Annotated in this window: 58 protein-coding genes, 1 pseudogene and 1 riboswitch (1 of these 60 cut by a window edge); of the genes and pseudogenes, 34 read left to right on the top strand and 25 right to left on the bottom strand. The window is 38.2% G+C overall.

The features are described from left to right. The 7 genes from M5A78_RS03605 to M5A78_RS03575 form a co-directional block, all read right to left on the bottom strand. A protein-coding gene (locus tag M5A78_RS03605; RefSeq protein WP_248733920.1) for a PucR family transcriptional regulator crosses the window boundary here: on the bottom strand, positions 1–4 show its start. Its footprint begins 905 nt before the window's first position; 4 of the gene's 909 nt are visible here — the first part of the coding sequence; its start codon is at positions 2–4; its stop codon lies off the left edge, out of view. Between the two features lie 152 nt (positions 5–156). Further along, entirely contained in the window at positions 157–348 is a 192-nt protein-coding gene (locus tag M5A78_RS03600) for a hypothetical protein (RefSeq protein WP_248733919.1), read from the bottom strand. Positions 349–425: 77 nt separating this feature from the next. Further along, positions 426–635 (bottom strand): YheE family protein, encoded by a 210-nt coding sequence (locus M5A78_RS03595; protein ID WP_248733918.1) that lies wholly within the window; start codon positions 633–635, stop codon positions 426–428. Positions 636–706: 71 nt separating this feature from the next. After that, entirely contained in the window at positions 707–1,747 is a 1,041-nt protein-coding gene (locus tag M5A78_RS03590) for a YheC/YheD family endospore coat-associated protein (RefSeq protein ID WP_248733917.1), read from the bottom strand. After that, on the bottom strand, positions 1,744–3,108 hold the full coding sequence (locus tag M5A78_RS03585; protein WP_248733916.1) for a YheC/YheD family endospore coat-associated protein: 1,365 nt from the start codon (positions 3,106–3,108) through the stop codon (positions 1,744–1,746). The genes M5A78_RS03590 and M5A78_RS03585 overlap by 4 nt, the downstream gene beginning before the upstream one ends. Beyond that, entirely contained in the window at positions 3,086–4,189 is a 1,104-nt protein-coding gene (locus M5A78_RS03580) for a YheC/YheD family endospore coat-associated protein (RefSeq protein ID WP_248733915.1), read from the bottom strand. Before M5A78_RS03580 ends, M5A78_RS03585 begins: the two co-directional genes overlap by 23 nt. A gap of 7 nt (positions 4,190–4,196) precedes the next feature. Next, positions 4,197–5,570, bottom strand: coding sequence for a YheC/YheD family endospore coat-associated protein (locus tag M5A78_RS03575; RefSeq protein ID WP_248733914.1), 1,374 nt, complete (start codon positions 5,568–5,570; stop codon positions 4,197–4,199). A 306-nt stretch (positions 5,571–5,876) separates the two neighbouring features. On the opposite strand from M5A78_RS03575, the gene M5A78_RS03570 reads away from it, so the two are divergent. The 5 genes from M5A78_RS03570 to M5A78_RS03550 all read left to right on the top strand — a co-directional run bounded on the left by M5A78_RS03570 (position 5,877) and on the right by M5A78_RS03550 (position 11,763). After that, positions 5,877–6,224, top strand: a complete 348-nt coding sequence (locus M5A78_RS03570) for a YlbF family regulator (protein ID WP_248733913.1) — start codon at positions 5,877–5,879, stop codon at positions 6,222–6,224. A 137-nt stretch (positions 6,225–6,361) separates the two neighbouring features. After that, positions 6,362–7,231 carry a Cof-type HAD-IIB family hydrolase gene (locus M5A78_RS03565; RefSeq protein ID WP_248733912.1) on the top strand — a complete coding sequence of 290 codons (870 nt, stop codon included), beginning with the start codon at positions 6,362–6,364 and terminating at the stop codon, positions 7,229–7,231. Between the two features lie 321 nt (positions 7,232–7,552). After that, positions 7,553–9,064: a coproporphyrinogen III oxidase gene (locus tag M5A78_RS03560; protein WP_248733911.1), complete on the top strand. Its 1,512-nt coding sequence runs from the start codon at positions 7,553–7,555 to the stop codon at positions 9,062–9,064. 135 nt (positions 9,065–9,199) lie between these two features. Beyond that, a complete protein-coding gene (locus M5A78_RS03555; protein ID WP_248733910.1) occupies positions 9,200–10,819 on the top strand; it encodes a long-chain fatty acid--CoA ligase in 1,620 nt (539 codons plus the stop codon). A 152-nt stretch (positions 10,820–10,971) separates the two neighbouring features. After that, positions 10,972–11,763: an enoyl-CoA hydratase gene (locus M5A78_RS03550; RefSeq protein ID WP_248733909.1), complete on the top strand. Its 792-nt coding sequence runs from the start codon at positions 10,972–10,974 to the stop codon at positions 11,761–11,763. Positions 11,764–11,800: 37 nt separating this feature from the next. Here the strand turns inward: M5A78_RS03550 and M5A78_RS03545 are convergent, their stop codons facing one another. Beyond that, positions 11,801–11,986 carry a YhzD family protein gene (locus tag M5A78_RS03545; protein WP_248733908.1) on the bottom strand — a complete coding sequence of 62 codons (186 nt, stop codon included), beginning with the start codon at positions 11,984–11,986 and terminating at the stop codon, positions 11,801–11,803. Positions 11,987–12,109: 123 nt separating this feature from the next. Between M5A78_RS03545 and M5A78_RS03540 the strand changes: the two genes are divergently transcribed. The 6 genes from M5A78_RS03540 (at position 12,110) to M5A78_RS03515 (ending at position 19,956) form a co-directional block, all read left to right on the top strand. After that, a complete protein-coding gene (locus M5A78_RS03540) occupies positions 12,110–13,009 on the top strand; it encodes an ABC transporter ATP-binding protein (protein ID WP_248733907.1) in 900 nt (299 codons plus the stop codon). After that, positions 13,002–14,255 (top strand): ABC transporter permease, encoded by a 1,254-nt coding sequence (locus tag M5A78_RS03535; protein ID WP_248733906.1) that lies wholly within the window; start codon positions 13,002–13,004, stop codon positions 14,253–14,255. Before M5A78_RS03540 ends, M5A78_RS03535 begins: the two co-directional genes overlap by 8 nt. Positions 14,256–14,366: 111 nt before the next feature. Then, positions 14,367–15,587: a metallophosphoesterase family protein gene (locus tag M5A78_RS03530; protein ID WP_248733905.1), complete on the top strand. Its 1,221-nt coding sequence runs from the start codon at positions 14,367–14,369 to the stop codon at positions 15,585–15,587. Between the two features lie 20 nt (positions 15,588–15,607). Next, positions 15,608–18,610: an ATP-binding protein gene (locus M5A78_RS03525; RefSeq protein ID WP_248733904.1), complete on the top strand. Its 3,003-nt coding sequence runs from the start codon at positions 15,608–15,610 to the stop codon at positions 18,608–18,610. Positions 18,611–18,730: 120 nt separating this feature from the next. Next, positions 18,731–19,675: a 3'-5' exoribonuclease YhaM gene (gene yhaM, locus M5A78_RS03520; protein WP_248733903.1), complete on the top strand. Its 945-nt coding sequence runs from the start codon at positions 18,731–18,733 to the stop codon at positions 19,673–19,675. A gap of 101 nt (positions 19,676–19,776) precedes the next feature. Then, positions 19,777–19,956, top strand: a complete 180-nt coding sequence (locus M5A78_RS03515) for a sporulation YhaL family protein (RefSeq protein WP_248733902.1) — start codon at positions 19,777–19,779, stop codon at positions 19,954–19,956. A 128-nt stretch (positions 19,957–20,084) separates the two neighbouring features. Here the strand turns inward: M5A78_RS03515 and M5A78_RS03510 are convergent, their stop codons facing one another. Continuing rightward, positions 20,085–20,960: a peptidylprolyl isomerase gene (locus M5A78_RS03510; protein ID WP_248733901.1), complete on the bottom strand. Its 876-nt coding sequence runs from the start codon at positions 20,958–20,960 to the stop codon at positions 20,085–20,087. 302 nt (positions 20,961–21,262) lie between these two features. Between M5A78_RS03510 and M5A78_RS03505 the strand changes: the two genes are divergently transcribed. Next, on the top strand, positions 21,263–21,352 hold the full coding sequence (locus M5A78_RS03505) for a YjcZ family sporulation protein (RefSeq protein WP_248733900.1): 90 nt from the start codon (positions 21,263–21,265) through the stop codon (positions 21,350–21,352). Between the two features lie 36 nt (positions 21,353–21,388). After that, positions 21,389–21,481, top strand: coding sequence for a YjcZ family sporulation protein (locus M5A78_RS03500; protein ID WP_248733899.1), 93 nt, complete (start codon positions 21,389–21,391; stop codon positions 21,479–21,481). A gap of 108 nt (positions 21,482–21,589) precedes the next feature. Here M5A78_RS03500 and M5A78_RS03495 read toward each other — a convergent pair whose 3' ends face one another. Continuing rightward, entirely contained in the window at positions 21,590–21,769 is a 180-nt protein-coding gene (locus tag M5A78_RS03495; protein WP_007084261.1) for a hypothetical protein, read from the bottom strand. A 225-nt stretch (positions 21,770–21,994) separates the two neighbouring features. On the opposite strand from M5A78_RS03495, the gene M5A78_RS03490 reads away from it, so the two are divergent. Then, a complete protein-coding gene (locus M5A78_RS03490) occupies positions 21,995–22,342 on the top strand; it encodes a DUF1878 family protein (protein ID WP_248733898.1) in 348 nt (115 codons plus the stop codon). On the opposite strand, the gene M5A78_RS03485 is transcribed toward M5A78_RS03490, so the two are convergent. Then, on the bottom strand, positions 22,339–22,914 hold the full coding sequence (locus M5A78_RS03485; RefSeq protein ID WP_248733897.1) for an HTH-type transcriptional regulator Hpr: 576 nt from the start codon (positions 22,912–22,914) through the stop codon (positions 22,339–22,341). The genes M5A78_RS03490 and M5A78_RS03485 overlap by 4 nt on opposite strands. 349 nt (positions 22,915–23,263) lie before the next feature. Between M5A78_RS03485 and M5A78_RS03480 the strand changes: the two genes are divergently transcribed. Beyond that, the gene (locus M5A78_RS03480) at positions 23,264–23,452 is read left to right on the top strand and encodes a hypothetical protein (RefSeq protein ID WP_248733896.1); all 189 of its coding nucleotides are present in this window, start codon (positions 23,264–23,266) and stop codon (positions 23,450–23,452) included. A 68-nt stretch (positions 23,453–23,520) separates the two neighbouring features. On the opposite strand, the gene M5A78_RS03475 is transcribed toward M5A78_RS03480, so the two are convergent. Both M5A78_RS03475 and M5A78_RS03470 read right to left on the bottom strand, forming a co-directional pair. Then, positions 23,521–24,048, bottom strand: coding sequence for a tryptophan transporter (locus tag M5A78_RS03475; protein WP_248733895.1), 528 nt, complete (start codon positions 24,046–24,048; stop codon positions 23,521–23,523). A gap of 146 nt (positions 24,049–24,194) precedes the next feature. Further along, a complete protein-coding gene (locus M5A78_RS03470; RefSeq protein ID WP_248733894.1) occupies positions 24,195–24,614 on the bottom strand; it encodes an HIT family protein in 420 nt (139 codons plus the stop codon). 601 nt (positions 24,615–25,215) lie between these two features. Here M5A78_RS03470 and M5A78_RS03465 point away from each other — a divergent pair. From M5A78_RS03465 to M5A78_RS03455, 3 genes are all read left to right on the top strand, one after another. Then, positions 25,216–25,956, top strand: a complete 741-nt coding sequence (locus M5A78_RS03465; protein WP_248733893.1) for an ABC transporter ATP-binding protein — start codon at positions 25,216–25,218, stop codon at positions 25,954–25,956. Further along, positions 25,949–27,160 carry an ABC transporter permease gene (locus M5A78_RS03460; RefSeq protein ID WP_248733892.1) on the top strand — a complete coding sequence of 404 codons (1,212 nt, stop codon included), beginning with the start codon at positions 25,949–25,951 and terminating at the stop codon, positions 27,158–27,160. Before M5A78_RS03465 ends, M5A78_RS03460 begins: the two co-directional genes overlap by 8 nt. Before the next feature lie 98 nt (positions 27,161–27,258). Further along, complete coding sequence (locus M5A78_RS03455) at positions 27,259–27,984, top strand: EcsC family protein (protein ID WP_248733891.1); 726 nt, start codon at positions 27,259–27,261, stop codon at positions 27,982–27,984. A 21-nt stretch (positions 27,985–28,005) separates the two neighbouring features. Here the strand turns inward: M5A78_RS03455 and M5A78_RS03450 are convergent, their stop codons facing one another. Beyond that, positions 28,006–29,178 (bottom strand): amidohydrolase, encoded by a 1,173-nt coding sequence (locus tag M5A78_RS03450; RefSeq protein ID WP_248733890.1) that lies wholly within the window; start codon positions 29,176–29,178, stop codon positions 28,006–28,008. Between the two features lie 238 nt (positions 29,179–29,416). Next, a complete protein-coding gene (locus tag M5A78_RS03445; RefSeq protein WP_248733889.1) occupies positions 29,417–29,914 on the bottom strand; it encodes an antibiotic biosynthesis monooxygenase family protein in 498 nt (165 codons plus the stop codon). Between the two features lie 250 nt (positions 29,915–30,164). Between M5A78_RS03445 and hemE the strand changes: the two genes are divergently transcribed. The 9 genes from hemE (at position 30,165) to M5A78_RS03400 (ending at position 42,216) form a co-directional block, all read left to right on the top strand. Then, complete coding sequence (hemE, locus tag M5A78_RS03440) at positions 30,165–31,211, top strand: uroporphyrinogen decarboxylase (protein WP_248733888.1); 1,047 nt, start codon at positions 30,165–30,167, stop codon at positions 31,209–31,211. A 178-nt stretch (positions 31,212–31,389) separates the two neighbouring features. Next, positions 31,390–32,325, top strand: coding sequence for a ferrochelatase (hemH, locus tag M5A78_RS03435; RefSeq protein ID WP_248733887.1), 936 nt, complete (start codon positions 31,390–31,392; stop codon positions 32,323–32,325). A 37-nt stretch (positions 32,326–32,362) separates the two neighbouring features. Then, positions 32,363–33,805 carry a protoporphyrinogen oxidase gene (gene hemY / locus M5A78_RS03430; RefSeq protein ID WP_248733886.1) on the top strand — a complete coding sequence of 481 codons (1,443 nt, stop codon included), beginning with the start codon at positions 32,363–32,365 and terminating at the stop codon, positions 33,803–33,805. A 280-nt stretch (positions 33,806–34,085) separates the two neighbouring features. Then, entirely contained in the window at positions 34,086–36,329 is a 2,244-nt protein-coding gene (locus M5A78_RS03425; RefSeq protein WP_248733885.1) for a YhgE/Pip domain-containing protein, read from the top strand. Between the two features lie 120 nt (positions 36,330–36,449). Next, complete coding sequence (locus M5A78_RS03420) at positions 36,450–37,184, top strand: MBL fold metallo-hydrolase (RefSeq protein ID WP_248733884.1); 735 nt, start codon at positions 36,450–36,452, stop codon at positions 37,182–37,184. Positions 37,185–37,200: 16 nt separating this feature from the next. Beyond that, positions 37,201–38,190: a lipoate--protein ligase gene (locus tag M5A78_RS03415; RefSeq protein WP_248733883.1), complete on the top strand. Its 990-nt coding sequence runs from the start codon at positions 37,201–37,203 to the stop codon at positions 38,188–38,190. Between the two features lie 140 nt (positions 38,191–38,330). Beyond that, positions 38,331–39,893, top strand: coding sequence for a fatty acid--CoA ligase family protein (locus M5A78_RS03410; RefSeq protein WP_248733882.1), 1,563 nt, complete (start codon positions 38,331–38,333; stop codon positions 39,891–39,893). Between the two features lie 144 nt (positions 39,894–40,037). After that, positions 40,038–40,814 carry an enoyl-CoA hydratase-related protein gene (locus tag M5A78_RS03405; protein WP_248733881.1) on the top strand — a complete coding sequence of 259 codons (777 nt, stop codon included), beginning with the start codon at positions 40,038–40,040 and terminating at the stop codon, positions 40,812–40,814. A 127-nt stretch (positions 40,815–40,941) separates the two neighbouring features. Next, positions 40,942–42,216 carry a M48 family metallopeptidase gene (locus M5A78_RS03400; protein ID WP_248733880.1) on the top strand — a complete coding sequence of 425 codons (1,275 nt, stop codon included), beginning with the start codon at positions 40,942–40,944 and terminating at the stop codon, positions 42,214–42,216. A 265-nt stretch (positions 42,217–42,481) separates the two neighbouring features. Here M5A78_RS03400 and M5A78_RS03395 read toward each other — a convergent pair. From M5A78_RS03395 to M5A78_RS03385, 3 genes and pseudogenes are all read right to left on the bottom strand, one after another. Further along, positions 42,482–42,772 (bottom strand): annotated as a pseudogene (locus tag M5A78_RS03395) (transposase); the annotation flags it as partial. Beyond that, the gene (locus tag M5A78_RS03390) at positions 42,675–42,905 is read right to left on the bottom strand and encodes a hypothetical protein (RefSeq protein WP_248734022.1); all 231 of its coding nucleotides are present in this window, start codon (positions 42,903–42,905) and stop codon (positions 42,675–42,677) included. The gene M5A78_RS03390 and the pseudogene M5A78_RS03395, both read right to left, overlap by 98 nt. A gap of 371 nt (positions 42,906–43,276) precedes the next feature. Continuing rightward, positions 43,277–43,513 carry an IDEAL domain-containing protein gene (locus M5A78_RS03385; protein WP_248733879.1) on the bottom strand — a complete coding sequence of 79 codons (237 nt, stop codon included), beginning with the start codon at positions 43,511–43,513 and terminating at the stop codon, positions 43,277–43,279. A gap of 193 nt (positions 43,514–43,706) precedes the next feature. On the opposite strand from M5A78_RS03385, the gene M5A78_RS03380 reads away from it, so the two are divergent. Then, positions 43,707–44,279, top strand: coding sequence for a competence protein ComK (locus M5A78_RS03380; RefSeq protein ID WP_248733878.1), 573 nt, complete (start codon positions 43,707–43,709; stop codon positions 44,277–44,279). A 19-nt stretch (positions 44,280–44,298) separates the two neighbouring features. On the opposite strand, the gene M5A78_RS03375 is transcribed toward M5A78_RS03380, so the two are convergent. Beyond that, the gene (locus tag M5A78_RS03375) at positions 44,299–44,664 is read right to left on the bottom strand and encodes a hypothetical protein (protein WP_248733877.1); all 366 of its coding nucleotides are present in this window, start codon (positions 44,662–44,664) and stop codon (positions 44,299–44,301) included. Between the two features lie 368 nt (positions 44,665–45,032). On the opposite strand from M5A78_RS03375, the gene M5A78_RS03370 reads away from it, so the two are divergent. The 5 genes from M5A78_RS03370 (at position 45,033) to addA (ending at position 54,853) form a co-directional block, all read left to right on the top strand. Further along, the gene (locus M5A78_RS03370) at positions 45,033–45,974 is read left to right on the top strand and encodes an LCP family protein (protein WP_248733876.1); all 942 of its coding nucleotides are present in this window, start codon (positions 45,033–45,035) and stop codon (positions 45,972–45,974) included. Positions 45,975–46,011: 37 nt separating this feature from the next. Further along, complete coding sequence (locus M5A78_RS03365) at positions 46,012–46,677, top strand: TVP38/TMEM64 family protein (RefSeq protein ID WP_248733875.1); 666 nt, start codon at positions 46,012–46,014, stop codon at positions 46,675–46,677. After that, positions 46,667–47,221: a signal peptidase I gene (lepB, locus tag M5A78_RS03360; protein ID WP_248733874.1), complete on the top strand. Its 555-nt coding sequence runs from the start codon at positions 46,667–46,669 to the stop codon at positions 47,219–47,221. The genes M5A78_RS03365 and lepB overlap by 11 nt, the downstream gene beginning before the upstream one ends. 356 nt (positions 47,222–47,577) lie before the next feature. Beyond that, positions 47,578–51,075: a helicase-exonuclease AddAB subunit AddB gene (addB, locus tag M5A78_RS03355; protein ID WP_248733873.1), complete on the top strand. Its 3,498-nt coding sequence runs from the start codon at positions 47,578–47,580 to the stop codon at positions 51,073–51,075. Continuing rightward, positions 51,068–54,853: a helicase-exonuclease AddAB subunit AddA gene (addA, locus tag M5A78_RS03350; protein WP_248733872.1), complete on the top strand. Its 3,786-nt coding sequence runs from the start codon at positions 51,068–51,070 to the stop codon at positions 54,851–54,853. Before addB ends, addA begins: the two co-directional genes overlap by 8 nt. A 178-nt stretch (positions 54,854–55,031) precedes the next feature. On the opposite strand, the gene M5A78_RS03345 is transcribed toward addA, so the two are convergent. From M5A78_RS03345 to M5A78_RS03320, 6 genes are all read right to left on the bottom strand, one after another. Continuing rightward, positions 55,032–55,250, bottom strand: coding sequence for a spore germination protein (locus tag M5A78_RS03345; RefSeq protein ID WP_248734017.1), 219 nt, complete (start codon positions 55,248–55,250; stop codon positions 55,032–55,034). 46 nt (positions 55,251–55,296) lie between these two features. Beyond that, entirely contained in the window at positions 55,297–55,683 is a 387-nt protein-coding gene (locus M5A78_RS03340) for a spore germination protein GerPE (RefSeq protein WP_248733871.1), read from the bottom strand. 2 nt (positions 55,684–55,685) lie between these two features. Beyond that, positions 55,686–55,868 carry a spore gernimation protein GerPD gene (locus M5A78_RS03335; protein WP_248733870.1) on the bottom strand — a complete coding sequence of 61 codons (183 nt, stop codon included), beginning with the start codon at positions 55,866–55,868 and terminating at the stop codon, positions 55,686–55,688. After that, positions 55,865–56,482 (bottom strand): spore germination protein GerPC, encoded by a 618-nt coding sequence (gerPC, locus tag M5A78_RS03330; RefSeq protein ID WP_248733869.1) that lies wholly within the window; start codon positions 56,480–56,482, stop codon positions 55,865–55,867. Before gerPC ends, M5A78_RS03335 begins: the two co-directional genes overlap by 4 nt. A gap of 70 nt (positions 56,483–56,552) precedes the next feature. Then, a complete protein-coding gene (locus M5A78_RS03325) occupies positions 56,553–56,807 on the bottom strand; it encodes a spore germination protein GerPB (protein ID WP_248733868.1) in 255 nt (84 codons plus the stop codon). A 17-nt stretch (positions 56,808–56,824) separates the two neighbouring features. Then, complete coding sequence (locus tag M5A78_RS03320) at positions 56,825–57,046, bottom strand: spore germination protein (protein ID WP_248733867.1); 222 nt, start codon at positions 57,044–57,046, stop codon at positions 56,825–56,827. Positions 57,047–57,305: 259 nt separating this feature from the next. Next, a riboswitch (cyclic di-GMP riboswitch) is annotated at positions 57,306–57,392 on the top strand. A gap of 131 nt (positions 57,393–57,523) precedes the next feature. On the opposite strand from M5A78_RS03320, the gene M5A78_RS03315 reads away from it, so the two are divergent. Beyond that, a complete protein-coding gene (locus M5A78_RS03315; RefSeq protein ID WP_248733866.1) occupies positions 57,524–57,664 on the top strand; it encodes a hypothetical protein in 141 nt (46 codons plus the stop codon). The last annotated feature ends 7 nt before the right edge of the window (positions 57,665–57,671 follow it).

The following is a 57,671-nucleotide window of genomic DNA, read 5'->3' as shown; positions in this document are numbered from 1 at the left end:
GCATCGATCATTTTCCCCATTATCAAAATATTTTAAGAAAAGCGCAAGGCGCCCGTCTACCTAGAAATTCTACTACATTATACCAGTAATCGAGTGACAATTAAAAAGGCTGAGCCTATAGAATGTTGGCTAGCCTAGTTGTTTCTCTGAATTGAATTAGTCACATTCATAGGGTGGTAGTTCCTCGGTAAGGTCATGTGCTTCTTCAATATTTGTTGAATTATGCCGAGCATGGACTGTACCACCGGACATTCCTTCATTAATCATTCGGTCAATATCCATATAGGCTTTATCTCTTCCTTCATGAACTGAGCCTTGATTCGATCCCTTTTCTTTATCCTTTTCCATGACAATCAATCCTTTCCCATTTCTATGTTTAGTTTGTGGAAAGGATAAATTTTCATGCATAGGGAGTTTAGGCAGAATTATTCATAGACGTGATAAAGCATTAATTCATGGATTTGGCTTGTTAATTTGTCAATTTCTTCTTGTTCAGGAGTACTTGTTGTGAATTCAATTTTTCCCGTTTGGTGGTAGATACCTGTAAACCTTTGCTTTTTATAGTAAAAGGAAAAGTTCCAGCCAGGAATATTTTTATTTTCAAATAATGGTTTGAACTGAAAATGCATCAACATAGTAAACATCCCCTTTTACATGCTATCTCTAGATTACCTTGTTTAGGGAATTATTTAAACACATATTAGTTTTAATTATCTGCTAATTGAAGGAATAAGCGGCAAAGCTGTTCTATTTTCCTTTCTTCAATCTCTGTCTCATCAAAACTCATCGGCTTTGAATTTACTTCATAAATGGAATACCGACCAGTTTTACTTATACCTGCATCAATAGAAAACTCGCCAAAAAAACCAAATTGTTTCGATAATGCTTCTCCGATATGTGGGACAACCGTTTGAATGAATTGATCATGTTCCGTAGATTGGAAAAGCTCGTAGGGAAGCAGTCTCCCTCCGGTTGGTATATGTGTCGTAATCTCTTGAGTCTGGGCCTGCCTAATTCCGACTCCTGTTAGAACATAACCATCCACCTCTGCATGGGCAAGAATGCGAAAATCGAAGCGGTTTCCCTCATACTCGGCTGAATTAATTTCTTCCTGGGCCAAATAGTTTTTCTCAAGTAGTTCCTTGTTCCATCTGTCCCAAAAACGATGAAAGGATGGATAGGATTCATAATTATCAACCCCTTGAAGTTGAATTGCAGATGGATTCATTAGCTTTAGACGGAAAATACCTATTCCTTTAGATGCTTGCGATGGTTTTAAATAAATGCTTTTATGTTTCTTCAGAAAAGAGAACAATTCCTTTTTTTCCTGTACAAGGATTGTTTGCGGTAAAAAGTTTTGTAGCACCGGATGATTTTTTAATAACTCATAGAGCTCATATTTATCGATAAAACATGGATTAAAAAAGGGGATTTTTTTGTCCCTTAACACGGAAATAAAACGTCGGAATGATTCCTTTTGTTCTGATTTTCGAAACGGAATTCGATTATAAACAAGGCTCGGGTAGGGAAATTTCCGCTTTATCCAGCATTTTTTCTCAAGTGAAAAGGTATAGCCAATAATGAAATCCTTCGTTGTTCCTTCAGTTGTAAAGACAAAGCTTACTCCATTTAATGAAATAAGCTTTTTTTGCAATTCAATAAAAAGCGGGCCGTTACCTGCTATGTCACCATTTTCCTTCCGAGAAGTCAAAATCCCAATCAGTGGACCAGTCGTATTGTTTATCATTTGAACAGTTCCTCAGGATGTAATAAAGCTTGCTCGGTTAGAAAAATGGCAAATGCGATTGATAATTTCCGTGTTAGGAAATCAACTTCCTTCAATTCAGGATGACTAAAAATAGATCTGCCTGGTTTGGAATTAGCTTCAAAGATCCATACATTTCCGTTTCGGTCGATACCTAAATCAAAACCAATCTCACCAATAATGCCTTCAATATTTCTGTCGAGTGATTTGCTAAGCAATAGTGCAGTACTTATCAGCTTTTCGGTATATAAATCACATTCTTCCTTTGGGAAAATTTCTGCGATTGTTTTGATATCACCACCACTTCGTGCATGTGTAGTTACGCTTCCATGACCGGCAATTTTCGCGGCAATCGCTGATACTTGCCATTTTCCATAGTCATCCTTATTTGTATGGACACGAAAATCAATGGAACGCTTTTCATTTCTAAGCAAGGAAATGCCTTGCTGCACTAACATTTTTTCTAGTGATTGATGAGCAAATACGGAATGAAACAAACGTTCTAAACTGACAAATTTTCGTAATCGATTAATATAGCCATCGTCTTGATATCGACAATAATAATCGCCTGTTTGTTTGTCAAAAATCACCTGATGAACACCTAAACCGAGGCTGCCGTTTTTTGGCTTTATAAAAATATGGCCATATTTGGACAGCATCGTTTCCATGATGGAAAAGGACGTAAATGGATGGGTCTCCGGCAAGTAAGTAGTAACCGATGGATCTTTCTGAAGTCTCTCATAAATATCTAGTTTATTGAAAAAACCGGGATTGTACCATGGAATGAGATATTCTTTTTGTAGTCGCTCTCTTACTTTAATCAATTTTGGGTTGTTCTCACTTTTTCGATTGGGCAGGCGGTCGTAAATCACATTTGGAAAGGGAACCTCAACCGTTGTCCAAGCCTGATTATGAAAAAAGTAACCTTCAATCGTTCCTTGCTCCCAATCAATATGCTGCTCCCCGAAGACAAATGCCAAGGCACCGACCGGTTTATTAACAGATAACAGTTTTGAAAAAAACAATGTTCGTTCGCCAACTGGCTGCTGGGGAATGGAAGTAAACCCCGCTGTAAAAATACCTACGAGTGGACCGATATAAAGAATTTGGTTTTCGATAAAGGCATGTAATGGGATAGTAAAATGAGGGAACTGGATGGCTTCTTGAATTTTCTTGCTTATCACAATCCGGTCATTTTTATCAGGATGTGGGAAAAAATCAACAGCAATTGATTTTGAGCCAAAAGCAATTTTTTTTATCTGTTTATCCCGAAGGACAGCCTGGGGACAGAACACAACCATTTGATCATTTTGAGTAACTTCAATGAGATAATGTTTTCTCATAATAGTTCTTCCTTTCTTGCGGATCCGTTCCGGAAAGGTATTTGCCATAAAGCAGCGGTTTCATGTGAATGATCTCCTTCAAATCTGGCCGTGTTTGTAATAGTACCTTTCTTCCCGGTTTGGAATTGACATCAAGAATCCAAATGGATCCGTTTTTTGCGATACCAATATCAACACCAATCTCAAACAATGGCATAAATTCCTTTTCAAGGAGGGCAGGGAGGTTGGTAAGAATGTAGTCTAATTCTTGGCGTATATATTCCCCCTTTGCAGGTGGAAGTGAAGATAGCCAATCTGTAAACGCGATGACGGCCCCTCCTGCACTTAAGTTTGATAGAATGCCCCCAGTACTTCCGATGCGAATCCCTCTGCCAAGTTCGCCCCAGACCCCTCGCACACTTTTTTGCAGGAGAACACGGATATCAAAGGGCTGGAGTTCATTATTGGATAGTTCTAGATACGGCTGCAGCAGAAAGTCACGCTGATTGATTAACGGTTTTAACCATTGAAGAAGCTTAGCCTCATTTGGAAATATACGTGAAATAATTTTCTTGTGTTTTTCTGTTTTCACATGAAAGGTTTTGTCGTTTTTTTTCAAGTAATAAATACTGTACCCACCAGATCCATTAATTGGCTTTAAGATAATTTTTTTCTTCGTCGCTAATTCTTTTAGAATAATGCCTGTATCCGAAACTGATTGAGTATCAGGTAAATAGGAAACTAAACCAGTGTTCCGTAATGTTTTATAAATTTCAAGTTTATTAGGCAATCCATAGCCTAAAAAGGTAATATCATTTCTGCTCTTCAGCCAAGAGACAATCGGCAAGCATTGTTTGGAATGTTCATCCTCTCCGTAGAAACAGCGATCGTAAATGATGGATGGGATTGGCCGTTCACTTTCCAGCCAGCATTGAGCTTTTGAATCAAACCTTTTCCCTTTTACCTGAAGCGTATGTGGATTGATATCGGATGGAAGGAAGCGGAAAACCTCCATCTCGCACGATTCAGCAAGGCTGGCGATTTCTTTAATATAAGAATTTTCACTCTCCATAGTTAACGTCATAATGCCAAATGTAATCATTTTAATGTCACTCCTTTAATGGCTCGGTTTCAAATCCAAGCTTCGCACAAAATTGGATGATCGCCTTTGCAGATGGTCTAATTTTTCCTAAACCATCATCGAAATTTTTTGAGGGCTTGGAATTGACCTCAATTAACCAAAGCCTGCCATCAAGATCGACACCGATGTCGATGCCAAGTTCTCCCGTTATGCCTGCTGAGTGGCTGCTAATAACGGAAGCTGTTTCAAGAGCCAATTCCTTCATTTGTGCAAGTACTTCTAAAGATTTTCTTCGGTCCAAACAAGTTCTCAAGACATTCAACGGTCTTGTAATTGTTCCGCCTTTCGCGATATTAGAAACAAATTCCTGTTCAGCAGCTATCCTTGCCACAATGGATGTAATTTCCCAGTGGTCGGTTTGATTTTTATGACATAAAACCCTAAAATCGATGGCACATGATTGATGTGTTACTAAAGAAAGGCCCTGTTGAATAATATAAATTCGATTATGAAGGATTGGTTTTATCAACGGATAAATTTCGTCTAAGGAATATTTATTCCCTAACTGATCTGACTGATCAGTTAACGACGTTTGAAACGTATAGAGGTATTCCATTTCCTTTATAACTTTAATAATGTTCCTGCCCTGGCTCCCATGAATCGGTTTTAGGAAGACGGTTTCGTATTTTTGGATAAAATCATGCAGGTGTTCCTTTGAGAAAATTTTCGTTTCGGGAATATAGGGGAAAAGATGTCTTTCTTCGCTTAGCTGCTCATACACTTCCCATTTAGAAAGAAAACGATCATTAAATATCGGGATCATTAATTGTTCCAGCCGTTTGCGAAAATGTTTATAGGAATCCTTTTGTTCCAGTCTTCTGGAATGGATACGATTATATATGACATCTGGCAGTGGCGGCTCAAATAGAATCCATTTCCCGTCATCAAGGTAATAGCCTTCGTTTAAAAATTTGTCATAAGAAAAAACGTAGAAAAAACCACCTTGCATCGTTATTCCGTGATGCAGTTCCTCACAAAAGGAATGGATGGTGCGAAAGTGCGGCTCTTCATGCTTATTTGAGGTGAAATTTGTCAGTAATCCGACCATGGGTCCTAGCTTCAGCGTATGACTTTCTGCTAGATACATGGCCTGAAATTTGTAGCTTTGAAGTGGCAGACAAAATTCTGTTATCATCTTTTCCGGTAAAAGTATTTCGTCAGCGGCCATTTCTACAGTTTGAACGGTAGTTGTGATTGTTTTCTTCCCTAATGTGATTTTCAAATCTAGATTCTCTTTTAATTGTAAATGGGTAAACAATTGCTCGGACATTTGTACTTGGCAATCATTTTTCACAGTGAAAATCCAGGGCACAATTTTAACAGGGGTTAATGAAAATGACATAATCACTCCTCATTTACACGTATAGAATCGTTTTTTATGGGCATTCGTTGATATAGTATCGTATGTGAAAATAATTTGGTTGGTGATTTGAACATTCTCGCATTTGAATGAATAGTTTGTTATAGTTGTGGAGAATTGTTTATCTCGCATTAACGGCAGTAAGAGCCCCCACTCCATTCTTAGAGGAGGAAACACCTAAGGTTAAGTGGTATCCACTGCCCGTAAAAGCCCGATTGATTCAACTAACCATCTGTGTAAAACCACCACTGATGGCCGTTTCATCTTATCTGAAAAGGAGTGAACCCGATGGCAGTAAATTTATATGATTCCGCATATGCCTTAGAAACCGCAATTCGTCAAAGTGATGAGTATACACAATTAAAGCAGGCATATAGCGAAGTGAATGCCGATCCGGCGGCAAAACAAATGTTTGATCAATTCCGTCAAATCCAAATGAATCTACAGCAAAAACAAATGATGGGTCAGGATATATCTGAACAAGAAATTCAGCAAGCACAGTCAACAGTAGCACTAGTTCAGCAAAATCAAAAAATTGCCCATCTCATGCAAGCAGAACAGCGAATGAGCATGATTATCGGTGAATTAAATAAAGTAATTATGAAACCATTAGAAGACTTATATGGACAATTGTAAACTTCAAAGCTAAGCCCTCGGAAAAACGGGGGTTTTTTTCTTTTTCGATAGTGAGGCCATCTCATCTGTTCTATTAATGAGTGAAAAGTCATAAAAGTGATATAAGGGTAATTTCACCAAGAACAGGGGGCAACATAATGATTTATCGCTTGCTTGCATTAAATATTGATGGCACGCTTCTTCAAACGAATGGAAAAATCCATAAGTCAACAAAAGAAGCCATTGATTATGTTCAGCAAAAAGGTATTTATCTAACGCTTGTAACATCACGCAGTTTCCCATCAGCAAGAAAGGTGGCAAAGGCGTTAAAAATAAAATCACCACTTATTACACATCAAGGTGCCTATATTGCAAGTCCTGAAGAAAAGCCGATTTATGTAAAAAGGATTAATGAAGACATTACCTATGATACTGTTCGTCTCCTAGAGGCAATCCCCTGCCAAATCCGTCTTGTACATGAACAATTTTCATTAGCGAATAAGTTAAAGCTGAATAATAACTTTTTGGCAAAAACAGTTTTTACATCTGGAGATCCGGTTTTTTATTCCCAGCAATTTGTCTCTTCACTAAGTGAATATTTACATGACCAGCCAGTTACACCACCAAAAATAGAGGTTTATTTTGAAGATAGAGGCGACCTGATCGATGTAAAGAAAATCCTTAGAAAAATGTTTAATGAGATTGACATAATCGAACTTGATTCACTAAGGCTGGATATTGTTCCTGCTGGCGTTTCAAAATTAACAGGATTGACTTACTTAGGAAACCAACTTGGAATCCGTAGAAGTGAAATGGTTTATATTGGTGATGCCCTAGATGATGTTTCTTTAATTGAAGCTGCAGGCCTTGGGGTCGCGATGTGGAATGCCGTCTTTGAAGTAAAAAAGGCTTCTGATTGGGTAACGAGGTCGGAAAATGAGCATGGTGTTGCCTATATGGTAAAGGAGCACTTCCGCAAGCAGCAGCCAATTGAATTTTTAAGAAAGATGAATATCATAAAAAAATGATTGGCAAAGATATCACGGGACCTAACCTGTGGTATCTTTTCTATTTATGGAAAAGGGGCGGAGCGTCGCAAAAACAAATCAGTATATTCAATTTAAGAGGAAAATATACATTGTTTACTTTGAATAGGTGAAGCCAAGCTCTGCTCACACCTCCTTTATTAAGTTAGACTGGGGTTTATAAAGGAGTGTATTACCATAGAAGATGGTGGGTTGAAATACCATTTCCGTTATTGCTGGTTTATGTGAATGATTTCCAACTTATTGACCTTGTTTTCGCGATTTTGTACACTTAAGGAAGTTTACTATTGAAAGGTGATTTAATTGCGAATTTCGATAATAGGATTAGAGGATGAAAGATTTAGTCGGCCACTAAGGCTGATTGCTAATTTATTTTTTGAAGAATCACAGATATTAACAGCAAATGCTGAAGAAGCTGATATACAGATAAAATTTACGTTACAAGTCAATAAGCATGTATCGGTTTTCGCTGAACTAAAGGATAACAATGGAAAAGTATATGTTTCTGAGTATCAAAAAGAGATGGTTTCAAGTGATTCCGAAAAGGAATGGTTTAAACAACTAAAAAATGCAGTGGCCCATGCTTATTTAACTGTTCTCCAGGACTTTTCAGGGATTACACAAAAGTGGGGTATTTTAACTGGGGTGAGACCAACTAAACTGCTCCATCGGAAAATACAGGAAGGTGTCCCTTTAGCGGCTGCCCATCAGCAGCTAAAGGAAGATTACTTAATCACCGATGAAAAGATTAAATTGATGCAGCAAATTGTTGATCGACAGTTATCGGTTGTCCCTGATTTATACTCACTTCAAAAAGAAGTAAGCATTTATATTGGGATTCCTTTTTGTCCAACGAAATGTGCGTATTGCACTTTTCCGGCTTATGCGATCAACGGACGCCAGGGTTCTGTGGATTCCTTTCTCGGTGGACTTCATTATGAAATGAAGAAAATCGGAGCTTGGTTAAAGGAAAAAGGTGTACGTATTACCACGGTATACTATGGGGGAGGTACACCCACTAGTATTACAGCAAACGAGATGGATATGCTTTATGAAGAAATGTATGACTCGTTTCCAGATGTGGAGAATATTCGCGAGATTACCGTTGAAGCGGGACGACCTGATACCATTACACCGGAAAAATTAGAAGTCTTAAAGAAGTGGAATATTGACCGGATTAGCATCAATCCGCAATCGTATACCCAAGAAACGTTAAAAGCGATTGGCCGACATCATACAGTTACCGAGACCGTAGAAAAATACCATTTGGCTCGTTCCATGGGCATGAATAATATCAATATGGACTTAATTATTGGCTTGCCTGGTGAGGGTGTACCTGAATTTACCCACTCTTTAGCGGAAACAGAAAAGCTGATGCCTGAATCTTTAACGGTCCATACCTTGTCATTCAAGCGTGCATCTGAAATGACCAAGAACAAGGAGAAATACAAAGTGGCGGGCCGTGATGAGGCTGAAAAAATGATGGAGCTTGCTGAGGTTTGGACAGAAGGTCATGGCTATGTACCTTATTATCTATACAGGCAAAAGAACATTCTTGGTAATCTTGAGAATGTCGGCTATTCTCTTCCTAATCAAGAGAGTATCTATAACATAATGATTATGGAGGAACAGCAGACGATTATTGGACTAGGCTGCGGGGCAGCAAGCAAATTTATCGATCCGATTACCGGTAAGATTACCCACTTTGCCAATCCGAAGGATCCGAAATCCTATAATGACGGATTTGCAGCCTACACAGAAGAAAAACTAAAAATTTTAGATGAGTTATTCTCGGAAAAAGGTTCTCCTGCCTAAATTTTGGCAGGGGATTTTTGAATTTATTTGTTCTTAATAAAGGATTATCACGGCTGAATATCGAATAATTATATGGATTGTCTAATACACTCTACAGTGTATTAATATGCTTTCATTAATGGAGGGGATATAGCAATGATGCAAACACCTTTAACGATGACGCAAATGATTGAGAGAGCAGAAAAGTATTTTCCAAAAAAACAAGTAGTTTCAAGAACGGCAAGCGGCATTCACCGATTCACCTACAAACAAATTGCCGAAAGAACGAGAAGGCTGGCCGACAGCCTAACAAAATTAGGGGTTACAAAGGGCGAGAGGGTAGGAACCTTAGCATGGAATCATCACCGTCACTTAGAAGCCTATTTTGCCATCCCTTGTATGGGCGCTGTTCTCCATACAGTAAACATTCGCCTAACACCCCAGCATATTTCCTACATTATCAATCATGCCGAAGACAAGGTGCTCCTTGTTGACCCAGACATCCTGCCACTACTCGAAAGATGTGCCCCTGAATTAAAGACTGTAAAGGCCTATATTATTATGACTGATGAAAAAGAACTTCCAGAAACAACCCTCTCTCCAGTCTATCATTATGAAAAACTATTAGCTGAAGCGAATCCAGAATATCGTTATCCTGAAGATATTGACGAAAACGCCCCGGCAGGAATGTGCTACACATCAGCGACCACTGGAAATCCAAAGGGAGTTGTTTATTCCCACCGAGGGATTGTTCTCCACAGTATGGCGCTAGGTCTTGCGGATAGTGCAGCATTAAGCGAAAAAGATATTGCACTTCCAGTTGTGCCAATGTTCCATGCAAATGCTTGGGGGATGCCATTTTCCGCCGTCTGGTTTGGGACATCCTTAGTTCTACCGGGACCTTATTTTACGCCAAAATTGCTTGCAGAGCTCATTGAGCAAGAAAGAGTTACAGTAACGGCAGGGGTTCCAACTATCTGGCTTGGCTTATTAAAGGAACTCGATGAAGGCTCCTATGATATGAGCAGCTTAAGGGGAGTTTTATGTGGAGGGTCCGCAGCACCAAAAGGGATAATTAAAGCATTTGAACAACGGCATAAGATTCCATTTATGCATGCGTATGGTATGACAGAGACCAGTCCTCTGGTGGTCATCTCAACGCTAAAAAGCTACCAGGAAGAACTGGATGCAGAAGAAAGATTAGAATTAAGAGCGAAGCAGGGCGTCCTTGTCCCTGGACTTGAAATAAAAATCGTCGGTAAGGACGGCGAAGTCGCCTGGGATGGAGCGGAAATGGGAGAATTGTGTATTAGAGGTCCTTGGATTGCCTCTGAATATTATAAAGACGAGCGAACAGAAGAGGCCTTCCGTGATGGCTGGCTGCATACTGGGGATGTTGTCACGATTGACGAGGAAGGCTTTGTGAAAATCGTCGATCGTACAAAAGATTTAATTAAGAGCGGCGGTGAATGGATTTCATCGGTTGATCTTGAAAATGCGTTAATGGCACATGAGGCAGTTTTTGAAGCGGCGGTTGTGGCTGTTCCTCATGAACAATGGCAGGAGCGACCTGTGGCCTGCGTCGTATTAAAAGAAGCCAATAAGGGAAAAACAACGAAGGAAGAACTATTTGATTTCTTAAAACCGCAGTTTGCCAAATGGTGGATCCCAGATGATATCCTGTTCATTGAGGAAATTCCAAAAACCTCAGTTGGTAAATTTCTAAAAATGGCCCTTCGTGATCAGGTCCAACAAGAAGTTCTCCGAAAAGGATAAGTGAAGAGGGCAAGGAAGATTCCTTGTCCTTTTCACTTGAAATAAAACTAAAACGATAGGAAGAAAATTCAATATATTGGGAAAGTTTGTTTTTATTCTATCCATTACCATATATAATGGAAGTGAATAAAAAGTATGGGGGGGCGTTTCAAATGTCGATAAATTTTGTAACGGATAAGGTGAATTTGAAGGTGGACGGCCGTGTTGCAACGGTTGAAATGAATCGGCCGGAGGCATTAAATGCCATGGATACAGACGTGATTAGGGGTCTTGCTTGTAAACTAAAAGAGATAAGCGAATCGGATGATGTTGATATTGTCGTGTTAACGGGGAAAGGAAGAGCATTTTCAGCAGGTGGAGACATCAAAACAATGCTTTCAAACATGAATGAGAGCGATTTCCTTCCGGTTATGGACTGTATCAGCGAATTAATTATTACGCTTTACAGCATCCCAAAACTAACAATCAGCGCCATCTCAGGTGCAGCTGCAGGCTTAGGATTTAGCTTAGCGCTAGCAACGGACTATATTATTGCAGACAAAGCAAGCAAGCTAGCGATGAATTTTATCGGCATCGGATTAATCCCTGATGGTGGTGCCCATTTCTTTTTAGAAAAAAGATTAGGAGAGACAAGGGCAAAACAGGTCATCTGGGATGGGAAAATGATGGGCTCCGAAGAAGCATTAAAGTTGGGGCTTATTCAGGAGATAGCAAGTGATGGGCTCCAAGAGACGTTAGATGCTAGATTATCAGACTGGTTAAGTCGGCCTGTTCAAGCGATGATTAAAACGAAAAAGATTTTAGCAGAAAAGAACCGCCCGCAACTACTAAAGATTTTAGAATTAGAAAAGTACGGCCAACAAAAAATGCGAGAAACAATGGACCATCAAGAGGGAATTCAGGCGTTTATGGAAAAAAGGAAGCCAAATTTTATCGGAAAATAAAAACAAAGAAGCTCAGCTTCTTTGTTTTTATGCTTTTTTACGAATGAAAAAGCAGCAACTTTCCGTTTGGCGAGGTACAGCGATGTGTTTTTTCTAATAAATTTTTCTCTGATAGTAATTTTTCACCCTGCAGCTTTGCTGCGTCATCATTGTCTGCTTGGAAGGATTCATCTAAAATCTTTTCTCCATTTGCTTCAAAGGCAGTTAATGAATAAGTTTTCATCTCGAAATCCCCTTTTTTTAAAGATTGCTACCATTATTTTCACATAATTCTCTAAATTGTGCAAAAAGAAAATGAAACCATTTTATGTTATATTCGTATCAAAGTAGGAAAGGAGTGAGTGAAATGGTTCTAAAGCTTGAACATGTATCGAAACGATTCGGACAATTTACCGCGGTTGACGATTTATCGTTAACGATTCCCGAAAAGGAGATGTTTGGTTTTCTGGGAGCCAATGGTGCCGGGAAAACAACAACATTTCGAATGATATTAGGTCTGCTGGACTCAAGCGGCGGGAAAATTACCTGGGATGGGCAACCAATTGATTATTCTACCAGCCACTTGGTCGGCTATCTTCCTGAGGAAAGAGGCTTATACCCTAAGTTAAAGGTCCGCGACCAAATTGTCTATTTAGCCAGATTAAGAGGTATGCCCAAAAATAAAGCACTAACAGAATTAATATACTGGCTTGATCGCTTTAAAATACCAGAGTATGAGAATAAGAAAGTAGAAGAGCTTTCAAAAGGGAATCAACAAAAAATCCAATTTATTGCGGCTGTAGTACATAAACCCAAATTATTAATTCTTGATGAGCCATTTAGCGGTCTTGATCCGATAAATGTGGAAATGCTTAAGGAAGCTGTCTTAACCCTTAAACAAAATGGGGCGACCATTGTATTCTCTAGCCACCAAATGCATCATGTGGAGGAGATGTGCGAGCATCTCTGTATTATGCATAAAGGAAAACCTGTCGTTCATGGTTCCTTAAAGGAGATTAAGCGTGAGTTTGGCAAAAAGAATCTTATCATCCATGCTGAATTTCCTCTAGATTCATTGAAAAAATATCCTGGTGTTGTAAAGGCAACTCCGACGATGGAAGGAATTCTTTTGCAGATTGAAGGAGAAAAGGTTGCGGAAAGTATACTTAAAGAGATAGTAAACAATGGATTCATTCGGAAATTTGCCCTTGAAGAGCCTTCTTTAAATGATATTTTTATCGAGAAAGTAGGTAATTCCTATGAATAGTTTTTGGATTATCTTGTTTCATACTTATTTAAACAAATTGAAAAGCAAATCGTTTATTATCACGACGGTCATCACCGTTTTGATTGTATTAGCTCTAACAAATATTAATAATATCATAGGTTTATTTGATAAAAACGGTGGGAAAGAAAATGTTGCAGTACTGGATGAAACTGGGGAACTTTACGAACCTTTTAAACAGCAACTAAAAACCATTAACAAAGATATTAAACTAACTCTTTACAAAGGCAGTGAAAAAGAGGCGGAAAAAGCAGTTGAAAAAGGCGATTTCAAAGGGGTAATTCAGCTACAATTTAATGCAGAAAAATTACCTGAAGCCACCTTTAAAGCAATGAGCATCGCAGATTCCTCACTATTTACTGATCTTCAAACTAGCTTGCAGCAAGTAAAAACGATGCTAACGGCATCAAAGATTAATTTGGCCCCAGCTCAGTTGCAAAAGCTTTATGAACCGGTTTCCTTTGAGAAATTTGCGCTTGAGAAAAATGCCAAAACAGAAGAGGAACTTAATCAAGCCCGAGGTCTCGTATATGTGCTGCTGTTTATTATTTATTTCGCTGTTATTATGTACGCCAACATGATTGCAATGGAAGTAGCGACTGAAAAATCATCAAGAGTGATGGAAATATTAATTTCAAGTGTCTCCCCGATTAAGCAGATGTTTGCAAAAATATTGGGAATTGGCCTATTAAGTCTGACACAATTAGCTGCATTTCTGATAGTTGGGTATTATTCGCTTACAAAAAATATGGAAACATTAAAAGATGGTTTTTTTGGTGTATATGGATTTAAGGACATCCCATTAGAGACCATCGTGTATGCCGTTATTTTCTTTATTCTTGGCTATTTTCTCTATGCCACACTCGCGGCCTTTTTGGGCTCACTTGTCAGTCGGATTGAAGATGTACAGCAAATGATTACGCCGATGACGTTAATGGTTGTGGCTGGATTTATGATTGCTATGTTTGGTCTTGGTAAACCAGACGCTCCATTTATTACCGCTACGTCCTATATTCCTTTCTTCACACCGATGATTATGTTTTTGCGTGTTGGAATGCTGACAATCCCAGCATGGGAGGCATTCTTAGGAATTGCTATTCTTATTGCAACGATCATTGTGTTAGCGATTTTTGGTGCCCGTGTATATCGAGGCGGAGTTCTAATGTATGGCAAGTCTAATTCCTTTAAAGATATTAAAAAGGCTTTACAATTAACAAAAAACGAATAATGATATAAGGGCTTTACCATATTTGGTAAAGCTCTTTATTTTTAAATAAGAACGTGCATTCGTGTTTTTCGGATGGTACAATAAAGAAAAGAACGCTGAAAGGAAAATTCTATGGGAAAAATATCGTTTATTCACGCGGCTGATCTCCATTTGGACAGCCCAATGGTCGGATTAAAGCATATGCCAGGAAACATCTTTACAAGAGTAAAAGAGAGTACCTTTACAGCCTTAAAAAAGCTATCTGCTGCGGCTATTGACCGGCAAGTTGATTTTGTCATCTTAGCGGGTGATTTATTTGATGGAGAGGATCGCAGCCTTCGGGCACAATCGCGCTTTCGGAAGGAAATGCTTAAGCTGGCAGAAAAAGAAATTCCCGTTTATATTGTTCATGGAAACCACGACCATTTAAACGGTTCATGGGTGCACCTTAACATGCCTGACAATGTTCATATGTTTCATAGCGAGGTTGAAACAAAGGTGCTACGAACAAAGAGTGGTGAAATCGTTCATCTTTACGGCTTTAGCTATGCAACTAGGCATGTGTTTGAACGAAAAATAGACGATTATAAGAAGATAGAAGGGGCAGATTATCATATTGGCATTCTTCATGCTAATGAAAGTGCGGGAACTGATCATGATAACTATGCTCCATTTTCAGTCAAGGATCTACTGCAAAAAGCATTTGATTATTGGGCGTTGGGACATATCCATAAACGCGCAATATTGTCGGAAAACCCGCCAATTATTTATCCAGGTAACATCCAAGGGAGAAATAAGAAAGAGTCTGGAAGTAAAGGGTTTTATCATGTCACTTTGACAGATAATAATGCAAAAATGGATTATATCGAAGCATCCGATATTATCTGGGAGGAAGCTGTGATTGATGCAACCTCCGCGAGCAGCTTTCATGATATCCTCCATTTATGCCAAACTGCCATCAACAGTGTACGAAAAGATCAAGCGGGAACACTATTAACACTTTTTTTGAAAAATATTCAATTAGATGATTATCGTGAAAAAAGAAGCTTGGATGGTGAACTTCTTGATCTCCTTTTAGAAGACGAAAAGGATGAGGATTCCTTTGTTTGGGTAGTAGACTTTAACATTTCGGAAAGTGTGCCCATTGACAAAGAACAATTAAAAACTGATGCCAATTTTTATGGGGAGCTCTTTGAAACCATAAAACATTATGACGATGCCGATGAAGCCTTAGCCCCTTTGTATGAGCACCATTTAGGGAGAAAGTATTTATCACATTTACCTAAGATCGAGCAAGAAAAACTAATCGAAAAAGCGGAGCAATTGCTAATTGAATTACTATATCAATCCTAATAGAAAGGAGGAGATGACGCTTGAAAATTCTTGAGATGCATATATACGGCTACGGTCAATTAGAGAATGTTAAAATTACGAATCTAGCAGATTTTCAAGTTTTCTATGGCGAAAATGAAGCTGGCAAGTCCACGATCATGGCCTTTATCCACGGTATTCTATTTGGTTTTCCTACAAAGCAACAATCAGAGCTTCGCTACGAGCCAAAGCATAGTACAAAATACGGCGGCAAAATCAGAATTTATCATGAAGAGCTCGGATTTGCTGTCATTGAACGTGTCAAAGGAAAAGCAGCAGGCGATGTTAAGGTAGTCACTGATACTGGGATAATTGGCGGCGAGGAGTTTCTTAAAGATCTTGTAGCAAACTTTGATAAAAGCCTATTTCAAGCGGTTTTTTCTTTTAATATACATGGTCTTCAGAACATACATCAAATGAAGGGCGAAGATATTGGGAAATTCTTATTTTCTGCGGGAACCCTGGGTACCGAACAGTTATCAAAAGCTGAATCTACTCTGCAGAAAGAGTTAGATATCCGCTTTAAGCCTTCAGGCAAGAAACCAATCTTGAATGAAAAATTACAGGAACTTCATGAACTAAATGGAGAATTGAAAAAAGCAGCAGCAAAAAATAAAGAATATGAAAATCTGCTAGAAAAGAAAGAGTTCATGCAGCAGCAAATGGCAGCGATAAACGGCAAGATTCAGGAAGTCGGCGAAAAGGTCGGAAAATTAAATGAATGGAAGAGAATAGAATCTATCGTCAGAGAAGAAAAATGGACAAAGAAAGAGCTTAACGAGCTAGGAGAAATCGAGTTCCCAGTACGCGGGATTGAAAGAATCGAAAAAATAAATCAGCTCATCCACCCCTACAATGCCGAGATAATAAGTATATCCGAAAGACAAGAAAATTTGAAAAAAGAATTGGCTGATCTCCAGCCGGATTTGTCTTACCTTGAAAACGAGCCCACTATCCTAACATTGCTTGATCAAGTTCCGATTATTGAACAATTGAAGTTGGAGAAGCAGCAAAGTGAAACAAAACTAGAAGAGTATGAGGATAAGCTTTCCATTACAAGGGAGAAGCTTCATTTGCCTTTAAATGAGGAAGACATCTTTGCCATCAATACAAATATTTATATGAAAAAACAGGTAGAAATAGTTTCTCGAAAAAAACAAAAGCTAGAAGAAGTAAAGGAAGAGTTAGAGGAATGTTATCAAGAAGAAAAAAATAGGTTGGAAGAAATAGAAAAAGATGTCCGATTGGCTGAGAGCCAAGTTCTTACTAAACAGGAAAGGTTACTGCTCGAGGAGCAGATGAGTCATGGAAATGATAAGAAAAGCCTTGGATGGGAATTAACGGCCTTACAAGACAAAATAGAATTCTATCAGCAGACAAATGAGCGGGAAAAAGCATCAAATGAAAGAAGTAAACAGCAGAAAAAACTCCAGTTTTTTCTCTTTGAGTTGATCTTATTCGGGCTAACATTGTATGGCTTGTTTACAATGGATTGGGCCCTGGTGTGTCTAGGTGTGCTAGGCTGTATTGTCATTGCTATTTTTATGATGAAAAGCTCAAAGAAATTTACAGAAGAAGAGATGGATCAAACACTTTATGGTTTAAGAGAAAAGGAAAAACAGTTAAAACAAAAACTCCAATCAGCAGAATATTTGGATATTACAAAACTCGAGGATCAATTAGTTCTTGATAATCGACGACGAGAAGAACTGCAAATGTTAAAAATGAAGCTAAAACAACAGCAATCTCAATATGAAAAGGCAATTTCAAAATTTGAAGAATGGGAATTAGAATCAGCTCAAAATAAAGAAAAGCTCTTGTCCATAAGCAGTGAACTAAAGATACCCGAATATATTGCTGCTTCTTTTTTAGATGAAGCTTTTGAGTTAATTGAGCAATATAAATCTATTTGCAGAGAGAAAAAACAATTGCAGATAAGACTAGAGCTAATAAATCAACAGCAGATCCAAATAGTGGAAGGTTTTAAATCTTATGAGAATCATTTTTTACAAGAAAAAGGCTTAGATTTACATAACTCAGCCTATCTTCTTCGAAAAAAGCTTAAGGAAGAGCATGAAAAGCAAATAAAGAGTCAAGAGAGGACGGGAAAGCTTGCTGAACTTGAAGCGGATTTGAAGCAAAAATCTCAGGAGTTAAAGATTTTACAAGCGGAGTATAATAGGCTCCTAATTGCTGCAAATGTAGAAACAGAGCAGAAATATTATGAACTTGGTGCAAGAGCTGAAAAACAAGAAAGGCTCCTTGAAAGACTCGAAAATCTCAAAAGTCAGCTGCAGTACTCGATTCTCACTATTCAGGAAAGGGAAAGCTATTTACCAATTCATAAAAGTGATGAATTAATTACCGAATGTAACCAAGAAGCACAGTATCTGCAATCAGAATTAAAAAAGCTTCAAGAGGAAGATGCTTTAATAAAGTATGAGATCCAAATTCTCGAAGATGGTGGCATGTATTCAGATATCCTCCATCACTACAAACAGAAAAAATTTGAGCTAGAAGAGGCAGCAAAAGAGTGGTCTATTTATTGCTTGGCTCAAGAGTTCCTGTCACAAACGATTGAAAAGTACAAAAATGTTCATTTACCAAGGATGCTCGCCAAAGCCGAAGAATACTTGGGCTTTCTTACAACGGGTAGTTATCGAAAGATTCACCTTCAAAAGTCAGGTTCTGGATTCCTTGTTGAACGTGAGGATCATACTCTTTTTGAAGCAAATGAACTAAGCCAAGCAACGACGGAACAATTATATGTATCGATTCGGTTGGCTTTGGCGACAACGCTTTATGAAAAATATCATTTTCCCATTATCATCGATGATAGCTTTGTTAATTTTGATGCTGGAAGAACGGAAAAGGTTATTGAGCTTCTCAATCAGCTCGAACGAAATCAAATTTTGTTTTTCACTTGTCATCGTCATTTACTTCCTCTTTTTCCAAAGGAAAATATTCTAAGTTTAGCAAAAGGTGCTGTTGAGATTATTTCATAGACAACACAAGCAAATAATTTTGACTTTGAGAATTGTCCAGCTCCACCGCTAAACGGGCGCTTACGCTTTTCTGTGGATATGGTATACTTCTATTAGTGGGAAGGAGCGGTGAAATTAGCTATGAATAAAGGAATATTGCATTATGATGTTGGGGAACAAATTGAATTATTTCTTTTAATAAAAAGTTCCACAAAAGGGATTGCGAGCAATGGCAAGCCGTTTTTGACGTTAATTCTCCAAGACCAAAGTGGGGAAATCGAAGCAAAGCTTTGGGATGCTCAAGAAGAAGACGAAAAGAACTACGCAGCCCAGAACATTGTGAAAATAATTGGTGATGTACAAAATTATCGTGGAAAAAGTCAGCTCAAAATTCGCCAGATACGAAAAACCGGGCCTTCTGATGGTGTGAAGCTGGATGATTTTCTTGAGACGGCTCCATTAAGTCAGGAAGAGATGGTCAGCAAGCTGACCCAGTATATTTTTGAGATGAAGAATCCAAACATTCAAAGGATTACTCGTCATTTAATTAAAAAGCATCAAAAGGACTTTTTGGAATTTCCCGCAGCAACTAAAAATCATCATGAATTTGTTTCCGGTCTTGCATTTCACGTGGTAAGCATGCTTGATTTAGCAAAGGCGATTGCTTCATTATATCCTAGCCTTGATAAGGACTTGCTGTATGCCGGTGTTATTTTACATGATATGGGGAAGGTAATGGAATTATCGGGCCCGATTTCAACGGTCTATACGATTGAAGGGAATTTACTTGGGCATATTACCATTATGATTAACGAAATCGGAAAAGCAGCTGAAGAGCTGGGGATAACTGGCGAAGAAGTCTTGATTCTCCAGCACCTAGTCCTTAGCCATCATGGCAAAGCTGAATGGGGAAGTCCAAAGCCGCCATTAATTAAAGAAGCAGAGATGCTTCATTATATTGATAACCTTGATGCCAAAATGAATATGCTCGACCGGGCTTTAGAGAGAGTTAAACCTGGTGAATTTTCTGAGCGTATATTTGCCTTGGATAACCGCTCGTTTTATAAGCCTGTTTTTCATAAATAACCCTAATGGGTTATTTTTTTTGATATGAAATGAATATTTTAGGATAAATCGAATAAGTTGTAATTAAAAGTGGACAACCACTAGGAAGGGAGCAATAGAAATTGACTATACCTATTTGGATTTATGCTGTCGTGGTTGGAATCGCCGTCAGTGCATTGATGGCAATTAAAACAGGGAAAGAAGAGCGACAATTAGAAATGGCAAATATCGAGGAAGAAGGAGAAATCTATATTAAACGGCTGGAGCGTGAAAAGGAAATACGACGTGAAGGTGCAGAATAAAAAAGGAGGGACTCATATTTGAGTCTCTCCCTATTATTTATACACCAGAATTAATATCATTTTCACTTCTTTATCTTATACGGAACGGGTCCAATCGATACGCCGCAAAACGGGAGCTTCCGCTTTTCTTATTGATGTGCAGCTGCTGTTTCTGGTTTAAGAGCGTCTTTTAAGTCCTTGTCGTTGATTTTTACGTTTGCAGCTTTTAGTTCACGCTGCATTGCTTTATTGATCGAATCGCTTGTTAATTTTGCTGACTTTACTTGATATTCAATTTCTTTCTTCATATCAGCATATGATTTTTTCTCTTTTTTATCTGTTACTTTGATAATATGATAACCGAATGATGTTTTCACTGGTGCACTAATTTCATTGACTTTAAGTGCATAAGCAGCTTTCATAAAATCCTTATCATATTGTTCTTTATTCATGTTATTAATTGTACCTAAATCACCGCCATTTTGTGCAGACGCTGTATCAGTTGAATATTCTTTTGCTACTTCATCAAATTTGGCACCACCATCAAGCTTCTTCTTTACTTCATTTGCGGTTGCTTCATCCTTAACCAGTATATGGGATACCTTTATATCAGGTTGGAAGTTATCATAGTAATCCTTTAATTCTTTTTCAGTGGCCTTTACGTCTTTCAATGCTGCTTTTTCCTGCATCATGCCAAGCTTCATTGTTTTCTTTAAATCCGCTTCGTTTTTATAGCCATATTTGGCTATGGTAGCTTCAAAATTTGCTCCAAGTTCTGCTTTTAACTGATCAATTTTATCATTTAACTCTTTATCAGTCACATTGTACTTTTTGGAAAGAACTTTTTCGAATACTAGCTGTTGAAGGGCTTGGTCTCCATACTTCTCCTTCATTGTGTTGTAAAGCTCTTCTTGAGTAACATTTCCAACCTTGCTTTCGGCCACTTTAGTGGAACCGCTTTGATTACATGCACTTAATGCAAGAACCCCGCCAGCTAATGTAAGGGCTAATATCCATTTTTTCATGATGAATCTCTCCTAAATAGTTAATTTCTTGTGCGTTAATTTGTCCACAACGTTAACTATAACATAAATGGGAACTACTGCAAAAAATAAACTGTGAATGTATAATGAAAATCACTCAAAAACATCTGGGGCTATTCCAAAATTTAACAACAGTCGAAAAGGGAAAACTCAGCGGCTAAATTGCATTAAGAAGTTCCGAATTTTTTGATATAAAATCGGAATAGCTGAAAAATAAGCCAAGTGCCTAATCGAAATGAATACGGTTTGAATAGTATATCGTAGTAAATGAAAAAGGAGGTATTATGTTGAGCGAAGGATATGAAGCTGGTTTTGCTCTAATTATAGTCCTTTTCATCCTACTGATTATTGTTGGGGCATCCTGGATTTATTAATAGGAAATTGTACAATAAGGAAAGGAGGTTGAATATATGTCTGGTGCAGTAGGTTATGGTGGTGGGTTTGCATTAGTCGTGGTTCTCTTCATCTTATTAATTATAGTTGGCGCATCTTTTGTATTTTAATAAAAAAGGCAAACTAAAAGCGATGAGATATACCTCATCGCTTCCATTTTTAGTGGATTGCTTTTTAAATCATAAATCCATTACTTCAATTTTAGCTAAATAGTTGGATTATGTATATAAAATTTCCAGATAAGAAGAGATCAGTAATATAGTGATTAGAACATTAATGGTACGAAACACTTTATGTTGGTTTTCTTCCGGTATTTCTTTTTGAATACAAAGAGAATTGGTCATTTTATTTACATAAAACAAGATAAAAATAGCAAAGACAATAAAAACGGAGATCATCACCGATTCCCTCCCTGTTGTTCGGGTTATGCTTTATACAATATCAAATATTATGAAAAAAAGATAGTAATAAAGGATGGAAGAATCTTAGAATTAGTAAGTCATCATGATCGATAAATTAGAGCAAGACATTAAATATTTATTTTACATCTGTTTAATAAGGGTTTACCCATGTCTCTAAAAGGTTAATAATGTACATAGGGTAATGTGAAAAGAGGGTAATATATGATTGAACATGAATTGCTTTTAGATAGAATTAAACTTCTTGAATATCACCAGAGGCTGATAATAAAGTTGCTTAACAATCCAAAACTCGAATTTTATAAGCTTATTATTGAAAACGGCATAACCGAGCTAGAAACTGAGAAGTTCTTAACTAAATGTGACGAATTGAGCATGAAATTAGAAGAACAAAAAGCGGAAGGTTATGTATACTTTCATCCGCTTTTCAATGAATTGTCTGCGTCCTTACCAGCAAGCCTGACGGTCAAAGAAGTAATTAAGGCGTGCATAATCCAAGATCTTTATGAGCCGCTATTTCAAGAGTTAGGAAAATACGAGAAAAAGCTTTAAGCAAGTTCTTGTTCGGCTTTTACAGCTTTTTTTAGTTTCCCATTTTCCTCAACAAGCTCACTTTCAATATTATGGAATGACAGCTCGAAGATTTCCATAAAATCGTCGCCATAAATGTTGCGGACAATCGCCATCATTTCAATTATATCAGGAAATTTACCATACAATTCTCGAAGTGGCATTGCACCGGAAAATACAGCATTTCCGTTTGGTTCATAAGATTCCAGTAACTGAAGTAAAATATCTTCACCTTTTTCAGTAAGTTGGATATACGTATTGCGTTTGTCATTTTCTTTCTTTGAAAATTTCAATAAACCCCTTTCTTCTAACTTTTTTGAAAAATTAAACGCTGTTGAGACATGCATAACTCCAAATTTCGCCACATCCGAGATAGAAGCACCATTCAAATGATAGGCAATCCACAGAATATGATGTTCATTAATATTTAAATCAAAAGGCTTTATCCATTGCTGCCAGTCTTTCTCAATTGATTTCCATAAGGCTTTACTTAATTGTGCAATTCTTTGACTAAAGAGCAAAGCTTCCTTCATTGAATATTGTTTTTCTGTCATCCCCATTTTCACCTACTTTTTATTTCTCTATTATCATTATGCCAATAAAATAAAAATTAATAAAGAGATAAATTCACAAAATTTTTAGAAATCAGTAAAAATTACTATTGAAATTTATAATTTTTTGACATCTTACGCTTTAAATTGCTTATTCCTCCTTAATTCATTAGGATATTTATTATATTTTAATTTCTTCTTCCGTTTTTGAACAGTTTCTTTCAATCCCGAGTACTTTTTATATTAGTAAATCACTGTGAGTAAAAGATACCTTGTTCATAGGAATGGACGGTAAAACATATATATAATTACAACGGTTGTTCGAATCTTTGAATCTAGTGGGAGGATAAAAATGAAGAGTATAACTGTGATGTTTTTTATCTTAAGTGCGACTCTCTTTTTGGTTACATGTAAATATATTTTTGACCTAAAAAGACCCGGTGTTTATCCACCCAAACAAGTTTTAAAGAAGAGAGTTGCAGCTTTAGCGGGTGGCGGAGGGATATGCTTACTAATTGCTTTCATACTGTCCTTTTTTTAATAGAATCAACTTATTTGAAGTTAAGAAAAGAACCCAGGGGGTTCTTTTCTTAAAAAGGATCCCGTACATTATTTTTGAATGACGGAAGGTGATGTAAATTTAGTTCTTTTAAAAATGGATTGAGCTATTGGGTACAAAATAACCATAATTACGGTATTAAGAGCGATAGCGGGTAAAACACCTGCTGCAAATAGTGCGGCGAAGGGACCAGGTAAACCAACAAGGAAATAGGCTGCGATTAAAAAGACAGAACCTGAAACTAATGTTCCTACGGCTGTTAATACACCAGCACAAACAATCGGGTTGATGTATTTTTTTAGAGTTAAAAACAAACCGAAAAAGATTAAAGCAGTCACAGGCTTATCAATGATATTCGGAATTGTTCCACCAGGAAACCCGGTTGTTAAGCCTGACAATACTCCAGTCACAATGGCTAAAAGCATAACACTTTTAATTTCTGGAATAAGAATAATCCCTAAAAACATCATTGCTAACATCATGTCTGGCTTAATGGTAAGGAATGCTGGCATTACTGTGTGCAGAACTACCCCAATCCCCACTAATAGTGATAAAATTACAAGGTTTTTTGTATTCATTTCTCATCTCTCCTCTGCTCTTCTAAGCGATTTAGTTCCTCCTGCAGTGCGCTCATGCCTGCAGCGAAAAACTTACAATCATTATAACATATTAATATTATTTTAATAAAGATATAATTTTCAGATAATTTATTGTTATCGAAGAATTATAGCTGCTTATTAATATTAGCTGCCATTTCTTGCAGTAAATGTGGTGAATAATCACTTTGGTTATTTTTCCAAACCGCTCCAAATCCATCGCCATTGCCATACCGTGGAATCAAATGCAAATGGAAATGGAAGACTGACTGTCCTGCTTTTTCCCCGTTATTATTGATTGTGTTTAATCCGACAGGTTCGAATTCCTTTTTTAAAGCATTGGCAATAGTAGGTATTACTTCAAATACATTTCTCGCAATTTCAGGAGTTAATTCAAATAAATTCTCCTTATGTATCTTGGGGATAACAAGGGTATGTCCTTTGGTCACCTGACTGATATCTAAAAAGGCTAAGACATGCTCGTTTTCAAAAACTTTTGCTGCAGGTATTTCTCCGTTAACAATTTTACAAAAAATACAATCACTCATTTGATACACAACCCCTTCTAGAAATGTTTGTATTATTTTACCACACATCTCGAAAATGTTGTAAAAAAGAAAAAGGCAGGATCCGCATGGAATCCTGCCCTCTCGAAGGGGAAATGCTTCAAAAGGTATGATTAATTAGGAGTGTTCTTTGATAAACACCTCATTTTTCAAAGAGTGTTTTTTAAAAAGAGACATCATTGTTCAAGCTGACCATCCCCTATTAAAGTTTTTATATGTTTCCCAACTTATAAAAACGGGTAGCGATCTGCGGTAAACACCTCATTTTTTGTTTATTTTTTAGGATAAACAGTTGGTGTTATTTGAACTCAAAATGGTTAGCATGCACATTGTACAAAACAACCATCCCCTTATCTGAAACGATTGGAAGCTCACTTGTTTGAAAAGAAATTGTCTTTAACAGACACCTCATTTCAAGTTTTGATGAATTTCTTCATCGAAGTAAGTTGTTTCCCCTTCGAATATTATGATGTCCGCTAGTGAAAGAAATATACAAAAAGTATCGAAAAAGTGAATTCCTATTTTTATCGTCCACAATTTGATAAAATGAAAATCATAATCATGTTACGGAAGGACGTTGCAAATGTCTTTATTATCAATTGAAAATCTTGTTGGGGGTTATACAAGGAATCCTGTTTTAAAGGATGTTTCCTTTGAAGTTCAGGAGGGTGAGCTGGTCGGACTCATTGGTTTGAATGGGGCGGGGAAAAGTACAACCATTAAACATATTATCGGATTAATGGAGCAGCACCAAGGGGTGATAAAAATAAAGGGGAAATCCTTTATCGAAGACAAAGAAGCCTATCGTAAAATGTTTACGTTTGTTCCGGAAACTCCTGTTTTATATGAGGAACTGACATTGGAAGAGCATTTGCGACTTACCGCTATGGCTTACGGTTTAGATGAGTCCCTTTATAAAGAGCGCGTTACTACCCTGCTATCTGAATTTAGAATGGAAAAACGATTAAAATGGTTCCCGGCACATTTTTCAAAAGGGATGAAACAAAAGGTGATGATTATGTGTGCCTTCCTTGTCCAGCCATCGCTTTATATCGTCGATGAACCGTTTGTTGGCCTTGATCCACTTGGGATTCAATCGCTTCTCGATTTGATGAGAAAAATGAAAGAAAATGGGGCAGGTATTTTAATGTCGACACATATTCTGGCCACGGCGGAAAAATATTGTGACCGTTTTATTATCCTGCATGAGGGGAAAATCCACGCTAAAGGGACAATTGAGGAGTTAAGAGAACAATTTTTAATGCCATCAGCATCATTAGATGATTTGTATATTCAATTGACGAAGGAAGAAAATTATGTTTGATGATAACAAACTTTGGAAGGACCGGGCAGGCGGTCGTGTAAAGGATTTAGGGAGATATTTACGATACATATTTAATGGCCATCTTGTCATTGTGTTGTTATTTCTAATTGGAACTGCAGCCTTTTATTATCAAAAATGGCTTGTAACTCTCTCAACAGGTTTTCCAGCAGAAATCGTTATCGCGATTCTTATCGGGGTATTATTAACATACAGTCCTATTTATAACTTTCTGCTTGAAGCAGATCAGGTATTTTTAATCCCGTTGGAAAATAAATTAAAGAGATATTTCCTTCGTTCTGGTGTAATAAGTCTGGCTTTTCAAGGGTATATTCTATTGATGGTTCTAGCGGTACTAATGCCAATGTATGCCCATATTAATAGCAGTGGTTTTCGTTTATTTTTCCCCTTTCTGCTTGTCTTGTTAATCGTTAAATCCTGGAATATGGCTGCTAGTTGGAGAATCCACTATTTTGTCCAGCCCTCAGTTTACCGCTGGGACATGGTCGTACGTTATTTCATTAATGTAACGTTTACGTATCTACTATTTAAACAAGCAAACCTTCTCATCCTGCTGTTAATCGTTGTAGTGATGGCGTTTTATTATCGTTCATTTTTTGTTCGAACTAGAAAAATGGGTCTTAAATGGGATTTGTTAATTGGTGGGGAAGAGAAACGAATGGCTTCCTTTTATCGCCTTGCAAACATGTTTACTGATGTGCCTCAATTAAAGGCTACTGTCAAAAGACGAAAATGGCTTGACATTTTTATTAATCAGATGGCCTTTTCTCAGGACAAGACCTATCTTTATTTGTTTTCGAGAGCATTTTTGCGCTCTTCTGATTATCTAGGACTCTTTATCCGGTTAACTCTCATTGGGATATTTGGTATATATTTTATATCCTTTGGTTTGGGTCAAATCTTGCTTAGCGTTTTATTTTTATATTTGACCGGGTTTCAACTGTTACCGCTTTGGAATCATCACCAAAACAAGCTTTGGATTGACTTATATCCCGTTGCCCCAAAGTTTAAAATTTCTGCATTCCATTTACTATTAATATTAATTTTATTAATTCAAACTGTTATATTTGCCTTGTTTATCCTTATTAAAGGCGAAATGGTCATTGCGCTGCTTGCATTAGTGGCAGGTGCTTTGTTTAGCTATTTATTCGTATATCTATACAGCAAAAATCGGTTAAAGGTATAGTAGAAAATCTCCTTTCAGGTCGAAGGGAGATTTTTTTGAAACATTGGCCGAGTCCAAGCGTGTAATTAAGCATAGATTATTGAGAAAGGTGGGGCACAATGAATGAATATGAATTAAAGGTTTACGAGGAAGTAGTGGATTGGAAACGGAAACTAACGAGACGTTCGGGAATGATGAATCGATTATCGAAAAAAGCACAAGGGAAAATAAATGAATGGATTCCTGAGAAGGTTCATGCGGTGATGACGGAGAGTATTAAAGCGATGGTAAAAGCCACATTGTTCGGTTCCCAGGCTACTACAAATAAAGATCAGGCTCGTGGATTAACGCTTGCAGAAAGAGATGAATTGGCGCGCAAAAAAATTTCTACCTATCAGAAAACAGCAGTGGTCGAGGGAGCAGGTACAGGAGCAGGGGGAATTTTACTTGGTCTAGCTGACTTTCCGTTACTGCTTTCGATTAAGATGAAATTTCTGTTTGAAGCAGCATCCGTTTACGGTTTCGATACTAAGGATTATGGAGAACGGTTATTTATTCTTCATGTTTTTCAGCTTGCTTTTTCCAGTGATGAAATTCGTCGGAAAACATTATCCGATATTGAAAATTGGGAAAGCCGCAAACAGGTTCTTGTTGAAATGGATTGGCATAAGTTCCAGCAAGAGTACCGGGATTATATTGATTTTGCAAAAATGCTCCAGCTTGTTCCTGGTATTGGTGCGTTTGTGGGTGCCTATGCTAATAATAATCTTTTAAAGCATTTAGGTGAAACGGCAATGAACGCCTATCGCCTAAGATTGCTGCAAAAAGCCCCTGAACAAGACTAACATTCAGGGGTTTTTAAAATTTTAAGAGTGGATTTTTATCGCTGCTGTTCCAAGGGTTTTTGCGGCAATTAGCATCGCCTTTTCATCAATATCAAATTTAGGGTGGTGATGTGGATATCCTCCGGCGTTACCAAGCGGTTTTGCACCGGTGAAGAAAAACGTTCCCGGAACATTTTGTAAATAAAAAGCGAAATCCTCTCCACCCATATGCATTTTCGTTTCTGTGATTGTTTTTACCTCGGCCACGTGTTTGGCACAGCCAATCAAAAACTCCGTTTCCTTTTCATGATTGACCACTGCTGGGTAACCTCTTACAAAATCATAAATATAGGTACTGTCGGACGAATAACAAGTACCATGGATGACCCTGTCTATTTCTTCCTCAATGAATGTTCGAATTTCTTCATTAAAGGTACGAACGGTCCCTACAAGCTTTGCTTTATCAGCAATCACATTGAAGGCGTTTTGGGCCGTAAAGGAGGCAACCGTGACGACAGCAGCTTCTACGGGATTGACTCTTCGGCTGACGATTTGTTGGAGATTAGCTACTAACTGAGAAGCTGTTACAATCGCATCCTTCGTTTTATGGGGTTCGGCACCGTGTCCCCCTTTTCCTTGGATTTCAATCTCAAATCGGTCTGCCGCTGCCATGATCGGACCTGTCCGATATTGAATGGTTCCGGTTGGTTCACTGGCCCATAAATGAGTGCCAAAAATAACATCGACGCCATCTAAACAACCATCCTTAATCATTGCTGCTGCCCCGCCCGGTGCATATTCTTCCGCGTGTTGATGAATAAAGACATACGTTCCTTTAAGCTGGTCTTTAAGTTCATTTAATGCTTTTGCCAGTAGAAGAAGAGTTGCGGTATGGCCGTCATGCCCACAGGCATGCATGACACCGGGGACTAATGATTTATAGGGAACATCCTTTTCATCTTGGATGGGCAATGCGTCAAAGTCTGCTCGCAATGCAACTGTTTTACCTGGCTTGCTGCCATATACCCTTGCAACAACACCATTGCCACCCACACTACCTCTTACTTCTATATTTAACTTTTCGTAAAAGGATTGGATATATTTTGCCGTTTCATATTCCTGAAAGGATAATTCCGGATGCTGATGCAGGTATCTCCGGATAGAGACCATATCTTCATAAGAAGCTTCTAATTTAGTAAACAACATGTCTAGCATTTGTTATCCTCCAATCCATTTAATTGTTTTTTCAAACTATTTTAACACTTTCTGCTATTAATTTGATTATTTTATGTTTTTATTTTTAAAAGTATGTTAGAACGCTACTGTCATATAAAAAGAGGCCGACACTTTCAGCCTCTCATCATTTATATCAATAACATCGACGCTATCGTGGTTACAAGGAGGCTTATCATAACTGGAACAAGATCTGGTCTTACCAGAGTTGTACGAACGCCTATTCAGTGATCGAATATTTACTTACGTATGAAGCGCTTTCGAAAATTTTTGGCTGCTGGTTTTTCATGAAATCTTTCTTTTGTTGGGCTACAAAAAAAGTCTTGGAATTTTGCCATTTTTGATAAGATAATTCATTGTCCCACACAGTCATGATGACGTATGTATTGGAAGATAAAGGGCGGAGGACTCGGAAAAATTTAAATCCTGACTCATTCTCCACTTTTTTTACGCGATTTTTCATTTGATGTTCAAATACGGGGCGACCTTCTTCTGCCACAGGAATATTTTGTATGACCACAAAGCCCTCTTTTTTAATTTCACCGCTTCCTTCCAGCAATTCATAGCGACGTGGTTCTTTAAATAAGGTTTTCCCTTTTGTTTCATGAAGTAATAACGCTCCATTTTCATTGACCATTGTCACCATTGCTTCACTTGGATAGTTGGTTTCCATCCTTTTTAAAAAATCGAACGTTCCAGCGGTCATATAGACGTTCATATGAAAATTCCCCCTTAATATTTGATTTTCTACTAGTCTATACTAATTATTTTCCAGTATTCTTACAGTTAAATCAAACAAATTTATACCGCTAAAAACGACTTTTTTTTGACAGTTATTATCGTTATCTATACACAAATAGGATTAATAGATATAGTGGAGACAGTCTACATATAACCAGAGTTTTTAAATTTAGGTTTTATATATTAAAATGGAAAACAGACATGTCTTTGAAAGGTGGACTTTATTCATGACAAGACCTATTAATGAAACATTTTTAAAAGCAGCAAGAGGAGAGAAAACAGATCACGTCCCTGTCTGGTATATGCGCCAAGCAGGGCGTTCACAACCTGAGTACAGAGAGATTAAAGAAAAGTATTCATTATTTGAAATCACGCATCAGCCCGAACTTTGCGCTTATGTCACTCGTTTACCTGTTGAACAGTATAACGTTGACGCAGCGATTTTATACAAAGATATTATGACACCTCTTCCAGCCATGGGGATGCATGTTGAAATTAAGGGTGGAATTGGACCGGTTATTGATAATCCAATCCGTTCTCTAGCCGATGTTGAAAAACTAAGTGAAATTCATCCTGAAGAAGATGTTCCCTATGTTTTGGATACAATCAAGTTATTAACTAAAGAGCAATTGTCTGTGCCGCTTATTGGCTTTTCAGGTGCACCCTTTACCCTTGCCAGTTATATGATCGAAGGCGGACCTTCGAAAAATTATAATAAGACAAAGGCCTTCATGTACACAGAGCCAAAAGCATGGTTTGCTTTAATGGATAAACTAGGCGATATGATCATTACATACGTGAAGTCGCAAATAGACGCAGGAGCAAAGGCAATCCAAATTTTTGATTCTTGGGTAGGGGCATTGAATGTTGAGGATTACCGTTATTTCATCAAGCCTGTTATGAATCGAATCTTTACTGCGCTAAAAGAAGAAAATGTTCCGTTAATCATGTTCGGTGTTGGAGCAAGCCATCTTGCATTAGAATGGAATGACCTTCCGCTTGATGTTGTGGGTTTAGACTGGCGCCTGCCGATTCATCAAGCTAGAGCAATGGGCATTCATAAAACGGTTCAAGGTAACCTGGATCCAGCGATTCTTTTAGCTCCTTGGGAAGTCATTGAGGAAAGAGCTAAAGCTATATTAGATCAAGGAATGGCTCAGGATGGCTATATCTTTAATTTAGGTCACGGTGTATTCCCATCCGTTAATCCAGAAACATTGAAAAAATTAGCTTCATTCATTCATGAGTATTCCGCTTCCAAATTAAGTCGTTAAGTTCTCATTCATAAGTGTTTTAATTGGTAAGTAGTCCAATTTTTTGGCACAATAATATGAGTTGCTTTTTATGGGTCATTAGGATAATTAGTAGAGGTACTGATTTGTAGATTAATGGCCCTTTTTTAACTAAAAAGGAAAAGGCAATCAGGAAGAGACTTAAAATGAGGTGCGAAATATGATAAAAAAGAAAATGGGATTGCTAGTAATGGCATACGGTACCCCATATAAATTAGAGGATTTAGAGAGATATTACACGCATATTCGTCATGGCAGAAAGCCAACTCCTGAGATGATTGAAGAGCTTCGTAATCGATATGAAGCGATAGGCGGGATATCTCCTCTAGGAAAAACCACCCTAGAACAGGCAGAAAAGCTTGAAGAATATTTAAATAATATCCAAGATCAAATCGAATTCAAAATGTATTTAGGGTTAAAACACATTGAACCATTTATTGAGGATGCCGTAAAAAAAATGCATGATGACGGTATCAAAGAGGCCGTAAGTATCGTTCTTGCACCGCATTTTTCTACCTTCAGCGTAAAATCGTACAATGGACGAGCTCTAGAGGAAGCAGAAAAGTTGGGCTGCGAATTAAAAATAAGAACGATTGAGAGCTGGTATCAGGAACCCAAATTTATTGGATATTGGGCGGAGAAAGTAAAACAAATCTTCGAACAGATGCCGGAAGAAGAAAAAGATGAGGCTGTACTTATTGTTTCGGCACACAGCTTGCCAGAGAAGATTTTACAATTCCAAGACCCTTATCCAAAACAATTACAGGAAACGGCTGATTTAATTGCCGAACTTGCTGGAATTAAAAATTACCAAATTGGCTGGCAAAGCGCTGGAAACACTCCAGAACCTTGGTTAGGTCCCGATGTTCAGGATTTAACAAGGGATTTATTTAGAGAGCATCATTATAAAGCATTCGTTTATGCACCTGTAGGGTTTGTCTGTGACCACCTTGAAGTGCTATATGATAATGATTTCGAATGTAAAAATGTAACGGATGAAATAGGAGCAAGCTATTATCGTCCAGAAATGCCGAATGCCAAGGAAGAGTTTGTTGAGTGCCTGGCAGCTGTCGTCCTCAAAATGACGATGGAATGAGTTTTTATAAGGAATTAAATGGAAGAAGGTGACGTCCGTGACGGAAGGCAAACAGAAGGTTGTCATTATTGGGGGAGGAATAACTGGGCTCACGTCAGCTTTTTATCTTCAAAAAACTGTTCAAGAGCATTCACTCCCCATCGAAATTGAACTCATCGAAGCATCGCACCGTCTCGGAGGTAAGATGCAAACCGTTGTCCGGGATGGCTACACGATAGAGAGAGGACCAGATTCCTTTTTGGCTCGGAAAACAAGCATGATAAGACTGGCAAAGGAAGTCGGAATGGATGATAAATTAGTTCCTAATTCCACGGGTAAATCGTATGTTCTCGTTAACGAGCAACTTCACTCAATGCCCGGTGGTTCGATCATGGGAATTCCAACGGAGATAAGACCATTTTTGACAACAGGTCTTTTTTCCATTCCCGGTAAACTAAGAGCTGCGGCTGATTTAATTCTACCTCGGTCAGAAAGTGGAAAAGACCAATCATTAGGTGAGTTTTTTAGAAGAAGACTAGGCGATGAAGTGGTTGAAAATTTAATTGAACCATTATTATCAGGTATTTATGCTGGAGATATTGATCAATTAAGCCTAATGTCCACTTTCCCACAATTTTATGAGGTTGAACAGAAATACCGAAGCCTGATCATAGGCATGAAAAAATCTAGTCCTTCCAAACCAAAAAAAGTCGATCAAAAGGAAAAAACAAATGGGGGTTTCTTAACCTTCAAAACCGGGCTTCAATCATTTGCTGAAGCGATTGAAGCAAAACTGGATCCTAAGTCTATATTAAAGGGACACCGAGTTGAAAAAATTACAAAGGTAAATCAAAAATATGAAATTTACCTTAATAATGGGGAAACGGTAAAGGCAGATTCTATTATTGCTGCCACCCCTCACAAAGTAACGCAAATGATGTTTTCAGAATATCGTTTTTTTGATCCTTTTAAAACAGTTCCGTCAACCTCCGTTGCAACTGTAGCTTTAGCCTTTCCTCAGGAAGCAATAAAGAAGGATATAGACGGAACGGGATTTGTTGTTTCAAGAAACAGCGATTATTCCATCACTGCTTGCACTTGGACACATAAAAAATGGGCTCATTCTACTCCAAAAGGAAAAGTATTGCTCCGTTGCTATGTAGGTCGAGCAGGTGATGAGACAATTGTCGACCTTTCTGATGATCAAATCATCAAGATTGTGCTTGATGACTTAAAGAAAACCATGGATATAACGATGAATCCAGAATTCTCGATTGTTTCCCGTTGGAATAATTCTATGCCGCAATATACGGTAGGGCACAAACAGCGGCTAGCAGCTATTCTGGAACAAGTAAATACGGAGTTACCAGGGGTATTCTTAGCAGGTTCCTCATACGGTGGTGTTGGTGTTCCTGATTGCATTGATCAAGGAGAGGACGCCGTCCAATCTGTGTTAAAGTTTTTAAAATTGAATGATTTATCTAAGGAAGCTGTTCATTAATGTCAGCTTCTTTTTTTAATAAATAAGAGAATTAAAAATTCGATTTTGAGAAATTGTCAACCTCCGTGGGTTTTCCGCTTTTTTTTACTTGCCATCAAATAAAATTAGATGTATACTCTTAAAGTATTAACTGACCGAAATGTTCAAATGGTCATTATTGGGCGTTTTAAGTCTAGATAAATGGTTTTTAATTGGATTGTCCCTCAAGATAATCCTTATTTTTAGAAGATAAATGACCAAATGAACAAAACGGTCAATAATTAAAAAGGAGGCAAATGAGGTGAAAAACATCTTGTTAAAAGAAGAGCTATTTACGATTTTCAAAAATAAAAAAGTGCTGATTCCCATCATCGCCGTTATGTTTGTCCCTGTTTTGTATGCTGGAATGTTTTTATGGGCTTTCTGGGATCCATATGACAAGCTTGACGAACTGCCGGTTGCGGTCATTAATAATGATGCGGGTGCAACACTTGATGGGATTAAGCTAAAGCTAGGTGATGATTTAGTTTCTAACTTAAAGGAAAGTAAAGATTTTGGTTTTGAATTTGTAAACAAGAATGAAGGCTATAAAAAATTAAAAGACCAAAAATATTACATGGCCATCGAAATTCCAAAAGATTTTTCCAAAAATGCAACCACATTATTGGATGAGAAGCCGAAAAAATTGGAACTGATCTATACACCAAACGAAAGCTTTAACTTCCTTTCAGCGCAAATCGGCGGCTCGGCTGCAGAGAAAATCAAAACGGCTGTTGCTGAAAAAGTAACCGAGACGTACGCTGAAACGATGTTTAACAAAATTACCGAGGTTGCTGATGGGGTGGTTAAAGCAAGTGATGGTGCTGGGCAATTAAGTGATGGTTCCGTTGAATTAAATAAGGGTACTGAGGATTTAAAGGAAGGTCTTACAACCCTTGCTGAAAAATCCATAGAATTTAACAATGGGATGAAATCAGCAGATGCCGGTTCTAACAAGCTAGCGGCAGGCTCAAACGAATTATCAAATGGTCTTAACACCTTAGCTGGAAAATCTGTTGAATTTAACAACGGGATGAAATCAGCAAAAGCTAACATGCCTAAGTTAATAGCTGGAACGAATCAGGTAGCAGCCGGTGCAGAACAATTAAAAACTGAGCTGCCAACTGGAGTAGCAGAAGGAATTCAAAAAGAATTAGCTGGCAGTGTCGGGGAGCTTAATAAAGGGATTGACCAGTTTGAAACGCAGTTAACGAAGTCTCTGGCCTCACAAATTGCAGACCAAACAATTGCAGAGCAAACAGCAAAAATGAAGAAGCTTTCTGACGCATTAATAGCTAAAGGGGTTTCTCCACAGCTTGTAAATGCAATTATGACAGCAGAACCGGTACCATCGAAGGATGTGGTGCAAGCTGGCATCGAAGCAAAGCTTACTCCTGGAATTGATGCAGGCTTTAAACAATTTAAAACAGGCGTTAATGAAAAATTAATAAATGCAACAAATGGTTTAGACCAAAAGATTAAGAGTCAAACAGATCCATATTTTAATCAATTATTAGCAGGTATTGATCAAATCAATAGCGGTCAAAAAGAACTTCAATCCGGAATCGACGCTTTGTCGGCGGGTTCCGCTGGGATTACATCTGGAGCTGGTAAATTGGCTGATGGATCAAATGAATTAAAGAATGGTGCTTCTGATCTTACAAATGGAATGAATCAATTAACAGCAGGTTCAGTAGCGATTACTTCTGGTGCTGGGCAATTAGCTGATGGCTCTGGGCAACTAAAAGACGGAACATCCAAGCTTTCCGACGGTGCCAAGGAATTAGCTGATAAGCTTGCAGATGGGGCAAAAGATGCTTCAAAAGTTCATTCAGATGAAAAAACTTACAATATGATGGCTGATCCAGTAAAACTCGAAAATGAAAAAATTAATCATGTACCAAACTATGGAACCGGATTTGCACCATATTTCCTTTCACTAGGCTTGTTTGTCGGTGCACTGCTCTTATCGATTGTCTTCCCGCTCCGTGATACTGCGGTTGTGCCTTCAAGTGGATTTAACTGGTTTCTTAGTAAGTTTTCCATTATGGCCGCTGTTGGGATTGTCCAAGCCATAGTGGCAGACATTATTCTCCTTGCATGGTTAGGGCTGGATGTACAAAGTATTCCGATGTTTATTTTGTTTTCGGTGATCACAAGTTTAACGTTTGTTGCGTTAATTCAGCTCCTTGTTTCGATATTTGCTGATGCAGGACGTTTTCTTGCGATTATCATTTTAATCTTCCAATTAACAACAAGTGCTGGAACCTTCCCACTTGAATTAATACCAAACTTCTTACAGCATTTTAATGCATTCTTGCCGATGACTTATTCTGTTCAAGGCTTTAAGGCAGTTATTTCGAGTGGTGACTTTAGCTTCATGTGGCAAAATTTCATGATTCTATTTACTTTCTTACTTGTATTTGCCCTTGGAACAATAGCGTATTTTACAATGAAACATAAACATCAATATAAACAACAAAATAATATTTTAGTTAATGAATAAGTTTATTACCAGCCGTCTTGATTTCGGCTGGTTTTTTTCATCTTTTTTATTGAATCATGAAAAGATAGCAATTTTTGCGTATATTAGGAATAGATGTTTAAAAATTTTGGAGGTATTTACATGAAACTAACTGTTATAGGATTTTGGGGTGGTTATCCGAAGCAGAATGCGGCAAGTTCTGGCTATTTACTTGAGCATGAAGGATTTCAATTATTAATCGATTGTGGGAGTGGTGTTCTTTCTAAGTTGCAAACTATCATCCAACCTGAAGAACTGGATGCAGTGATTATCTCTCACTATCATCCCGATCATATTGCCGATATTGGTGTCCTGCAGCATTCAAGATTAATTCAAGGATTGTTAGGAAAGGAATTCCCTACACTACCACTTTATAGCCATGAATATGACCAACATGAATTTACTAAATTAACTTATAAAACTATCACAAAAGGGATCGCTTATGATACCAATAGCATTTTATCTGTAGGTCCTTTTCAAGTAACATTTCTCAAAACAGACCATCCTGTCCCCTGCTATGCAATGAGAATCGAAGTAGGAGGTAAAACGATTGTTTACACTGCTGACGGCTCCTTTAAAGAAGAATTAATAGAATTTAGTAAAGAGGCTGATATTTTATTATGTGAATGCAATTTTTACGGACATCAAAACGGCAAGTCGGCAGGTCATATGAATAGTATTGAGGCAGGACGGCTAGCGAAAATTGCCGTTGTAAAACAGTTGATTCTTACCCATCTGCCTCATTACGGAAATCTATCTGATTTAATCAGTGAGGCATCCAGTGAATTTACTGGTATAATTAAGCTTGCAGATGAATTTCAACCTATTTCACTATAAGAAGGGAAAGAATCGTATGTTATTTATCGATAATAAAGGCATTACCGATCCGCGCATGAATCTTGCAATCGAAGAGTATGCATTGAAAAATCTTGATATTAATGAAACATATTTATTATTTTACATAAATGAGCCTTCGATTATCATTGGAAAAAACCAAAACACGATTGAAGAAATTAATACAGAGTATGTAGAGGCTAATGGGATTCACGTTGTTCGCAGGTTGTCTGGTGGAGGAGCGGTATACCATGACCTTGGCAATTTGAACTTTAGTTTTATTACGAAAGATGATGGGGAAAGCTTTCATAATTTCCGCAAATTCACTGAACCGGTCATTGCAGCACTGAAAAAATTAGGTGTCAATGCAGAACTCAGTGGCAGGAATGATATCGAGGTAGAGGGAAGGAAAATTTCCGGAAATGCGCAATTTTCAACAAAGGGACGAATGTTCAGCCATGGTACCCTGCTGTTAAATTCTGAAATGGATCATGTTGTATCAGCCTTGAAGGTCAAGAAGGATAAAATCGAGTCAAAAGGAATTAAATCAGTCCGCAGTCGAGTTGCTAATATTTCTGAGTTTCTAACCGAGAAAATAACAATCGAGGAATTCCGGTCGCTGATTCTTAAATACATTTTTGAAGGTCAGGAAGAAATTCCAGAATATGTGCTAACAGAAGACGATTGGGAAAAGATTCAAGAGCTATCAAAAGAGCGTTATCAAAATTGGGAATGGAACTACGGAAAATCGCCGAAATTCAATCTACGGCACACCCACCGTTTCCCAGTTGGTTCTATTGATGTCTGCTTAGAGGTTAACAAAGGATTGATTGAAAACTGTAAAATATTCGGTGATTTTTTTGGTGTAGGCGATGTTAGTGAACTTGAGAATAAGTTGACAAATACTCGTTATGAAAAAAGTGAGCTGGAAGCAACACTTAAGGATATTGACACAACTTATTATTTCGGAAATATTTCAAAAGAAGAATTGATTAACTTAATTTACTAAGAAGCAACCAAAGCGCGATGATAAAAATCATCGTGTTTTTTGTTATATCGCTTGAATACTTAAGATTCTAGCAATATAATATATTTAGAAAATTTTTACGAATCAGTGAATGAATATTCATTCACTAGGGGAGGGGAATTATGAATCTATCAGAACAGTTCCATGAAACAGCGAAGAAATTTGCTGAAAAACCAGCGTATTATTTTATGGGTCAGTCAAGTACGTATGCAGAATTGGATGGGGCGATTTCAAAATTTGCTTCAGGTCTTGAAAAGTTAGGGATCAAACAAGGGGATCATGTTGCCTTATTGCTAGGGAACTCGCCACATTTTGTAATTAGCTTATATGGGGCACTGCGGCTAGGGGTAACCGCCATTCCCATTAATCCGATTTATACAGCAGATGAAATTGGCTATATTCTAAATAATGGTGACGTTAAAGCGGTCGTAGCACTTGACTTAGCGATTCCATTAGTTGAAAAAATGCACGCCTTCCTGCCGAAAATTGAGCATTATGTTTTTTGTGAAACGAAGCCAAATAGCATCGTACAAGCAGAAATTGAAAATCTTACGGTCTACCCAAAAATGAAATCGTTTTCAGAAGTAGTTTCTTTAGGAGAGTTACCTTTCCATGGTCCTAAGCTGCAGGAGGATGATACAGCCATTATCCTCTATACCTCTGGAACAACGGGAAAACCAAAGGGTGCGATGTTAACTCATAAGAATTTATACAGTAATGCCAAGGATGTCGGCGTATATTTAAAAATGAATAATGATGACAGAGTCGTTACGGCTTTGCCGATGTTCCACGTTTTTTGCTTAACAGTTTCCTTAAATGCACCGTTAGTATCTGGAGCAACCATGTTAATTATACCTAAATTTAGTCCAAAGGAAATTTTTGCGCTAATAAAAGAATATGAGGCTACTGTTTTTGCCGGCGTTCCAACCATGTATAATTTTCTCTATCAATTTCCAGAAGGAAATCCTGATGATCTGAAATCCTTGCGGTTATGCATTTCAGGAGGGGCATCACTTCCGGTTGCCTTATTAAAGAACTTTGAACAAAAATTTAATGTCATGATTTCCGAAGGATACGGGTTATCTGAAGCATCACCTGTTACATGCTTTAACCCGCTCGACCGTCCGCGCAAACCCGGTTCAATCGGAACCTCAATTCTAAATGTTGAAAACAAAATCGTTAATGAACTTGGTGAGGTAGTCCCGGTTGGGGAGGCGGGCGAACTTATCGTCCGCGGCCCGAACGTTATGAAGGGTTATTATAATATGCCTGAAGAATCCGCGGCAGCTATCCGGGATGGATGGCTTTATACTGGTGATATCGCTAAAATGGATGAAGAGGAATATTTCTATATTGTTGATCGAAAAAAAGATTTAATCATCGTTGGTGGTTACAACGTTTATCCGCGTGAAGTGGAAGAAGTTATCTACGAACATCCGGATGTTGTAGAAGTGGCCGTTGTTGGTGTTCCAGACCCTAACCAAGGAGAGGCCGTAAGTGCTTATGTAGTCAGTAAAAACCCTGAACTAAACAAGGAGCAATTGCTTGAATATTGTAAAGAGCACTTAGCTAAATATAAAGTTCCATCATCGATTGAGTTTATAGAAGAGCTTCCAAAGAATACTACTGGGAAAATTTTAAGACGTGCCTTAAAGGCTCAAGTAACTCAAACAGTTGGGAAGTAATAAGAAGAGCCCAGGGCGCCCGCTTATCGGCCCCTGGAGCAGGCCATTTCTCAAAGTCAAAATTTTATACTTTCTAATCTTTAAAAAAAGGCAGGCTGAACCAGCCTGCCTTTTGAAAACAGACATAATAGGGGGAAGCAAAAAGTGGAGCAAATTTTACTTGAAATAGATAATCATATAGCTCTAGTAACCATTAATCGTGCCGATGCACTCAATGCTTTTAATTACGAAACCCTGCTTGAATTACAAAAGAAGGTAGAAGATATTCGGATTAATCCGGATGTTCGGACGGTCATTTTTAGTGGATCGGGTGAGAAGGCCTTTAGTGTCGGTGCTGATTTAAAAGAGCGAAAAAACCTAACGGATGAGCAAGTGAAACGGAATTTGTTTAAAATTAATGAGGTTTTTAATGCGATTGATCATCTGCCACAGCCAACTATTGCGGCCATAAATGGTTTTGCTTTTGGCGGCGGGATGGAGCTTGCATTGGCCTGTGATTTTCGCTTCGCGGCAAAAGAAGCATTAATGGGTCTAACCGAAACCAGTCTTGCGATTATTCCTGGTGCTGGTGGGACACAGCGGCTTCCTAGACTTATAGGCCAGGCGAAGGCGTTAGAGCTCATCTTAACCGCACGCCGGCTTACAGCCGAGGATGCTTTCCATTTTGGACTTCTTACGAGGGTTGTTGATAGGAAAGATTTATTGAATGAGAGCTTGACCTTTTGCTCGCAATTGCTTGCAAATGGACCTATTGCCTTACAGCAAGCAAAGTTTGCGATAAAAAACGGAATGAATACAGATTTAAATACAGGGCTGCAGATTGAACAAAAGGCATATGAGGTGACACTCCCAACCGAAGATCGAATTGAGGCCCTACAAGCCTTTGCTGAAAAAAGGAAACCTGTCTTTAAAGGGAAATAAACATTACGCCCGCCATATTTATTTTGTTTTAAAAGCCTCTGTTTTGCTGACTTTTTTTTTGTGTTCTAATTCCTCCTTTTTTAACTAAACTAAGTATAGAGAGGCTGTACACAAAGGAGGACAAATCATGGTAAGAAAAATGGGGGTCTACGTAGTTTTGGCCTTTGTCCTATATGGATTATTTTTTTATTGGTATATATTTTATTTTAGCGAATCAAAATTGCCATTTGAATATGCAGGGACAAAAGCTGACCCAACTACATTTCTAAATGGAAGAGAACTGATGTTGAGCGAGGAGTATTCGAAAATAAGGAACCTTCTGTTTTTCTTATCGACTCCGTTCGAATGGCTTTTTTATTTCCTTATTTTATTATTTGGTTTTTCAAAGGCATTTAAGCGCTGGGCAGAGAAGTCCACTAAGTACAGGCTGCTTCAAATAGCCATTTATCTGATCTGGTTATCCTTTTTTGCCTTTTTAGCAACATTTCCTTTAAATTATATTAGTTATTCATTATCAAAGACGTATCATATTTCAACCCAAACCTTTGCCTCCTGGATGAAGGATGAGTTAATTGACTTTTGGATTAATTATGGGACCTGGTTAATCATTGTTCCGGTTTTATACTGGCTGATGAAGAAAAGTCAAAAGCGCTGGTGGCTTTATGGGTGGCTTTTATCTGTCCCCTTTACACTATTTATGATGTTCCTTCAGCCAGTGGTCATAGACCCATTATACAATGATTTCTATCCTTTGAAAAATAAGGAACTGGAAACGAAGATTTTGACACTGGCTGATAAGGCGGAGATTCCCGCCAAGCATGTATTTGAAGTAAATATGGCAGATAAAACGAATGCATTAAATGCCTATGTAACGGGAATTGGCTCCAATGCCAGGATTGTCCTTTGGGATACGACATTAAACAAACTTTCAGATAATCAAATTTTATTTATAATGGCCCATGAAATGTGCCATTATGTCGAGAAACATATTTATTTTGGAATTGGCGGTTATCTACTTCTTTCATTGCTAGGGCTGTATTTGACCTATAGGCTGATGAATTGGGTGGTAGTCCGGTGGGGGAAGGAACTGAGAATTGCAGATGTAAGTGATATTCGTTCACTTCCGTTATTTTTTATTGTTTTGTCCATGCTGTTGTTTGCGTCAAGTCCATTAACAAATCTCGCGTCTCGTTATGAGGAAACACGAGCTGACAGATACGCGATTGAAATGACCAAAAATCCCGAAGCAGCGATTACATCTTTTCAGGAATTAACCAGGTCTGGACTTAGTCAGGTGAATCCACCACTATTAGTTAAAATTTTCCGGTATACTCATCCTTCCATGCTTGATCGCATTTCCAAGCTGGAAGAATACGAAATTAAACATCAAAACAAGGAATAAAAAAATAAGGCTAATGACAATTTTCTTGTCTTTAGTCCCAGATTGTCGAGAAAGGGTATATTTCTTGGCAATTTTTTTATAATGGATTGGCCCTGCTAACTGGCCTGTTGATTTCCGCTCCGGGCACTCGCTTTCCGCGGGGAGGTCCGGGAGCCTCCTCGGCGCTATAGGCGCCTGCGGGGTCTCCCGTGACCTCTATATCCCGCAGGAGTCGAGTGCCCTCCGCTCCAATCAACAGGGTGGCAAATCAACCAAAAGAATTGCATCACACTTTTTCTAACCTGGCTAAGTGTGTCGCAATCTTTTTTATATTTTGGCAGGCTGCTGTAAGGAGAGCCTGTTCACTTGCATTCTCTAATCCCCGTAACCGGCAGTAGCGAAGCCCATGCAGCTCTTTTGAGTCTACGAAGCTTCGCTCCATTTTTTCCTTTCTAAATTTATAAAGCAATTTTCCCGATTTAGATAAGTGATTTAACCTTACCTTTTCCTTGTGCTCCTCCCATACATGTCGTGTTACAACTTTTACCATATTTTTTGAACGTGTACATTGAATAAGTGCGAACTTTTTCAAGAAGAAACGAAAAATCAATATATTTATCAATCAAACGAAGGAGGTGATCATCAGGAACGAATTCATCAATAGACACAAATTCATATTCACTTTGGAAAGATTCTCTTGGTTTAAACATAGATTTCACCTCTTATTTTTTTATTTTTTTGGCTGTGTGAGGACATTATTGAATTTGCACCTGTTGATTGGAGCGGAAGGCGCGAAGACTCCTGCGGGAGTACGGGGCTGGGGAGACCCCGCAGGCGCTTCAGCCGCCGAGGAGACTCCCCGGCACGCCCGCGGAAAGCGAAGCGCCTGGAGCGCAAATCAACAGACATGTCGCATTAATAATATTATAATGAATTAACGCGTTGAAATGTTAAAGTGGCATAAAAAAATAAAGGCTGTCGAAGGTTTTTCGACAGCCTGAGGATAATGACAATTTTCTTGTCTTTAGCCTTTTTTTTCAAAAGAAAGACCGTCTCGAAGACGGTTTAGTGGAAGTAGGTTTTAAGTGCCAAATCGTTTATTAATTTCTTTAAGCTGTTCAGATAAACGGAGAAATGAACCTTTGTCTCGATGATCGATGGCCAAGTCAATTTTACGCAGTAATTTATCCTTTTCAACTGTTAGCTGGACCTCAGATAAGAGCATTTCGATGTATAAATCTTGGACGAAGTTCTCTTTCATTCGATTGCGTTTCATGGCACCAAGCTTCATTAATTCCGTGTATGATTTTTCATTCATGAAAATCACCTCTGATGCTTTTTATTATTATATGGATTTTTTTGATTAATATCAATTAATAATTATAATTTTCTGAAAAATATTTTATTGACATGAATTTTGTGAATAAATTAGCAACAATTTAGAAATATAATGGAATTACAGACCAGTAGTGGTAAGATATGGTGGAAAATATTAAAAGGAGTTGAATGTATTGAAGCAAAAGCAAATTGAGGATTATGAAGTAAATTCATGCACAATGTTTATTCAACCAGTGGAATACGGAAGTAAAACCTATTCCCTGATTTATGAAGTCGAAGATGAATTTTTGTCTCCAGTAAAACCATTGGAGATTATCAAAAATAGCTGCGATTATTTTGGGGCCAACTATGAAAGCAGAAAGAGGGGCTCACGAAAAATAATTGGCAATAAACGAAAGGTACCAATTATGATTGAATCAACCAACCATCTCTTCTTTTTTCCTACCATTTCACCGAATAGTAAGGAGTGTATTTGGATTTCACACGAACATGTTGAGAATTATATCCGCATTGGACCACACCAGACATTAATCACTTTCCAAAATAAACAATCCCACCACTTTCAAGTGCCATACTCTACGATTGAGCATCAAATGTTAAAGACCTCTTTATTAAAAACAAAGATATTGCAAAGAATAGAAAAAAATGAGAGGAAGTTATTTTACTTTTTGAACAGGACTAAGTTATCACATACTTCAGAAAGCTCTCATAAATACGATAGTGATTTTTATGTGAAAGATAAATAAGTACTATTTATTTCAAACGCTAACGGGATAGATGTTTTTTTAATAAATAAGTCTCCATTAATTCTTGAACCTTGTTGCGAATTCTTGGATTAAAGTAATTATGGTTTTCTTCATACCCTTTATAAATAAACATATACATCGTAAAGGCATCGTCCCGTTTTGTTTCAATGACTTGAAGTTTATTCTTTTTCATATACTGTTTTACCTCAGAGAGTTCCCCTTGCACGTCCTTCATTGTTTCCTCAATTAAATCTAAATAAGGCCTTTTTAATTTAAATGGGCTATTTTCCACAACAGCCAAATCTCGGTTTAAGACGATTAGAAGCATCGGTAAATATAAAGCCTTCTCCATGATGTCACGATCATCCTCAGGAATTCTGGTCATCCTGTCATCCGCACCTTTCTATAATTTTCGAACAAATGTTCCTATATAATTTTACTAAAAGGAACCGATAAAAGCAATAGAACTTTTCTTTTACAAAAGCTTGTCGACAATTGGTGGGCTTTCTGGGGCTAATCAGAAGTTATTTTCATAAATTCTGAATGCATAAGTGTGACTATGTCTCATGAACCGACAAAGGCTCGACCATCGTCGAGTCTTCTTTATTGCAAAAATTGGCCAATATATGAGAAAGTTTTCATTAATAGAAGGATATATGAAAGGGGAAAATGAATTTAATGAAGAAACCTTGAAAAAGAAAAAACAGTCATATATAGGTGAAGTTTAAAAATATAGCGAATGGGTGATAAACAATGAGAGCAGATAAACATCAAAATAGGAAAAAGAGAAGATGGACGTCCATTTTGCTTGTATTCTTACTATTAATTGGTGCAGTGGCAGGTTATGCTTATTTCCAATATAAACAAGGAGTAAACCAATCATTAAACAAGATAAATAAGGATAAAAAACAAGCAAATGTTGTCTATACATTTGAAGGAAAAAAGGATCAGTATGGAGACACGAATATCCTATTGCTTGGAAGCGATGCACGGGGAAAAGAAAAGGCCCGGGCAGATATGATCATGATTGCTCATTATAATGAAGATAAAGGGACTTTTAAGCTTACTTCTATTATGAGAGATAGTTACGTGGAAATCCCAGGTCATGGCAAGCATAAAATTAATTCTGCCTTTGCCAGCGGGGGCCCGGAATTAATGAGGCAGACGATTAAACAGAATTTTGATATTGACCTGCAATATTACGCCATTGTGGATTTTCAAGGGTTTGTTCAACTGATTGATGAAGCTTTCCCAGATGGAGTAGAAATAGATGTTGAGAAAAAAATGGAGAAAAATATTTATATGACGTTAGAGCCCGGTCTGCAAAAATTAAATGGTACACAAATGCTTGGCTATGTTCGCTTCCGTCATGATGCTATTGGAGACTTTGGAAGGGTGGAACGTCAGCAAAAGGCAATCAAGGCGATTAGAGACCAATTAAGTGGCTTCCAAACGATTACCAAACTCCCAAAATTAATTGGTGTCCTCAGTCCATACGTAAATACAAACATGGCTACTTCGGATATGTTATTTATTGGTAAGGACTTCTTTTCCAATAAAAAGGGCACGATGGCCACTCTAAGAATCCCAGTTGAAAATAGTTTTACTGAACCACGAATAAAAGGGGAAGGAGCCGTTTTGGATATTGATGTCGAAAAAAATAAACAGGCACTTCACCAATTTATTATACAATAGTAAATTTCAACCAAAGAAAAAATAAAGGAGAAATGGGATGGACATTGAATCAATAAAAGCTTGGTTTACGCTTGAAAATATTATGAATCTCATACAGGAATATCGAGCCCTAGGTCCAATACCCGGAATATTGCTACCTGTCATTGAAGCATTTTTTCCGTTTCTCCCACTGTTTTTATTTGTAATGGCCAATGCAAATGCCTTTGGACTTTGGCTTGGATTTTTATATTCATGGCTAGGAGCGTGTATAGGAGCATTCTTAGTTTTTATCCTAATCAGAAAATATGGACAAAGAAGGATATTTGCTTTTTTGTCCAAACACCCGAAGGTCCGTAAGCTAATGGACTGGGTGGACCGTCATGGATTTGGCCCACTTTTTTTATTGCTTTGTTTTCCATTTACACCATCAGCTGTCGTAAACATCGTTGCCGGTCTCTCGAAAATAAGAATGGCCCAATATATGTTGGCCGTTTGTATTGGAAAAATGGTGATGATTTTTACGATGAGCTTTATTGGTTATGATATTCGTTCATTGATTACTAAGCCCTACCGGACGGTCCTAGTATTAATTATTATTTTTCTTCTTTGGTATGTTGGCAAAAGAATTGAAGGAAGAATGAATAAGGGAACGGAAAATGACCATAATGGAGAAATAGATAGAAACAAAGAAAAGGAGAAAAGGAGGAGGCTCTATGAAAATTGAATGGAAAAAGGAAGGCATGGAATGGGTTAAGGCTTTCGCAATTGGAATTATTATTTTTGCTTTTATTCGTACATTTTTCTTTTCCAACTATGTAGTAGAAGGCGAATCAATGATGCCGACACTGCAGGACGGAAATAAGCTGGTTGTCAATAAGCTAGGGTATCAAGTTGGAGAGTTGAATCGATTTGATGTCATTGTGTTTCATGCCAATCAGAAAGAGGATTTTGTCAAACGTATTATTGGACTGCCAGGTGATAAAATTGAATATCGAAATGATGAGTTGTATATTAACGGACATAAGTATGAGGAGCCGTTTTTAAAGGTCTATAAACAAAAAGCACATGGGATGAGGATAACGGGTGATTTCAGTTTGAAGGAAATTACCGGAGAAAATACAGTTCCTGATGGAAAAATATTTGTCCTTGGTGATAATCGACTGGGAAGCTGGGATAGCCGCCAATTCGGCTTCATATCTACCCACCAGGTTGTTGGAAAGGTGGACCTGCGTTACTGGCCATTAAATGAAATGGATATTCATTTTTAAATGCATATTGTGAAGCGAGGAGCACGATTTAAAAATCGTGTTTTTTTGTTTTAGGCTATGTTAATGCTCATTGTTGATTTTGCCAATATGTTGATTAGAGTGGAAGGCGCGAGACTCCTGCGGGAAAAGCAGGTCAAGGGAGACCCCGCAGGCGCGAATAGCGCCGAGGAGGCTCCCGACCGCCCGCGGAAAGCGAGTGCCTGGAGCGGAAATCAACAGACAAGTTTAACATAGCCTTGTTTTAAAAAAAGATTTACCATTTTTGGTTGGATTCTGTTTATTGTCATCCAAACGTTTGTGCTTATTTTATGGTAGAATGAAAGATACAGAGTTTAAGAGGAAAGCGAGGTTAGTATATGTCATTAAGAATGGTAATCGGGCGGTCAGGTAGCGGTAAAACAGCGATGTTTCTTGATGAAATAAAAAAAAGACTTATAGAAAAACCAGAAGGAACACCGCTTATTTATATCGTGCCTGAACAAATGACGTTTCTTTCAGAATATCGCTTAGCAACAGACTCAAGCGTTGGTGGAATGATTCGAGCCCAGGTCTTTAGCTTTTCTCGTCTAGCATGGAGAATTCTACAGGAAACAGGTGGTATTAGCCGCGTACATTTAAGTAGTGTCGGGATGAGTATGCTAATTCGTAAAATTATCGAAGAAAAGAAGGAACAATTAAAGCTTTTTCAACGGGCTGCAGATAAAAATGGGTTTGTTCAGCAATTGGAGCAAATGATTACCGAATTTAAGAGGTACTGCATTAGCCCAGAGGAGCTAATTCATGGGACAGTCCTGCTTGGCTCAAACGACAATTCTGCTTCTAAAGCATTAAAAGATAAATTAACTGATTTAGAACTTATCTATCAAAAATTTGAAGAAGAAATTTTTGGCAAATATATTGATTCCGAAGATTACTTTCACCTGTTAGCTGAGAAAGTGTCTTCCTCCGCTTACTTAAAAGAGGCCGAAATCTACATTGATGGTTTTTATACCTTTTCACCTCAAGAATATCGCATCATACAAGAATTGATGATGCATTGTAGAAAAGTTTCAATTGCGATGACAACGGATCGTTTGCTGTTCGATTCTACACCAGATGAACTTGAGTTGTTCCGCGTCTCAGGTGAGACTTGCAAATCCATTTATGAATTAGCAAGAGCTGAAGGCATTGAAATTGATAAACCTGTTATTTTAGATGAGCAGAAAAAGTGGAATCAACCTTCCTTACGTCATTTAGAGGAAAAATTTGATGACCGCCCGGTAGCTGTTTTTCATGGGGAAACGGCTATTCACATCCATCAGGCGGCCAATCGAAGAGCCGAGATTGAAGGAATTGCCCGTGAAATTCGTCATACAGTCCGGACGAATGGTTACCGCTACCGGGATATCGCCTTGTTAATTAGAAATGGCGGCGATTATCATGAGATTGTCGAGCCTGTATTCGCGGATTATCAAATTCCTTATTTTATCGATCAGAAAAGGACAATGCTGAATCATCCCCTTATTGAGTTAATACGCTCAAGTCTTGAAGTGATTATTTCTTATTGGCGCTATGAACCAGTATTTAGAGCGATAAAAACTGAATTGTTATATCCATTGCAGGAAAATCCCATTAAAATGCGCGAGAAACTGGACAAGCTGGAGAATTATGTTCTGGCTTACGGCATCAACGGGAGTAAGTGGATGAAAAAGGACCGCTGGGTTTATCGGCGTATTAGAGGCCTGGATTTAGAGGCAAATGTTCAAACTGATACAGAAAAAACGATAGAACAAGAATTAAATGAACTAAAGCTTATGATAACAGCACCCATTTTACGACTGTCAAGACGTTTGAAAAAAGCAGATTCTGGACGAAAGCTTTGTGAAGCTGTCTATTTATATTTAGAAGAATTAGAAATTCCGGAAAAGCTTGAAAACTGGAAAGCGGCTGCGGAAGAAAAGGGCAATCTTGTTCAGATGCGTGAACACGAACAAGTATGGAATGCAGTTGTTGACCTTCTTGATCAATATGTAGAAATATTAGGAGAAGAGTCCGTTTCGTTAAAGGCATTTGCCACCATTCTAGAGGCAGGCTTTGAATCGTTACATTTTTCGCTGATTCCTCCGGCCCTTGACCAAGTGTTGATTGGAGATTTAGAAAAATCAAGGCTAAATGAAATCAAAGTTGTTTTCATCGTCGGGGTCAATGAAGGAGTAATGCCAGCAAAAATTTCTGATGAAGGAATACTTGCTGATGAAGACAGGGAAATGTTATTAGCTGCAGGGATTACCGTTGCACCAAGCAGCCGAATACGCTTACTGGATGAAAACTTCATAGCATATAAAGCATTTACAGCCCCATCTGAAAGGCTATATATCAGCTATCCGCTCGCCAATGATGAAGGCAAAGCGTTAATTCCTTCTTCGTATATTAAAAGAATAAAAGATATGTTCCCAGATGCTAATGAGCAGTTCTATGTCAGTGATCCTGCGCAAATTTCGGAACAGGATCAGCTAAGTCTTGTTTCCAATTTAACGACTGCTTTGTCCTACCTCAATGGCCAGCTGCAATTGAAAAAGCGAAATTATCCAATTTCCGATATGTGGTGGGATGTGTATAACTATTATCTGGAGAGCGCGTGGAAGGAAAAAGCCCAAAAAGTTTTTTCGAGTCTTTTTTATTCCAACGGGACGGTCCAGCTATCGAGAGATTCAGCAGTTGAATTATATGGAGAGACCATACAGGTAAGTGTTTCCAGAATGGAATTATATAACTCTTGCGCCTTTTCTCATTTCACACAGCATGGGCTAAAGCTACGCGAACGGCAAATTTTTCGTTTAGAAGCTCCTGACATTGGTGAGCTTTTTCATGCTGCGATAAAGCATATTTCTGATACTGTTAACAATCAAAAGATTTCTTGGGCTCAGTTGACAAAACAACAATGTGAGGAACTGTCAAAGGAGGCGGTCAACGCTTTAGCGCCGAAGCTACAAAATGAAATATTGCTAAGCTCAGAACGCCATCATTATATAAAACGAAAATTGGAGCAAATTATTACCCGGGCTTCACTCGTATTAAGTGAACATGCAAAAGTAAGTGGATTCTCGCCGATCGGCTTGGAATTGGGTTTTGGAGCAAATGCGAAGCTGCCGCCATTAAGCTTCTCATTGAAAAATGGAAAGAAAATGGAGTTAGCTGGAAGGATTGACCGGGTCGACCAAGCGAAGGGTGAAGACGATAGTGTTTATTTACGGGTCATTGATTATAAATCGAGTGAAAAGGATGTCAATTTGAGTGAAGTGTATTACGGACTTGCCCTGCAAATGTTAACCTATCTAGATATTGTTATAACCCATTCCAATCAATTAGTGGAGACGAAAGCAAGCCCGGCAGGAGTTCTTTATTTCCATGTCCATAATCCATTTATTAATACGACCAAAATGCTTACAATCGATGAAATTGAAAACGAAATGATGAAAAAGTTTAAGATGAATGGATTAATGGTGAGCGACCAAAATGTCATTCGAATGATGGACCAATCGCTAGAATCCGGTGATTCGCAGATTATTTCAGCAGGAATTAAAAAAGATGGAAATTTATCAAAAAAATCAAAGGTCGCAAGTTTAAACGAATTTGATCACCTGAAGACTTATGTGCGTCAGATGTATCAAAAAACAGGCAATGCCATTATCGATGGACAGATAGACATTTCCCCTTATAAATTAAAAGACAAAATACCATGTACGTTTTGCTCCTTTAAATCGGTTTGTCAATTTGATGAATCGATTGAAAATAATCGTTTCCGGATGCTCACACCGCATTCGAAGGAAGATGTTTTGGATCTTATAAAGAAGGAGGTAGAGGAGAATGAGTAATTTCGTTATTCCACCAAAGCCGGAAGGGGTAACATGGACAGATGACCAATGGAAAGCGATTAAGGCAAGAGATAAGGATATCCTTGTTGCTGCAGCAGCAGGATCAGGAAAAACAGCTGTTCTTGTTGAAAGAATTATCCGAAAAATTCTTGCAAACGAAGACCCAATCGATGTTGATGAATTATTGGTAGTGACATTTACGAACGCATCGGCAGCGGAAATGCGTCATCGGATTGGTGAAGCATTAGAAAAGGCGATTGATCAGGATCCCTCCTCCCGTCATTTAAGGAAACAGCTCGGTTTATTGAATAAGGCCTCGATTTCGACACTCCACTCCTTTTGTATGGAGGTCATCCGTAAATATTATTACTTAATTGATGTTGATCCCGGCTTCCGAATCGCCGATGAAACTGAGGCTCAGCTAATGAGGGATGAAGTTATCGATGAACTATTTGAAGAGGAATATGGAAGAAAAAATAATGGGGCATTTTTCAACTTGGTGGATTCGTTCACCAGTGATCGAAGTGATACCGCCTTACAGGATATCGTGCGCTCAATCTATGAGTTTGCTCGTTCAAACCCTCTGCCAGACCAGTATTTACACGGGGTTGTGTCGATGTATGATGTGGATGATATGACAAATGTAGAGGATCTTCCATTTATTCAGGCACTCCTTTTTGATATTGAACTTCAATTTGAAGCAGCTAAAGAGATGATTAAGCAGGGCCTGGAGATAACGAAGCTTCCAAATGGTCCGGCACCAAGAGCAGAAAACTTTTTAGATGATATTAACGTCATTGATACGTTAATAGTGGCACAACAGGAATCCTGGGCGACGCTATATCAAGCGATGCAAACCTGGTCTTTTTCAAGGGCGAAACCGCTGAAAAAGGATCAGTATGACACAGTATTGTCAGATAAAGCTCAAAAGCTCCGTGAAAAAGCGAAGAAAAAAATCCAAGACATTAAGGAAGAACTCTTTTCCCGAAAGCCGGAGGGCTTTTTACGGGATATGGTAGAGATGCGCCCTTTAATCGGCACCCTTGTTTATCTTGTGAAAGAATTTTCCGTGCGGTTTGAAAAAGCTAAAAGAGAAAAAGGGCTGGTTGACTATTCGGACTTAGAACATTACTGTCTGGAGATATTGACAGGTGAAATCTCAATTGAAGGGAAGTTTCTTCCATCGGAAGCAGCACTTGCTTATAAAAGACATTTTAAAGAAGTATATTGCGATGAATATCAGGATACGAATATGGTTCAGGAAACCATTTTAAGGCTGGTAACGCAAGAGGATGAGAAGAATGGCAACCTGTTCATGGTCGGAGATGTCAAGCAATCCATTTATCGGTTTCGTTTAGCTGAGCCCAATCTTTTTTTAGGAAAATATAATCGCTTTACTGTTGATGGTAAAGCAACAGGACTACGAATTGATTTAGCACGTAATTTCAGAAGCAGAAAAGAAATACTCGATGCAACCAACTATTTATTTAAACAAATTATGGGTGTTAAGGTTGGCGAAATCGAATATGATGAAGCTGCGGAATTGCGAAATGGGGCGCCATATCCCGAGGAGGAGCCGTTTCCGGTAGAGATTATGCTGATTGACCAAACAAGTGAAAATTCAGATACAGCTTCAGATACAGTATTAGAGGCTGAAGCAGAACCGGTTGGATTTGATACAGCAGACCTTGAGCAGTCACAATTAGAAGCAAGAGTGATTGCGGCGAAAATTAAAGAATTGATTGCGAATGGAGCACCGGTCTATAATGCTAAAACGGAGTCCAGCAGACCGATGATGTATCGGGATGTAGTGATCCTTCTTCGTTCGATGACCTGGGCGCCGCAAATTATCGAGGAGTTCAAGCAGCAAGGGATTCCGATTTATGCGAATCTCTCAACCGGTTATTTTGAAGCAACGGAAGTGGCGGTTATGATGTCGCTGCTTAGAGTGATTGATAATCCATTTCAGGACATTCCATTAGCGTCCGTGTTACGTTCTCCTATTGTTGGTTTGAACGAGGAAGAGTTGGCAAAAATTCGCATCCATCAAAAACGTGGTTCATTTTGGGAGGCGGTTTCCGCTTTTTGTGCTAGCAAATCTGCTGAAAGCTCAGAAGAATTTTATGAAAAAGTCCGCCGTTTTAATGATTTACTAAAAAACTGGCGTGGACTGGCTCGTCAAGGATCGCTGTCCGAACTGATTTGGCAGCTATACCGCGACACACAATTTTACGATTTTGTCGGTGGCCTCCCAGGAGGGAAGCAGCGTCAGGCTAACTTAAGAGCCTTGTACGACAGGGCCCGACAATATGAAAAAACCTCCTTCCGCGGCCTATTTCGTTTTTTACGTTTTATCGAGCGAATGATTGAAAGAGGAAACGACCTCGGTGCAGCTCGAGCACTTGGTGAGCAGGAAGATGTTGTTCGGATTATGACCATTCATAGCAGTAAGGGCCTTGAATTTCCTGTTGTTTTTATAGCTGGAATGGCGAGAAACTTTAATATGGCTGATATTCGCAAATCATATATGCTCGATAAAGAATTTGGATTTGCGGCAAAGTACGTAAATGCAGAGAAGCGAATTTCTTATCCGTCTCTTCCGCAGATTGCTTTTAAGCGAAAAAAGAAAATGGAAATGCTCGCTGAAGAAATGCGCGTATTATATGTGGCGATGACAAGGGCGAAAGAAAAGCTATACATGACAGCAACATTAAAGGATGCAATGAAAAAAATAGACAAGTGGATTGACGTTTCCTCGAATACGGAATGGTTGCTAAAGGATTATGAGCGAGCGTCGGCAATGAGTTATATCGATTGGGTTGGCCCGGCCCTGATCCGCCATCAAGACTGCAGAGATTTAAGGGTAACAGGAGAGACTTATGAGCTTGTTCCAGAAGATATCAGTAGGCATCCTTCCTCCTGGGAAATTTCATTAATCAGTGCTGAAGAAATCGGAAAACAGGAATTGGCTTTAGAAAAGGAAGACGATCAATTCTTGAAGAGGGTTCAAAAAGCACAGACTGTCTCGATAGCATCTGCATTCGCTGAAGAAATAAAGTCCCGGTTAACATGGGAATATTCTTTTTTAAGTGCTGCGACCCACCGCTCAAAACAATCGGTATCTGAAATCAAACGGCAAAAGGAAATGGCTGATGAGCAAAGTGGTACAGACCTAGTTCGCAACTTTAAAAAATCCATTGTCAAACGGCCGAAGTTTATGCAGGAAAAACAATTAACACCTGCTGAACGGGGGACAGCTATGCATATGGTGATGCAGCATGTCGATTTGACAAAGGCAGTAAGTGAAGCCACCATTAACACACAGTTAATCTGGATGGTCAACAATGAATTGTTAACTCCAGAGCAAGCTGAGGTCATTGACTGCAAATTGATTGTTCAATTTTTCAATTCCAATTTAGGGCAAAGATATTTTCATGCAAAAGCCATTCATAGGGAGATTCCGTTTACACTTTCCTTGCCTGCCACAGATGTTTATCCAGCATGGACAGGAGCGGAAGAATCTGTATTTGTGCAAGGAATAATTGACTGCATCCTTGAGGATGAAAACGGCTTAGTTCTGATTGATTATAAATCGGATGGTATAACTGGCAGATATAAAGGCGGTTTTTACCAAGCTAAACCAATCCTCGAAGAAAGATATAGGCTCCAGATCAATTTATATACAAGAGCGATTGAACAAATTTGGAAACGAAATGTCGTTGAGAGATATTTATTTTTCTTTGATGGTGCTCAGATATTAAAATTAGAAAATGAGTAAAAAAATGACATAGACCACGAAAATGGTTTATGTCATTTTCTTGCTCCTTGACCTATGTACTTCGCCCTTTTCCCTTCGATAATTTAACACGGAAAAGCTAACGCTCTCCGTATTTCCTTTATCTCAGTCAAAGCGCTCCAGTCCATACTCTACGCAAAGGAAGCGTGCTTTTCATATTTTAATTATTCCCCACTATAGGCTGGTCAATTACATTTGTGTCTAAAACATTGGTGCCACTTATACCATTATTCGCGATGATAATGCCACCGGTATTAAATCCTCCAGAGCCTGAAAAAGTTTTTGTGCTGCTCTTTGGTGAGATATAAACGGTATCTCCGAATTGCACAATTCCGCCACTTACATTAATGATTTGTACTGGACCAATAATCGCTGGCATCACAGACATCCTTTTCAATAATCCTATAAAATAAGATATGCTTTTATCACATATCTTGTTCGTGTCCTTCTGGCAGCAACTGGCGTATGTGCTTTACCCTTGACTCCATTGAAATATGCTTACTATTACCAACGTGCAGAATAGACGAGGACGATACCCCGATGATGTCAATATTTTGCACCTTTATTAAAGGCATAGGATTGTGGGGTATGAAAGAAAATACTTCATAAATTGGCTGAAAGGGGATGGGCTCGGAAAACACACGATAGGCAGCAAAATTCCCTTCATCCCCAAACTCAATTTCTGCTTCCCTTTGAACAGCAAGGGCACGGGAAAGTCCGTTAATGATGCATGAATCTCCTAGTTGTAATAAGGAGGCAAAGGATATAATATTTACGTTAATTTTGTCTACCTTGGAAGTTCGCTGAAACATACTCAAGTCCTTTCCGGTGCTAAGGGAACAAATGGTCCGATTATTAACGATTCTGCAGGTGTATCAAAGGTAGCTGCTAGTTGGATTGTTTCCGTATCACCAACCATCACGATAGAGGAGCTTGCTACTCCAATGATTCTTATATCTCCTACACAAAGATCCCGATTATAGACTTCAAAGATCATTCTGGTTTCATTCCTTTCACATTTTCAGGTAATTGATTTATGAAAACAAATACACCATTTTGAATTTCCTGTTTTAATACTTCAATGATTTGTATGTCTGCGTCGGATCCATTCTCAATGGAGCGATTTTGGGCTTTGGAAGCCTTTAGATGAAATTCAATCCGATTAGGCAGCTGTTTGATAATATCTTCTTTAATGAAGGCTAAATAGGAGTCACTTGGTTCCATATTAAACTTCTTCTGGGTATCCACAATGATTTGTGGTAAATCTGTTTCTAAATATCGATAAATGGCTTCTTCAATTTTCATCGATCTTTGCATTTGAGCTTTTGGAGAAAAAGGGGAAGTTAGTGTTTGATTCTGCACTGCAAAATCCTCAATTTCGGACAAATCGGAAGGATTTAAGCCAATGTTTAAAGTGCCTTCAAGAGTCTCAACCTTCAATTGATCAAATTTATATTCAATTTTATCTACATGGATAAGCTTCTTTTCGTTCAATTGCTGAATCTCTTCTTTCATTTTTTGAACCGTTGTCTCTAAGGAGACAATTCTTTTTTCTTGTGCTTGAATATACATCTGCATCCCTTGAAGGTATTGGTAAACATCTTGATACATTTTATCACCTCACTAAATGATCTCCTTCTCTTCCAGTAACTTGTAGTTTATTATTGAAGGTTGTTAACCATTAGATGAATTCCTTTTCCAGTCTTCTGACCGGTGCTTGTAATGGAACTGCAGGTCCTTCTATTAGGCCAGTGGGTGACACCCCTCCGAATGGTTTATGTGCGCTTGGCGCAGGTTGGGTAAATCCTCCGGTATTATATAAATTTGCTTGAGGCTTTATAATCCCGGCACTGCCAATTTGCAGGACAGAGGAGTTGGTAATCCCGCCAATTTTGATATAATTAATTTGAATGCACTGCTGGATATAAAAATTCATGTTTGACCACCCATTTATCACATATTAAGGAAATTTCCTTGATCAAGAACATCCTGATCATTTGTATTGGTAGAACTTACACTGTTTTGGACGTTTAAACTCTCACCAGTATTAAAGGAACCAGCACCGGAGAAGGTTTTTGCATTAGAGAATGGCATAATTTTATAGACATCCCCAATGTGGAAAATAGAGCTGTTACCAAGTGTAATGACTTGTGCAACCCCAACTATTGCTGGCATATTCAACACCCTTTTTATCATAATCTTTTTACATCTTATGTATGGGCGAATGCAATGTGAATCATTCGCCCAAATAAAGTGAAGAGGGAGGTTAAAGATTTTAAAAAACGAATAATTTTTATATTGTAAGGATAAAAAATAAAAATAGTTATAATTACCTATGTTTTTTGACAAAAATGATAAAAAAGTAGGATATTCGATGGATTCAAAAGGTACTATGATGGGAGTATGAGATCAGTCAGGAAAAATAAACACTGATTCTCGATAAAGGCAAAACTGATGAAAATCAGTGACGCAAAGCTACAGGGGCTAAGGTGCATTTGCACTATGCCAGCCAGTTACCGAAGGATTAGGGTGTTTCATATTAGATATTCTATGTTTGCATGGGACTACGCCTATGTTTTCATTGATGTGCTTTGTCTATTAACCCCCCTTTCGGTAAAGGTGGGGTTATTTCATTTGTAAGGAGGTAAAATAATGAAAGTCGTGAATCTTTCAAACGGAACCTGCAAACAACTGGGCAACCTAGCAGGACACGACTTGTTAATCCAACCCTGCCAATCGATCCATTCCTCCTTCATGTATTTACATTATCCAAAGTTGCAGAGTAAAAAATGATTAGTTA

This window comes from Neobacillus rhizosphaerae, assembly GCF_937468385.1.
Taxonomy (GTDB): Bacteria; Bacillota; Bacilli; order Bacillales; family Cytobacillaceae; genus Neobacillus; species Neobacillus rhizosphaerae.
Note: the sequence above shows the minus strand (reverse complement) of the source record. Positions and strands in the feature narration are given on the sequence as shown.

Excerpts from the sequence above, each read along its gene's own strand:
- M5A78_RS03600 (WP_248733919.1), bottom strand. The coding sequence starts at position 348 with ATGGAAAAGGATAAAGAAAAGGGATCGAATCAAGGCTCAGTTCATGAA.
- M5A78_RS03595 (WP_248733918.1), bottom strand. The coding sequence starts at position 635 with ATGTTGATGCATTTTCAGTTCAAACCATTATTTGAAAATAAAAATATT.
- M5A78_RS03590 (WP_248733917.1), bottom strand. The coding sequence starts at position 1,747 with ATGATAAACAATACGACTGGTCCACTGATTGGGATTTTGACTTCTCGG.
- M5A78_RS03585 (WP_248733916.1), bottom strand. The coding sequence starts at position 3,108 with ATGAGAAAACATTATCTCATTGAAGTTACTCAAAATGATCAAATGGTT.
- M5A78_RS03580 (WP_248733915.1), bottom strand. The coding sequence starts at position 4,189 with ATGATTACATTTGGCATTATGACGTTAACTATGGAGAGTGAAAATTCT.
- M5A78_RS03575 (WP_248733914.1), bottom strand. The coding sequence starts at position 5,570 with ATGTCATTTTCATTAACCCCTGTTAAAATTGTGCCCTGGATTTTCACT.
- M5A78_RS03570 (WP_248733913.1), top strand. The coding sequence starts at position 5,877 with ATGGCAGTAAATTTATATGATTCCGCATATGCCTTAGAAACCGCAATT.
- M5A78_RS03565 (WP_248733912.1), top strand. The coding sequence starts at position 6,362 with ATGATTTATCGCTTGCTTGCATTAAATATTGATGGCACGCTTCTTCAA.
- M5A78_RS03555 (WP_248733910.1), top strand. The coding sequence starts at position 9,200 with ATGATGCAAACACCTTTAACGATGACGCAAATGATTGAGAGAGCAGAA.
- M5A78_RS03550 (WP_248733909.1), top strand. The coding sequence starts at position 10,972 with ATGTCGATAAATTTTGTAACGGATAAGGTGAATTTGAAGGTGGACGGC.
- M5A78_RS03545 (WP_248733908.1), bottom strand. The coding sequence starts at position 11,986 with ATGAAAACTTATTCATTAACTGCCTTTGAAGCAAATGGAGAAAAGATT.
- M5A78_RS03540 (WP_248733907.1), top strand. The coding sequence starts at position 12,110 with ATGGTTCTAAAGCTTGAACATGTATCGAAACGATTCGGACAATTTACC.
- M5A78_RS03535 (WP_248733906.1), top strand. The coding sequence starts at position 13,002 with ATGAATAGTTTTTGGATTATCTTGTTTCATACTTATTTAAACAAATTG.
- M5A78_RS03530 (WP_248733905.1), top strand. The coding sequence starts at position 14,367 with ATGGGAAAAATATCGTTTATTCACGCGGCTGATCTCCATTTGGACAGC.
- yhaM (WP_248733903.1), top strand. The coding sequence starts at position 18,731 with ATGAATAAAGGAATATTGCATTATGATGTTGGGGAACAAATTGAATTA.
- M5A78_RS03510 (WP_248733901.1), bottom strand. The coding sequence starts at position 20,960 with ATGAAAAAATGGATATTAGCCCTTACATTAGCTGGCGGGGTTCTTGCA.
- M5A78_RS03505 (WP_248733900.1), top strand. The coding sequence starts at position 21,263 with ATGTTGAGCGAAGGATATGAAGCTGGTTTTGCTCTAATTATAGTCCTT.
- M5A78_RS03500 (WP_248733899.1), top strand. The coding sequence starts at position 21,389 with ATGTCTGGTGCAGTAGGTTATGGTGGTGGGTTTGCATTAGTCGTGGTT.
- M5A78_RS03495 (WP_007084261.1), bottom strand. The coding sequence starts at position 21,769 with ATGATCTCCGTTTTTATTGTCTTTGCTATTTTTATCTTGTTTTATGTA.
- M5A78_RS03490 (WP_248733898.1), top strand. The coding sequence starts at position 21,995 with ATGATTGAACATGAATTGCTTTTAGATAGAATTAAACTTCTTGAATAT.
- M5A78_RS03485 (WP_248733897.1), bottom strand. The coding sequence starts at position 22,914 with ATGACAGAAAAACAATATTCAATGAAGGAAGCTTTGCTCTTTAGTCAA.
- M5A78_RS03480 (WP_248733896.1), top strand. The coding sequence starts at position 23,264 with ATGAAGAGTATAACTGTGATGTTTTTTATCTTAAGTGCGACTCTCTTT.
- M5A78_RS03475 (WP_248733895.1), bottom strand. The coding sequence starts at position 24,048 with ATGAATACAAAAAACCTTGTAATTTTATCACTATTAGTGGGGATTGGG.
- M5A78_RS03470 (WP_248733894.1), bottom strand. The coding sequence starts at position 24,614 with ATGAGTGATTGTATTTTTTGTAAAATTGTTAACGGAGAAATACCTGCA.
- M5A78_RS03465 (WP_248733893.1), top strand. The coding sequence starts at position 25,216 with ATGTCTTTATTATCAATTGAAAATCTTGTTGGGGGTTATACAAGGAAT.
- M5A78_RS03460 (WP_248733892.1), top strand. The coding sequence starts at position 25,949 with ATGTTTGATGATAACAAACTTTGGAAGGACCGGGCAGGCGGTCGTGTA.
- M5A78_RS03455 (WP_248733891.1), top strand. The coding sequence starts at position 27,259 with ATGAATGAATATGAATTAAAGGTTTACGAGGAAGTAGTGGATTGGAAA.
- M5A78_RS03450 (WP_248733890.1), bottom strand. The coding sequence starts at position 29,178 with ATGCTAGACATGTTGTTTACTAAATTAGAAGCTTCTTATGAAGATATG.
- M5A78_RS03445 (WP_248733889.1), bottom strand. The coding sequence starts at position 29,914 with ATGAACGTCTATATGACCGCTGGAACGTTCGATTTTTTAAAAAGGATG.
- hemE (WP_248733888.1), top strand. The coding sequence starts at position 30,165 with ATGACAAGACCTATTAATGAAACATTTTTAAAAGCAGCAAGAGGAGAG.
- hemH (WP_248733887.1), top strand. The coding sequence starts at position 31,390 with ATGATAAAAAAGAAAATGGGATTGCTAGTAATGGCATACGGTACCCCA.
- M5A78_RS03420 (WP_248733884.1), top strand. The coding sequence starts at position 36,450 with ATGAAACTAACTGTTATAGGATTTTGGGGTGGTTATCCGAAGCAGAAT.
- M5A78_RS03415 (WP_248733883.1), top strand. The coding sequence starts at position 37,201 with ATGTTATTTATCGATAATAAAGGCATTACCGATCCGCGCATGAATCTT.
- M5A78_RS03410 (WP_248733882.1), top strand. The coding sequence starts at position 38,331 with ATGAATCTATCAGAACAGTTCCATGAAACAGCGAAGAAATTTGCTGAA.
- M5A78_RS03400 (WP_248733880.1), top strand. The coding sequence starts at position 40,942 with ATGGTAAGAAAAATGGGGGTCTACGTAGTTTTGGCCTTTGTCCTATAT.
- M5A78_RS03390 (WP_248734022.1), bottom strand. The coding sequence starts at position 42,905 with ATGTTTAAACCAAGAGAATCTTTCCAAAGTGAATATGAATTTGTGTCT.
- M5A78_RS03385 (WP_248733879.1), bottom strand. The coding sequence starts at position 43,513 with ATGAATGAAAAATCATACACGGAATTAATGAAGCTTGGTGCCATGAAA.
- M5A78_RS03375 (WP_248733877.1), bottom strand. The coding sequence starts at position 44,664 with ATGACCAGAATTCCTGAGGATGATCGTGACATCATGGAGAAGGCTTTA.
- M5A78_RS03370 (WP_248733876.1), top strand. The coding sequence starts at position 45,033 with ATGAGAGCAGATAAACATCAAAATAGGAAAAAGAGAAGATGGACGTCC.
- M5A78_RS03365 (WP_248733875.1), top strand. The coding sequence starts at position 46,012 with ATGGACATTGAATCAATAAAAGCTTGGTTTACGCTTGAAAATATTATG.
- lepB (WP_248733874.1), top strand. The coding sequence starts at position 46,667 with ATGAAAATTGAATGGAAAAAGGAAGGCATGGAATGGGTTAAGGCTTTC.
- addB (WP_248733873.1), top strand. The coding sequence starts at position 47,578 with ATGTCATTAAGAATGGTAATCGGGCGGTCAGGTAGCGGTAAAACAGCG.
- addA (WP_248733872.1), top strand. The coding sequence starts at position 51,068 with ATGAGTAATTTCGTTATTCCACCAAAGCCGGAAGGGGTAACATGGACA.
- M5A78_RS03345 (WP_248734017.1), bottom strand. The coding sequence starts at position 55,250 with ATGCCAGCGATTATTGGTCCAGTACAAATCATTAATGTAAGTGGCGGA.
- M5A78_RS03340 (WP_248733871.1), bottom strand. The coding sequence starts at position 55,683 with ATGTTTCAGCGAACTTCCAAGGTAGACAAAATTAACGTAAATATTATA.
- M5A78_RS03335 (WP_248733870.1), bottom strand. The coding sequence starts at position 55,868 with ATGATCTTTGAAGTCTATAATCGGGATCTTTGTGTAGGAGATATAAGA.
- gerPC (WP_248733869.1), bottom strand. The coding sequence starts at position 56,482 with ATGTATCAAGATGTTTACCAATACCTTCAAGGGATGCAGATGTATATT.
- M5A78_RS03325 (WP_248733868.1), bottom strand. The coding sequence starts at position 56,807 with ATGAATTTTTATATCCAGCAGTGCATTCAAATTAATTATATCAAAATT.
- M5A78_RS03320 (WP_248733867.1), bottom strand. The coding sequence starts at position 57,046 with ATGCCAGCAATAGTTGGGGTTGCACAAGTCATTACACTTGGTAACAGC.
- M5A78_RS03315 (WP_248733866.1), top strand. The coding sequence starts at position 57,524 with ATGAAAGTCGTGAATCTTTCAAACGGAACCTGCAAACAACTGGGCAAC.